A 57,671-nucleotide genomic window follows, 5' to 3' on the forward strand; every position below is an offset into this window, starting at 1 on the left:
GCTTGGAATTTCATTGGTACAAAGTTAGGTTTTTTAAAGCCACTTAACTGGAAATGGAACGAAGATGGTAGTTGGAAAGAGGAAGTATTTAAAAGATAAACATAAAAAAAAGGGGTAAAACAATGTTTGAAAAAATGCCTAATTGGCTGCGGTGGGTTCTCTTTATACCAGTTGTTCCAGCTGCAGCTGCATTATATATATATTTTGTAAATATATCATTTATACACTTATTAAATAGGCTAGAACTACCAATGTTGACATATATAATTGAGAGAATATTCTATAATTTATTTGGTATATGCTTTTGCTTAACAGTTAGTATTAATATGATACCAAAAGGAAAGATAGTATTATCTTCTGTATATCTTGGAATAACACTTCTAGCTATAGGTATGTCAATTGCCTTTTCTTTACTTATACCAAGTGAAGAATATGCGGTATGGCAAGTTATTTACGAGAGTATATTATCAGTACTAGCAGCCTTAATATCATTAATTATGGCTTTATCTGAAAGAAAAATAACTGTTGAGTCAATTAATGAAAATAATGTTAATCAGTAATTCAATCACCATGAATAAAAGCTCTGCTAACCTTAATGGGTCGGCAGAGCTTTGTTATGTATACATCTTTGAATGTAAATCGAATTGCAATGAATAAACTTCGTGTGATACCATAAGAATAGATAAAGGGAACGGTTGCAGCCGCTCCCCTGTACAACTTACCGCTATAAGAGCGGTCGGCGCTGGTTTACGATCACGAAATAGACCGATACCTTGTCCAGGGCGGTCTATTTTTATTTCAATTAATCAGCAATTGAATTGCCATGAATAAACATATTGTGATAACATAAGAATAGAAATAAGGGAGGCGCAACCCTCCCCTAGAACAACGAAGTGTGCCTTCGCGGCGCGCATTATATTACTGTGATTACAGCAAAACCCACCGTAGGCCACGAACCTTTAGCGGTGGGTTTTGCGCTTGTTACGTCTTTTACGTATCCATCGGTAAACTTTCCGTGAACTAAACCATAGGCTTAGTACCGTAGCAGTTACTTTCAAGAGCAGATAAAGCGTACCAAGTGCAGTCATGGCGGCAATCACCTCCTTTACAGAAGGCTGCGCCGTGACCCCCACCCGTTGTCCTTAGAAAATTATAACATACAGATGCCCCTTTTCGGGGCTTTTTCTTTGCTTATGTATTCACCTCTATTGTCATGGAGATAGAGATCCTGATGCATTTACGGTCGCTGAAAAAGACACGCAAAGACGTGTCTCTCCACGATCCTATAGGGACTGACAAGGAAGGCAACGAGATTACTTTAATTGATATCCTCGGCTCCGAGGCGGACGATATTGTAGACAAGGTACAGCTCAAAATCGAGAAGAGTAAAATTTATCGCAATCTGGATATTTTAGATGAGCGTGAAAAAGAAGTCGTGATTGGCCGATTCGGCTTGGAAGCCGGAGGAGAAGAACGAACACAGCGGGAAATTGCACGAGAACTGGGAATTTCTCGCTCGTATGTGTCCCGAATTGAAAAGCGTGCGTTGATGAAGTTGTACCATGAATTTTACAAGCAGAAGGGATAGTGAATAAACAGATACCTACCTAGAACTTTTGACTATTTGGAGGCCCTATACAGGGCCTTTTTTCATTATATGTTAGTCTTGTATTTACATTATTCAGCACTTGCTTTCCTTTTTTCTTAAATAAGTACTAACTTTTTTCTAAATATGACAATGGAAGTGGGGAATAGACTATCGTATCTCCATCCTCATCTCGTTTTAAAATAATAGCGAACTCAGCACCATTACTCTCATCGCCTCTTGGCAACGGGAAGATCATAGCGGGACAACGTAACTCATAACTATAAGGAAATTCTTTTCGAAAATCCTCTAAAGCATAATTCAGAACTGCATCTATTTTATCGGTAAGCACATGAAATCCACCTATTACAAAATCATTGGACTCTTGGGAAGCGGTATACTTCTCAAATAACTTGGTCTTGTATTCCTCAACAGTGCTAAAACAAACTTCCCAATCCAAAGGGAATACGCCATTTGCCAAATAATAAGTGTATATTTTCATATTCTATACGTTCTCCTTCTCGCACCTAAAATAGTTATTTATATTGTTTCTCTCAATCTTTTTCGATATAGACTAGCCTAATCTTTGGAATGAACTGGTTAAGAACCTAAAAATAACACCTTTTCTTATTTCCTCCTATATCGTTTGAATTTTTAATTACGTAGGTTCTTATTCCGTCCATTGCTAGTATAGTTCATGAAATAACCAGTTGCTATTATAATGGTTGGCCACTCATATATGACTTTTTAATTAAGGAATACATTTATTGAGAGTTTCATATAGATCATATACAACAACATATTTAGCAAATTAGAAATAATAGCCAAGGGAGGCAGTTCAACATGACAAAATTCAGTCAAAACCCAGACAGTTATTCGTTTTCTATGGAACCTGTCGTTATACCTGAAGATAATGTTTCAACCAATGGAGATAGCAAAAATACTTTTCCGAAAAATGTTTTGATCGATAATAATCTCTATTGGGAGAGCAGCTTAAGTGGTAAAGGTGGAGAAATCATCTTCAAATTAGATTCAGGAAAAACGATCAATGATATCCTCTTAGCCCAGCCACCTTCTCGCGCTTTTATACTTTCGTTTTCGTTACATGGCTCGAGTGACGGAGAAAACTGGTATAGGTTAGGACAAGTCGAGGCTGTACCAAGCACTGCAAAAATAACCTATCAGTTTAGTAATGAGATTCCTTTTTCATGTTATAAAATAACTGTATTATCCTCTGGATTGAATAATACAACCACCTATTATGGTATCCGATATATTCAACTAAGAACTGCTCTCATCAATGGCGTTCCTGCCTACAGAGGCTCCAATATAAATCCTGCTATTGCGGAATAAGCCAGTACAAAATACAAAAAGGGGGCTGAATGACGCCCCCCTAATTTTGGTTATTTCATTTGAAGCATATTATAAATCATCTCAGCAGCTTCCGCACGCGTAACTTCCTGTTTGGCACGGAAGCTGCCATCTGGATATCCTTGTACTAAATTAATCTCGGTTAGACCAAATACATCCTTTCTGGCCCACTCTACAATTTGAGAGGAATCTGAGTATACACTGCTTTCTTGCTGTGGTGTAGCCTTGATAATGTTATTCACCATTTTAGCGGCCTGCTCCCGGTTTATGACCCGATCTGGACCAAACACTTTGCTGCTAAAACCTCGGGCGACTTGATCCTTAATTGCTGTTTTGAGCAGATTCACGTACCACGCTGATAGATCAATATCCTCGAAGCCGAGAATCACATCTGTTTCGAGCGGTAATTTTAGAGAACGAACAAGCATCGAAGTGAATTCCATACGTGTTACAGGCCTGTTCGGTTCAAAAAGCATGCTGGATGTCCCCTTCACTACGCCCAAATCGGCAAGCACATTTATTTTCTCTCTATTAAATACCCGCTCGATGTCACTAAAATGATTTGGCTTTGTCTCGTTTGTTGGTTCTTGAAGGAGCTTGGTTTCTGTTTCTGTCGGCTCCTCTACAACAGCCTGAATCGGTTTTACACTTCCCGCGCCTCCTGTTCCACCACTTATGTCGACAGTATTCCCAGTAGTTTTACCGCTCGCAGCTTGTGCCTCTGTACGTTTTCCTTGGCTATTTTCTGCCCAAAGTCGAACGGTATACAATTGCTTCTCTCTCAGCTGTCTCCAGCTAAAAGCTCGATCCTTACCACGATATAATTCAGTTCCATTTTCACTAGCAAGAACAAAAATATCATTTTTATGTTCTGACTCCCAATGGACGATAAATTCACTATTCGTTGTTTCTGTCTTGGAAATCACAAATGCTTGAGACGGTAGCGTCTCGACCTCACCTTCTGCCCGCTTACCTTCACCGCTTGTGTTCACTGGCTTCACAGTAATACGATACAATGTGGAGCTATCTAATCCGTCTACTTTAAACTCTTGAGTAGTCGTATGAGCGATAAGCATCTCGTCTTTGTAGACATTATAAGCATCTGCACCTAGAGCTTCTTGCCACGTAATAAGCAGATCGGTATCCGTCACGCTTTTCACAACCAACCTATGATTTGGTATTTGACCTGGCAATGTACGATACGTAAATGGAGCTATGTCGCCTTCTCCCGTAGTATTCATGGCCTGTATACCAAACGAGTAAATTATACCAGGCTGAAAATCTGAAAGTATGATATGAGCTTTTCTAGTGTCAAAAACTTTCCCTGTATCTTTGCGGATCACAGTATATTGGGTAGCACTCTTGATTACATCCCAGGTCAGCGAAATCTGTCCATTCCCAAGTTCCGTAACTTTGATATTCTGTACTTGAGGCGGAAGTGTCAGCAGTTCACCTGACGTTGGTGGACTGTAACCACTGCTGTCCCCACTGCTCACTTGAAAATCGTAGTTTTTCCCCCCTATTAAACCAGATACAACTATCCGTGGTTCCGTACTATAATAATTTTGACCGTTGATTGTTACCTTATAGTGAGTTGCCCCATCAGCTGGGGTCCATATCAATGTGGCATCATGCTCGCAAACATCTACAGCAGCAAGTTGTATAGGTGAATTAGGTAGTGTTAATACGTTGATAGATGTATCCCAACCCGTACCACTTCGATTGTAAGCTCGAATTTTAATATTGGCAGATCTGCCTGCTGGCAAGCCCTCAAAAGTATATGAACGGATACCACGCGGAATTTGCACCTTTGGTTCATCATTGACATTCAAGATGTATCCTTCAGTCCCCGGCACATCTTGCCACGCTACACCGACAGAATATACATCCTTGGTTACACTTGAAAGTGTAGTTACCTGAGCTGGTAATGTCATAACGCCGAGATGAGCATAATCTCCAAATCCTGTTGTATTTTCGGCAGATATACGATAGTTATACTCCGTTCCCGCCTGAAGCTCAGTATCGGTGAATTCTGTATATACATCGTTATAAACCGAGACCTCGTCTCGCTCTAGGATGTAGTAGGTGGCAGTGATTACAGAATTCCACTTCAAGTCAATTCCATCTTCTCTTACGGTTACATTTCGGAATCCGCTTGGACTGTCCGGTAGACTTAAATAAGATACATATTTTGCTTCCCCCTCTCCCGTGTCGTTTATAGCGGATACAGAAACTTCGTAATACTTACCAGGCTCCATGCCCTTAATTGAGTTATACACATCCTGTGTAACCGTATCCTTATATATGACTTCTCCCGTACTTGCATCCGCTGCTGTAATATTATATTTATTAGCTGAAAAAACTGGCGTAAAGTCAGCCATGATTTCTGCTGAATGACGAGAGACAGGTCGCAACTGAACATGATCAGGGGCATCAGGCAGGGTTAATACACGGACTCGATTAGAATATGCATTGCCTCCTACATGATTACTGCAACGCAGTTCATACTCATATTCCCGGCCTCCTTGCAGCCCTGTATCTGTAAAAGAATTTGTCGGATGGCTAACATCCCAAACCTCATTTGTTGTTAGATTCCGGACTGTATAAACATAACCATCGTCTAGACCGGAGGGAATAGTCCATTGCAAATCAACCTCTGTGTTGCGTACAGCTATCGCCGAGAGTACAACCGACTGCGGTTGCTTTTGAATGCGAAGTGCACTGCTGACCGTTTCATACATGTTTCCTGCCTGGTCTTTCACCTTCGCATGGACATACCATTCACCTTCATTTGAAAGATCCAGCTCGACTATTGATTCGGCTGCAGCCTCCCAGTTTTCGGGTGAATCGGGGCTGTTCGTAATTTTATACTGCATTGTCGATGGTTCAATCCCCGAGTGCTGGTCAGCGTATCGTATCCTCACGTCAATAGGGGTATCTTTCCATTCACGCGAGTTGGGTGTCAGTTGGATGCTCGGCCGTTCCAAATCGATATAAGTTTTTGCAGTCACCGGAACGCTTCGATTTCCAGCTGCATCTACAGCTTGAGCACTTACTTCTACAATCCCCGAACTATTTAATATTCCCGATGAACCAGGCACATAAGCGCCAGAACCCAATTGATATTCATAATGTACGGCTGTAGTATCCGTTGCACCCGAGAGCGTAAATTGTACTGGTTTATTGATATATCGGGTAGGATTCGTCACCTCAGAAAACGTAACTTTCGGAGGGGTTGGTTTGGTACGATCAATCATGATTGATTGAGTCACAATGGGACTAGACACCTCAAGATTATTGATTGTCCGCGCTGATAGTTCATAACTCCCTTCTGCATCTAATGTAAAAGTGCCATTGTATGTCAGCCACTCCCCTGTTGGACTCAAACGATACTGCGTCATCTTAATTCCATTTGTAGAGTCACTCCCTGACTCAATGGTAATATTCACATCACGGTTCGTTGGGCTCGTTTCGCTAGCCCGTATAACAGGAGCCGTCGGCCCCTTTTTATCAATCGTGACTTCTTTGCTTACCTCCCGGCTCACGTTACCCACGCTATCGATGGAACGAGCATAAATCGTGCTTTTGCCATCCTGGTTCAAAAGAAACACTCCGCCGTATTCCCGCCAATCCTGATTTACAACGCCGGTCAACCGAAATTGAGTATGGGCTAGTCCAGAATAATCGTCTGCCCCCGGTTGTAGTGAAATGGTATATTCATTACTGTTCCCTATTACGTCTATATTTGGGGGAGTGGGTGGCATCCTGTCGATCCGTACATTCGCGGAAGAAAGACCGCTATACTGATTATTCACATCCACTGTTCGGGCATAAATTGTATTTACACCATGGTCATAGACAGTGAAGGGCCCGGTATATTGCTGAAATGCTCCTCCATTCAGGCTATATTCATAGTATTTTAGTCCTTCAGGAGCCACATCCCCATTGATCCACACGGTTACAGGCTCTCTGGTCCACCCTGTAACAGCCTGTCCCTCTGCGCCTGCATGAATCTGGGGTGGTTTAGGCATCAAGTCTGATTTGGGAATAATACGGATTCCAAACCTGGATATTTCATTACTTGTCTGTTGACTAGTTCCCATCGCTCTAAAATATCGAACATCCCTTAGTGTAATAGAGTCGGTGATATCTATCCATTTTCCCTGGTAATCGCTATCGGCATAGAATTTCGTTACATTAGTCCATGTATATAGATTCGTACCGTTAGGTCTCCAACTGTCGCCCGCAGCAGCATTCGATGTATATATATCGGTATGATAAGACCCTTCAATATAAACAAAAATCCTGTAATCCAAAGCCTTAATAGATCTTCCAATATCAATAAAACGATTTGTCGGTTGTGTAGTCCCATCACATTTATACCTTGCCGAACCCGTGCCAGTGTACACTTCCGTTGCTCCTATCCCACTTCCTGACCAAGAGCCCCAACTATCGCCTCCACCCGGCAAATTGTTTTGGCAAAAAGGACCTCCCATGATTTCTTGGGTAGCAGCTGATACGCTTTGTGGGAATATGGGAATGGTCATCAATAAGAGGAGTAAAACCAGAACTCCATACACCCATTTGCCGTGCTTTCTTACCTTTCGTTTATTTTTTCGATACATACACTTCTCCTTTCTTTATTTTATTTTCAAAGAGTTCTACGTACTCGCTTGGGCTAGAATAGAAAAAGCACCCCAAACGAAGGCAATAATGCCTAAGTTTGAGGTGCTTCCTCAAGTTCACGAGTATGTTTTGAAGCTATTATACTTCGTTCCAAGCAGGATGTAAACAGAACAGCAAAATGAGCTGTGATAAATTCTCGAATTTCTCATCTCAGTGATCGCTTTGAAGTTTTAATCAACCCGAACACCCAAGTTCCGAAAAAATCCACGCATATTCTGCATGTAAGCATCCTGAGCAGGAGAAGATTCCTTAAGAAGATTTTGCATACTATTCATAAACGCGGAAGCTGAGGATGTATCCGCTTTGTCAAACCGATTCGTTAACTGTGGTTTATTTAACAGCTCTTCAGTCTGTTCTGTACGTTCCTTGTATTTATGAATCCAATCGGGGTTTTGAGGAACCTTTTGTGCAAAACTCAACAGCTGGCTTAATCCATTTCCTCCACCCTTAATGTCATTCATGAACGCAGTATATTTTTGAGGATCGACCTGTTTCATCACTTCCGACAGCTTGACGTAGTCCTCAGGGGCACCTATCGGACGATCTGTAGGAGTCGTGTAGCTAATATCTCCGGTCTCTGAATCAATGGTTCGTGTCAAGGCAATACCAGCTATCTGGTTCATGGTTTGCATAAATTCCTTGGCTTTATCGCCTTCCATGTAATGATCCGCAATATACTTGGACTGGGAAACTCCCATCTCCAGCAATACCGCGCGCTGCTTCTCATCCGTTACCGTTCCATCGACGATAAAATTGGATTGAATCATATTGTACACAGCATCGGACACTTCTTCCGGTTGGCCCTCCAAAACCCGGTTTAATGCATCGTTGATCTGAGTTGTGCCAAAATACTTGGCAGCATGTGACACGATATCCCCCTCAGCCAGCTTTCTGCCAGCTTCACTAATCTCCACGGTGTCCTGAACGACGAACCTGGACACTTTTTCTTCATGTAGCTGGGGGGACGGAACTTGCTTGCTTGTCGGATTGATCCGTAAGCTACCAGAGCTAAGAACCGCTTGTTGTGCTTTAAGAGGTTCAAAATTCATTCTACTTCCTCCTGTCATGTTTGTAACAGGGAATCTAAGGCGTATGTACAATATAATGTAACCCTGTTGCTATATATATCGGACAAAGCATATATGGAATGAATATATGCTTTGTCCTAAAAATGAACAATTTTTGAAGCAAGCTCCTGACTCTGAATGTAAATTGTTAAAACAAACAAGCTGACGCAGTCACTGCTTTATAGAACAGTACATCAACCGCCATAAATGCTATAAGCAAAGTGATATACAATATCTGTGGCTGTAAGCGAAGTACCTGACACCTGGGCAGCTACACCTGAAAGATCATAGTAATGTGTAAAACTTATGGGTCCCGACAAGTATTCCGCAATACTTCCCGTAGAATGCGGCAAGGAAAGGGTCACACTAAAGGCTCCATTTTGATCCGTATAACCAGTGCCTGTACGAGTTCGATTCCCGCTGCTTTCAGTCCAGTTCTGGTTCAACCATGTCACATTAACTGGCGCATTTACTACGGGGTAATTATCCGTTGTAGTAACGACACCCTTTACAGTCAGGTTGGTGTTTCCATTAACCCGATAATGACGACCGTAAGAGTAGGATGGATAATCATTCGGACCGTTTTTTGAGTCGTAACCGTTAATTACAATTTTACCAGCACGAAGTACTGGTTTAAGTGTCAGTGCATATAAGTGATCAGCTGAAAACTGATTTGTCGTGTACACTCGCACATAGTAGGTTCCCGTATTCAAGGTAACATTATGATTGGTTTGAGGCAGAAGCACCATTTGGTTGCCACTAAGAGCCCCGTAAACTTCCGCTTTGTAACCGTAGCTTTCTGAAGTGCTGTCCAGTTTGACATTCAAACCATCATAATTGCGATTCGCAGGAATTGTGATTTGATACCAATCGTTGTCAATTCCTGAATGAATAGAGCGTGAATTAAGGGTAGCTCCCCCTGTACTAAATGTAAAGTTGTAGGCATGAAAAGCACTCTCATCCGGTTCATAAGCATCATATTGAGAGCTTACATCCACAGTTAAATAGAAAGGGTCATTTATGCTTGATCCCTTTTTGGAATGGACTGCAATTGCGTAAGCCTTTTCAAATCCAGCGGCATTACGTATTCCTACGTTTTCAGGAAGGGACGCAGACCCATGTTCATACTTGTTAAAATAGGTTCCGTAGGTGGAGGCATCAATAGCATTGGGGTTGATATCCCCTGTCGTCATATCAAATTCGTACAAGTATAAGTCATAGTCAAGCTGTTCTGAAAATGGACCATCCAACTGTGCCTGCAACAATTCACCTGGCTTCACATAAATCGGATATAAAAACTGTGTACCTCCCTCCTGTGTAATCGTACCGGAGTACGTAGCAGAGGAAGCTGTAACTACCGTTGGACTTGCTTTCAGGGAAGAAATGGCCTCCTTTTTCAAAGAGAATGTCTCTGGTGCTTTGAAATTGATATTTTCCTGCATGTTATAAACTGAGGATGTAATACCTTCAGGCTTGTCCACCCGGGTTAGATGCTCAATAATATTTTCTTCATTCGTTGTTAGCTGAAAACTGGAATCAGCTTCAACAGCTTGTTTTTCCTTGTCAATCTCTGTGCCTTGACTCGCGTTTGCAGTCATCCCAAAAGCAAACAGTAGCATCAAGCTTAGCATAACTGAAATAGCCTTTCTGAACCTCTTCATACTGAAATCCCCTCTCAAATGGTTTAAGGAATTCCCGCTATCCCCGGATAAACCAGGGCGATTTCTAGGCTGTATGGCTCTATCATAAATCATCTTTGATTCTATTGGAATATATTATGCAAAAGATTTTCTATTTGTAATCTGTGAAAATAAGACCATTTTCTTATCCTTGGTAAATAAACACGGCTGAATACTGACTTGTGCTTTCCTAGCTTCACATTTAATGTATCATTATTACGGCTAGCGGGTACTGTGACTTGATATCAGGCCCTTCTTGGCATGAACTACAAGTACGTTAGCCTTTTCAGCTCCGGTCGAGCTGCGAGCTCGTTCACTGTCACCTCGAAAGATAACAGGTTCATTGAGTTTACTTTAACTGGAACCATGTTTTAAACCTTTTCATACTGAATCTCCTCTCAAATTTATTAGAAGAAATTCATCATTTCTTAAATATGTACTGGAAAATCTAAGATGCCTAGCTTTACCATAAAGTAATACTGGTTAATATAGAAAATATTATTCTAAGGTTTTATTTTGGTATCCCTTGTATCCAGTTGGTGCTTTGACCTGCGGGTTCCCTCAAACTATCATGAACATAGGCTACGTGTCGATCGCTCGTAAGTATGGTCAAATAATCTCCCGCCAGTAAGAGCATCTCTCCATCAGGAATTTTTTCATCCGATCCACGCTTAACAGAAACAATGAGACAGTGAACAGGCCACTGAAAATCCTTGATCTGTGTACCGTCCAAACGAGATCCCTGAAGAATAGGTAGTTCAAATATAACTTTGCTTGATGATTGCTCCGCTTCATCCCTTTCCTTTCTTTGATACAAAAAGCGCTCCAGCAGAACTTCATACACCGGATGAGAGCGGAACAACTCGGCCGTCATGTAGGCAACGAGGCAGACAACACCTGTAGATAGTAGATTAGCGAAGTTGCCTGTCATTTCGGTAATCAATATGATTCCAGTAATAGGAGCCTTCAAGCTCGCTGTAAGGTAGCCTGCCATCGCCAAAATCAAAAAACTACTTTCGCTAAGTGCAGACATCCCCCATAATCCATTTATGAACTTGCTATACATCACACCAATTAAGGCTCCAATCACGAGCATAGGTAAAAAGATTCCACCAGGAGCAGAAGAACCGTAACTGAGCATCGTGAATAAAAACTTAAATATTAAGATAACAAGAAGAAATTTCAACGAAAAAGAATCTGCTATCAAATCGTTCACCAGGCTATTTCCGCCCCCAAGCAGTAATGGCAAGGTTAGTCCCAGCACTCCAGCCATTACAAAAGGGAGAATGGGTCTATGAGAAGCAGGCAGCCAGGTCATTTTTTGATAGAAGTCTTGAAAGGCATATATAAACTTATTAAACACAACTCCCATAATACCCACAATAATACCTAAAACAAGCAAATGAATGTACTGATTCAGTGGAACAGGTCCGACATTCATAAAGTGAAAAATGGGGCCCATTCCAAAAAATTCTTTGGATACAAAATCAGCCACCAGTGATGAAGCGAGTGACGCAATCAGGATAAGAGGCGAGAAATTCAAATGTATTTCTTCCAACGCAAAAATGACCCCTGCAATGGGTGCATTAAAGGCCGCTGCCAGTCCAGCGCTTGCTCCGCAGGTGATCAGAATATTTTCTTCTGTTTTCGATTTACTCATCAAACGACTAAACCCCTGGGCAGTTAGAGCCCCGATTTGAATAGAAGGACCTTCTCTACCTAAGGACAAACCGGAACCAATACTAATAGCACCTCCCACAAATTTAGCCGTAACAGCCTTCCACCAATTCATATGGAGCTTGTTTTGTAAAACCGCCTTTACTTGGGGAATCCCACTACCAGAAATAGCAGGCTGTTTTTTGACGAGCATTCCCGTTACCCATCCGGATATCACTAATATCACGAACCATAACGGAATAATCCATATATGGCGCAATTGATAGTGATAAAATCCAAGAACACAATCCAGAACTTCTTCCAACACAAATCGGAACAACACAACCACGCTACCAGATAACAAGCCAACCATTACGCCGCCTATCAAGAGTCGGAATTTAAAATTAAACCAGATCGCCAGTGTTTTATGTGTATCATTTCTATCCATTCACAAAACCTACTTCACTTCAATTTTAGGAATGGCTAATATGATAATTCATTGTCACCTATCTCTGCAATAAATTATATCACAGTCTGAATATTTGCCAGCACTTCCTATAGTGTTCATAGATCGAGCATATCCTCGTCCATACGCCCCATCCGTACAGTATTTTCTCCGTGCTCTTTTCATCTTTTGGCTTCAATGGACATAAAGTAGATGCTATCGTATAGGTCAACTTTGGGGGTGAAAATAGATCCTATAGCAATTAAATACGAAATAACAGTTGAAGCAGTAAAGACGGAAACACCCGAAGTACGAGCTGTCCACGAAACCTACATCAAGGCAGTTAGCACTCAAAAGGAAGCACTCATTACGATGGTTGATGCGTTGGAAAAAGGGGATCTGAACTTAATTAATGAGGGTAACACCAAGCTAAGCGAGGGTAAAAAGCTATTCAGAGATTTTGGTGAACAGGTTAACACACTTGCCAAAGAGCACGACGTGAAGATCAATAAGAAATAAATTTTTAAAGCTCCCATTTGGGGAGCTTTTTGTATATCCTAGGAATACTCGAAACAAATTACCGCTTTCTTTAATTCTCTATCGTAAAATAAATAGACGGCATCCGCTCCAAACGCTTGAAAATAATACCCGGTGAAAGAACCGATATATGTAAATGTCTCACCATTGGCACGTTTAGGCACATGAAGCAAGTTAGTTTGCTCGAACTTGAGCATCTCTTCCACGGATTCGTCATATTCCTTGATGTAGTTTTGGGCCTCATCAGACTGAAATGCGATATCATCCAGAATACCGTTGACTTCGGGAAAGCTTAGCCCCCAACCGCTGGATTGCTTTTCCTCAAAATCGTGGGTGAGCTCTTCTACAGACTTTTTGGCCTCTCCAAAGGAGGAATAAGGATAGATTTTATTATTTTCTAAGAAAAATGCTTTGCGAGCTTCGTAGTCTTGTTCATTAGCTATGTAGACCTGTTCCAGTCCGCCCAACGCCATGACTTCTCTCTTCATGCGTAGGTACGCTTTATCTCCGGTAGATTTCAGCGCCTCATAGGTGTCTTCCAATCGCTCTTTCTGATGAAGACTAAAATAATTCCAGTCTGCTTCGAATTTGTATTTGCCGTCAATTACATCGAATCCCAGCATATCTTCCTTGGTATATAAGGTATGAAATTGCTGAGTATTTTCACCCACACAGCCTTCGTGGATTTCTTTTACGGAAACAAAATGAAGCCACTCGTCCTGCTCTGGAAATAAAAATTGGAGATTAATCGAGCAGATTGGCAGAAAGTGCTTGCGGTGATGTTCAAGATCGCTGGCAAATACGTCCTCGTATGCTGGAAAATGTTTGATAAATCTCTCAGGTATGTTCATGGTACTCCCCCTATATTGTATGGTTTTCCGGCAGTCTTCTGATCTGAAATGTTCCTTCATTGGAAATCACGCTATAGAGTTCATCAAATCCTTCTTCGTAACTTGGGACCTCTAGTTTACTCATTACACTTTTAATACCAATTTCAGGAATATACTCTTTGCCTGTGCGCTGCTCATTACGCTTAATAGATTCAGCATAATCGGGTTCAAAGTAGTAGCCAATGATTTTAAACCCCTTATTTTTACAAGCATCTATATATTTTTTTCGTTCTTCAACTGTTGGATTGGTATTGTCCACTACAAAACGCTGCATCGTTTCGATGGAGGCCTGAAGGTATATATTTTCCCTATTTCGTGTTTTCAGCATATCCAGATTTATTCGCATATGTGTTTTGAAGAATCGTTCTTTATAAAAAGTCGACTTGCCCGAAGCCTGAATTCCTATAAAAATGACACACTCCAAACCTCACACATCCTTGTCCAAGTATACATACTGGTTAATATAATCTCTATTTTGTGAAAAGATTGGCGTCTCATGATCAACATCCCACTTACTTCTGATAGCTTCTCCTTTGTTATACTGTTGTTTGGTAATACAGATTCCCCGCTTTTGCCAGACGGGAAGGTCGTTCCAGTTCAGTCCTTTTTCCACAAAAAGCTTGTCTTGGAGCTGACTTCCGTTCAATCCTTGTAGTTCTGAATGCTTGAAATGAGCTTGAGCTACCATAGAAATGCTGTTTTTAGTAGCATCTTGTTGTCTCCATAGAAAGTAGTTGGCAACCTCATCATGGGGTAAAACCCATGCTCTTGCATCAAAAGTAGCTAGAGGTTGATCCGGATAAACTTTCCGGATTTCTTCATTAAATTTGGCAGTAGCCAGAGAGGCAGATATAGACACCATCTTTTGAAGATTATTTTCAAACCAAGATTGTGTCGTTAATTTGTCGTAATTCGTAAGAAGTAGGGAAATTTCATCACTCTGATGGTACACCAATTTACAGCCCATAATATTATAGGCCAAATATTTGCACGTCTCCCACAATGCAAAGATTAGCTTCTCATCAAAAGGTTTCGTCATCCCACGTGTAAAGGTATGAAAATGAGCACCATCGATTCTTATAATTACGGGTAAACGGCGGGGCAGACTTAATCTATAAGCATTTTCATATTCCTTCATTCTATTTCCAAAATCATCTTTTTTCATAAACTATGTAACTCCTTCACTTTTCATAGCATCTATTTCCCGAGTGTTAGGATGTAAACTCCAGATTTCCTTTTATTTCACAGTAATATTGTCCTCAAATACAAAAACAGAGATGGCTATATCTTCTTCCACTTTAATATCTGAAAAGAGATGCAGTAAGCGGGAATCCATATAATCCTCCAGTTCTTTATTGAACTGTACAGGATAGATTTTTTGTACCATTTTGGTTCGAGCTGCATGCACCATCTCTCTTCCTGCATCCTCTTGCGCAAGAAACTTCTCCGATGGAGTTAAATTGCCGTATAGCATTGTGATGGCCATATTATCTACAAAGGTTGTATGTATGCGTTCCGGGCCTTTTCCAAATAGCTCTTTACGTACTTTGCGAATAATTTCGTTAAAACCCGTTTCCTTTCTCATATCGCACCGCTCTCCTAAATCTACTAAAATCCTTACTATTTCCATCATAACCGATTCCTATCATATAAAACAGTGATGAAGCGAAAGTGATTCTTGGAACATACTTGCCATAGGACTTCATAGAAAAGAAAATACAGCCCGCCCAATCGGACAGACTGCGTATATTACTAAATACAAACAGATTAATCCTTCACCAATCGATTCGATAGCATCAACATCATAAAAGAGAATAATATGATAACGGCCACCCAGCTCCAGGAGAGTGTCATATTTCCGACCTCGGACGCGGTGTAAATCGCTGTAGGCAGAGTTTGAGTTTGCTCCGGAATATTGCCCGCAAGCATCAGCGTAGCACCAAATTCCCCTAACCCTCGGGCAAATCCGAGAATGTACCCTGAAATAAGCGGTCGGTAAGCAAGGGGCATCGTAATATGACGAAACACTTGCCATTCGTTGGCACCTTGCGCGCGTGCAGCCTGCTCTATCTCGGGATCTACAGCTTCAAAGCCTGCCTTGATCGTCCGGTAAGCCAGTGGAAAAGCAACAACTACGGCCGCCACCACGGCGGCTCCCCACGTAAATACAATCGTCTGCTGGAACAGGCTTTCAAATGCAGTGCCAATCCAGCTTTTCCTTCCCAGCAAGATGAGTAAAATAAAGCCGACAACAGTGGGTGGCAAAACGAGCGGAAGAAGTAGGATGGTCTCAATCACGCTGATTCCTCTTCGCAGCTTGCAGTTCGCCATCATTCGGGCTACCACAGTAGCTAGTAAAAAGACAATGATGCTGGCAACAACAGCGACTTTAACAGATACGATAACCGGAGGAAGAAAAGCCGACCAATCCAACGGAATCCCCCTCCTTTATCTGTGAATTCTATTTCTTTTCTGTTGGAGCAGAAAATCCATCTTTACTGAATACGCTCATGGCTTCATCTGTACGCAGAAAATCGACAAACTCGCCTGCTTCCTTGCTGTGTTTGGTTGCTTTTACAATACCTTCCGGATACAGGATAGGTGCATGCAATTCCTCAGGTACTTCTAGTGCTACGACTGTTTTATCGGATGATTTGGCATCCGTCAAATAAACGAGTCCAGCATCGGCATTGCCTGTTTCAACATAGTTTAATACTTGTCTTACGTCTTTGGCGAACACCATCTTCGGTTCCAGCTTGTCCCATAATCCTGCCTTTGTCAGCGACTCTTTGGAATATTGTCCGGCAGGAACGGTAGTAGGCTCCCCAACCGCAAGCTTCATAAAAGAAGGACTTGTCAGATCATTGAGTGTCATGCTCTTATTATCTGTACTCTTCGCCTTATCTTGTGGAACAACCACAACCAGTTTATTTTGGAGCAGTACGCTATCTTTTTCTACCAAAGAAGCATCGGTTAAAGCCTTCATTTGTTTCATACCTGCCGATATAAATACGTCAGCGGGTGCACCCTGCTCAATTTGTTTTTGTAAAGTACCGGATGAAGCATAGTTAAAGGTAAGCTTGATATCTGGATGCTGCTGTTCATACTGTGCCTTGAGCGTATTCAGACTATCTTGAAGACTCGCAGCGGCAGATACGATCAACTCTGTTTTGGGCGCAGATGCTGTCGACTGTACAGCAGCTTGAGACGAGCATCCAGCCAGCACCCATGCCAACAATCCAACGAATGTGAATATGTACCCGAATCTCTTTTTCAACTTTTTCTTCCCCTATCCTCTAAATTCCGTAATGAGGTGACAGTGTGCATCTCATTAAGTTCTAAATCTATTGGGTCAACCCAAATATTTGTGATAAATAGACCTCGCCTCGGCAATATCCTTGGTGCCATGGATCAAAACACGTCCATCCTGAAAAAGAACCAACCGATGCGCTCCAATGACAACGGACACTAGATATGGATTATGCTCCACTTTGCCTCCCTGACGGGATAGCAGACGGGCCGCTTCGTTCAGATTGCGTGCAGCGCCCATGACCGGTCGGATCTGAACCGTATCACGTCCGCACAGTACAGCCGTTTTAGCCTGGTGCTCTGATTGTAAAAATGGATATACTGGATGCTCCCCACACGTCGGGCAATCCGCTTTTTTCATAGCGCTGATTTGAATCGCCTGATGTTGATTATTCCATAGATCAAAGGAAATTAGCTTGCCTTGTAAGGCTGGATTGTCTCCAGTCAACAGCTTTAATGCTTCGGCGCTCTGGTAAGCCGCTACCATCTGTACAGCCGGGCTGATCACCCCGACCGTATCACAGGTCGCACCGCCGAGCGGTACAGTTCCCAGCAGACAATGCAGACAGGGTGTCTGTCCTGGAACAATCGTAAAGGTTGTTCCGTAACTGCCTACACACGCTCCGTAAATCCAAGGGATTTGGTGCTTGACGGCGTAATCGTTCAACAGCAGACGTGTATCGAAATTATCTGTGGCATCTACAATAAGGTCCACCCCTGCCGCAATATCGCCGATTTCCTCCAGCGATACATCTTGGACGAGCGCACGGATGTCCACGTCCGAGTTGATATGCTGCAATCGCCTCTGGGCGGCCACTGCCTTGGGTATCTGTTCACGGGCATTCGCTTCGTCATAGAGCTGCTGGCGTTGCAGGTTGCTCCAATCTACATAATCCCGGTCTACCAACGTCAGCCGTCCGATACCCGCCCGCACCAGCATGTCCGCGTTGGCCGTCCCCAGTGCTCCAGCACCTACCATTAACACATGCTTGCTGCGGATATTTTTTTGTCCTGCTGGCCCGATTTTTCCAAATAGCTCTTGCCTTGAGTATCGGGCGTGTGAGGCCTGCGTGTGTGCTTCTGCATCCGCATCCGTTTTTGGGTCCTTTTTCATTTCAGACATGTCAGACATGTAATTTACGCCCCCATACTTCTTATCCTTTAATTGCTGCAAGCTGATCAGACAAGATAAAAGTCCAGATGTCCCCACCTAACTCGAAAGTTATGGGGTGTTATGAGGATTCCATCCACCTAGCTGGTGTCCCTTCCACTCTGAGCCATCCTCCCACACTTCCTTTTTCCAAATCGGCACGATTTGCTTCAAGCGTTCAATGGCATGGCGACTGGCCTCGTAGCAAGCATCACGGTGCGCAGCAGAAACAGCAATCACGACACTGGTCTCTCCAATCCTTACCGTACCAAGCCGGTGTGTAATAGCAGTGCGCGTTGACGGCCAGCAATCAGCAATTTCGTCGCCAATCTGCTTCATCGTGTTCATCGCCATTGGCACATACGCTTCATATTCAAGCAGCACCGTTCGCTGACCTTGTGTAAATTCCCGGGTCGTACCATTAAAGGTCAGTGATGCCCCATGCGAGGGGTCGTGTACCTTGGAGGTTACCTCATCGGCATCAATCGGGTCGTAGGTAATAGCGTATAAGCCGCATTTTGAAACGACCGTCTTCATTCCGGGTGCTGACTGATGAAGAGCAATTTCATCTGATGGAAGCACAAGTTCATCAGGAGAAGCTAGCTTATTATGATGGGTAAAAAAAGAACCAGGCAGTTGTGAAGTTATCTCCGGGTACAGCTCATTCAGCCTTGTTCGAATGTCTGCAATGGTCACCGTTTCCTGTGAAAGCTCCACGGTGAGCACGTCACTAAATTGCTCCGCCATACCTGCGGGTAATTGAATATGGTATTGCATCATGTCCCTGACCCCCTTTAATACACGCTATCTATCGATTCACCTATCCTGTTACTGGAGCTTATCCTCCTGAAACTGGAGGAATAATCGCAATTTCATCATGTATACTAACCAGATCCTCAGGAGCAGCGTAGGCTTGATTTCTGGCAACAAAAGCCCCCTGCAACTGAGCGGCTGCTTCAGGAAAATACTGGGACAGCAAGTCTTTTAATGCGTTGACAGTCATCGTTTCCTGATCAGCAGGCACCGTAATCATAGGACTTCCCATCAGTTCTGCAAGTCCGGCAAATACTTGAATATGATAGTTCATTAAGTAGGTTCCCCCCTTTCAGGCACAAGGACTTACCATCGCATATACACCAAGAAAAACCAACATGAACTAATACCTCGAAAGGTTTTATTCCATGCTGGTTAACGATGATGGTCTACATTGATCATTTTTTATATTATATTTTAGATTCAACCAGTTCATCAATCCGCTCCGTGTGCGTATATACGTTCAGAGAACGACTTCGTATAAAGCCGATGGTAGTAATCCCCAGATCCTCTGCCAATTCAAGTGCAAGCTCTGTAGGAGCTGACTTGGACAAAACAACCTCGCAACCAATCTTTGCAACCTTCAACAAAATTTCAGACGAGATGCGCCCACTGAATACGATAATTTTATCTTGTAATATAATATCATGCTTTAAGCAGTACCCATAGATTTTATCCAGCGCATTGTGTCGACCGATATCCATTCTGGACAAGATTATTCCGTCTTTGTCACACAGCGCTGCATTGTGAACGCCACCGGTCTCCTGAAACGTATGTGCCGAGGTTTGCATCAAATTCATCAGCCGGAAACAGTCGCCAAAAGACACCGTAACATGGGTATCATTCATTCTTTTTGCCACTTTGGCATCATTTATAAAGTAAAATCCCTGTCTACTTTTTCCGCAACAGGAGGTAATATACCGCTTGGAATGAAAGTTTTGATAAAACTCATTCATCCGACGGGTTTTAATATGAACATAACCTTCTTTTTCCTGAACCCAAATATCTTCGATATCATCATACTGTTGAATGACGCCTTCAGAGGCCAAAAAACCTACTACCATATCCTCTACATACTCTGGTGTACAAACCATGGTGGCAAATTCCTGCTGATTGATTTTAATGGTTACCGGATACTCCGTCACCACTGTGTCTTCAAAACGCTTGATCTGACCGTCCCGATAACGTAGAATCTCGCGTTTTACCTCAGCCGGCTTTTCCATGTGCTCAACTCCCTTGTTTCTGACAGGCTGGCTCTTTGGTTCACCCGCCAATATGTGACATTTCAATTTTGGACGATGCTTGCTTTGTATGAGTTAACCGTTCCTCTGAATAGCGGTCGGTACGTCCTCTCCAAACATGCTCAATGTAAGACCTAATCTCATCATCGGTCTGCTCGGAACGCAGCATCGTGCGAAGCTTGTACCCTTTAGACGCAAACAGGCAAGTGTACAAGGAGCCCTCCGCAGAAATTCTCGCCCGTGTACATGTAGAGCAGAAAGCGTCCGTAACGGATGAAATAATACCGATTTCCCCGTCTCTGTCTAGATATCTATAGCGCGTCGCTACCTCACCTTTGTACTGGGGTGAAACAGGTTCTAACAGCATGTGCTTGTGGATGGTTTCGATGATTTGCTGCTTGGACACAACCTGATCCAATTTCCAGCCATTGGTGTTCCCTACATCCATAAACTCAACAAAACGCAAAATATGCTTTTTCTTTTGAAAATAGTCGGCCATGGGCACGATATCCTGATCGTTAAAGCCCTTTTGCACGACCATATTTATTTTCACCTGCATGCCTACTTGAGCAGCAGCCTCAATACCTTCCAGCACCGCCTTTACGCTGCTTCTCCCCCCGTTCATTCGGCGGAATCGATCATCATTAAGTGAATCCAGACTAACCGTTACTCTTTTCAGCCCCGCCTCTCGCAGTGACGCTGCATACTTAGGCAAAAATACACCGTTCGTCGTCATGGCAATATCTTCAACCCCATCGAGTTGAGTTAACGAATGAATGAGCGAGGACAAATCTTTTCTCAGTAACGGCTCACCCCCAGTAATACGCAGCTTTGTAACACCCAGCGAGACAAAGATACGAGAGAGGCGGGTAATTTCCGCAAAGGTCAATATTTTTTCTTTTGGCAAAAACGGATAGTCATGGCCAAATATTTCTTCAGGCATACAATATCTGCACCGAAAATTACATCGGTCTATGACGGATATTCTCAAGTCCCGTAACGGACGATTCCATTGATCGTCGCTGCGGTTCGCCATCCCGTTCACCTCAATCCGTCTTCATTAATAAACCTCTTCAAACTCTAGACTGAACCAAAAAACCGGCATCACAACAACTTCTTCGCTTATGAATACCGAAGAATCTGCTAAATGCCGGTTAATTTATCTACATCAGGATTTTACGAATCCTCACATCATGTGATATAGAAAAATCAAACTAACAAGCGCTGCGCCAAATAAAATATACGCGATTCCCACGCACACTCCATTCACGAATGCTCTACATTCCTATTGTTAGCAATCCTGGAACGTTTGTCAATGATTTTTCGCTTTCTCAATCGATAATCATTAGCAATTAAAAATTTTAATAAAGCACCGTTGAACTATCTTAAATTTTACGCTATAGTTACACCAGATGACATGCAGAAAATGACATATCTGATTTATTGATATACAGACAGTGCGTACTGTTTGGTATTAATACATATTTCTATGGCGGATTGGCCTCCAGGACCTAGAGCTTGGTCACTACTCCACCATAAACACAAGTGCTCAAACACGAGCACTTGTGTTTATGGTGGAGTTTTTTTATTTCCAATTTTAAAATTCAAAATCTGAAAGGAGCCTGAACCGTGACGGATAAGGCGATCAAAATTACATTAAACGGACAGGAACTGAGAACCAAAAGCAGTGCAACCATTCTTGAAGTGATCAACGAAAACAATATTGCCCATCCCCAACTGTGTTACGTTCCCGAAGTGGATCCGATCCGCACCTGTGACACATGTATCGTGGAAGTAGACGGAAAGCTTATGCGTTCCTGTTCAACCCTTGCTACAGATGGAATGGATATTCATTTGCATTCGGATCGCGCGAAAGCGGCCCAAACCGAGGCTATGGATCGTTTGCTGGAAAATCACCTTCTCTACTGTACAGTATGCGATAACAACAACGGTAATTGTACTTTGCATAACACTGCAGAGCTTATGGAAATTGAACATCAAAAATATCCGTATCGACCGAAGGTTGACCCTACAGGAGTGGATATGTCCCACCCTTTTTACCGCTATGATCCCAATCAATGTATTGCATGCGGCCAATGTGTAGAGGTATGTCAGAATCTTCAGGTCAATGAAACATTGTCCCTCGATTGGGAAGCCGAACGCCCTCGCGTGATCTGGGACGCTGGGGTTGCCATTAACGATTCCTCCTGTGTCAGCTGCGGTCAGTGTGTAACGGTCTGTCCATGCAACGCCTTGATGGAGAAATCCATGCTGGGAGAGGCTGGCTTCATGAGCGGCATAAATAAGGATTTGTTAAATCCGATGGTGGATTTAATTAAGGAAGTGGAGCCAGGTTACAGCGGAATTTTTGCAATTTCGGAAGCCGAAGCAGCGATGCGTGAAACCCGCACGAAAAAAACAAAAACCGTCTGTACGTTTTGCGGTGTAGGTTGCAGCTTTGAGGTTTGGACCAAAGGTCGCAAAATTTTGAAGGTACAGCCTACCTCTAAGGGGCCTGTTAACGGCATCTCGACCTGTGTTAAGGGGAAATTCGGCTGGGATTTTGTGAATAGCGATCAGCGTTTGACCTGGCCGTTAATTCGTCAAGGAGACGAATTCGTGGAAGCAACCTGGGAAGAAGCCTTGAGCCTGATGGCCAGTAAAATGGGAGCGATTAAAGAAACCTACGGCGGCGAGGCACTCGGCTTTATTTCTTCATCCAAATTTACCAATGAAGAAAATTATCTAATGCAAAAGCTGGCTCGTCAGGTGTTTCAAACGAATAACGTTGATAACTGCTCACGATATTGCCAATCTCCTGCATCATGGGGGTTGCAATACACCGGAGGCATCGGTGGGGACAGCGGTACGATCAAAGACATTGCCTCAGCAGGCTTGGTCATACTGGTCGGCTGTGCGCCGGGAGAAGGACATCCAGTGCTGGCTACCCGTATCAAACGTGCGCATAAGCTGCATGGTCAAAAGTTGATCTCCGTCGACCTGCGCAAGCATGAAATGGCAGAACGCGCAGATCTGTTCATGCGTCCGAAGCAAGGTACTGATTATGTGTGGTTATCTGCTGTAGCCAAATACATCATTGAGCAAAACTGGCATGATGCTAAATTCATCGAGGAACATGTAAATTTCTATCCTGAATATTTGAAATTGCTGGAGCGTTTCACCCTGGAATTCGCCGAACAGGAGACCGGCCTTTCCAAAGAGACGCTGATTCAGGTAGCAAACATGATTCACGAAGCAGACGGCACAGCCATTTGCTGGGGTATGGGTGTGACGCAGAACATCGCGGGCTCCTACACTTCAATTGCAATTGCCAACCTGCTGCTGGTGACTGGCAACTTTATGCGTCCAGGCGCAGGCGCATATCCGCTGCGCGGACATAACAATGTTCAGGGTGCTGCCGATATGGGCACAATGCCGGATATTTTTCCTGGCTATCAGCCTGTAACAAACGATGCCATTCGTGCCAAGTTCGAAGCGGCTTACGGCGTACAAATTCCAAGTCAACGCGGGCTGGATAACATTCAAATGCTGGAAGCCATTGAAACAGGTAAGCTCAAAGGGATGTATATTGCTGGGGAAGAGATGGCTTGGGTGGATGCGGACTCCAACCATACCCAAGAAATGCTGGCGAATTTGGATTTCCTTGTCGTGCAGGATGTATTTCTAAGCAAGACAGCTGAATTCGCTGATGTTATTTTGCCAGCTGTACCTTCACTCGAAAAAGACGGCACTTTCACGAACACCGAACGTCGTGTACAGCGTTTATATGAAGCACTGCGCCCTGTGGGAGACAGCAAACCGGATTGGTGGATTTTCAGCCAATTTGCCAAGCACATGGGATTTGATTGGGATTACAGTCATCCGAGCGAAATTTTTGAGGAGATGGCGGCGCTCACCCCATTTTTCTCCCAATGTAATTACGACGTATTGGAAGGCTGGAACAGCTTCCATTGGGGATCACCGGACGGCAGCAACACACCGCTCCTGCATACCAACGGCTTTAACTTTCCAGATAAAAAAGCACGCTTGGGACTCTTCGAATATGTACCACCAAAAGAGTACCCTGCTGAATTCGATCTGACCTTAAATAATGGTCGACTGCTCGAACAGTTTCATGAAGGAAATATGACGACCAAATCAGCAGGCATCCAGCTCAAACTGCCAAAAGTATTTGTGGAGGTGTCCCCTGAATTGGCTGAAGAGCGCGGAGTCACAGACGGATCGCTGGTTCGACTGGAATCTCCCTACGGTGCGGTAAAGCTGCATGTTCTGGTGACGGACCGGGTGCAAGGAACAGAAATTTATGTGCCGATGCACTCTACCAGCCATGAGGGAGCTGTCAATCTATTAACAGGTGGAGCATTCGATGTGATTACCCGTACACCGGCCTATAAACAAACCAAAGTACGGATGCAAGTTTTGGAGTTCGATGGTCAAAATCCGCTCCCAGATATCAATCCTCGTTATAAAAAGCGGCATCCGCAAAATGGGGTTGAGGTGGATCGTAAGTGGAATCGTCCGGGTTACATCGATTTGGTAGATCAAAAATAAGGAGGTCAAACGATGGCTAAGCCTATTTCAATTGTGAGAAAACGTGTTTTGACTGCAGAAGAACGGCAAAAACAATCGCTGGATCAACTTACTGCCAATCTGGCAGATAATGGGGAGGCATTGCAGAAGACGCTTGAAATTGTACGCGAACTACACGACAGCGGTCTGCTCGAAGCAGCTCAGTCTATGCTAAAAGCCAAAGAAGCCATCGCCCAAATCGCTGTGGGACAAGCGACACGCAAGCCTGTAACGAATGTGATCAATAATCTGATGGGTGCAGCAGGAATGCTGTCCGAGGTAGACCCCGAGCTGATGAAAAAACTGGCAAGCAGCGTCACTACAGGTCTGAATGAAGCCGAAGAGCATCTAAAGCAGAATAAAAAGACTCGGCTGCGCGATCTTATGAAGGCCATGAATGACCCGGATGTAAACAGGGCAATGGGGTTCGGTATTCATTTTCTCAAAGGCATGGGAAAAGGTTTGTCTGATCAATAGTTTAATAGACATGAAGATTGAAGACGTCTAACCACAGACAATAAAAAGAGCTGGCTCCGAAAATGGGAGCAGCTCTTTTTATTTATTTTTTATCCACTTGCAACAACGTCACCGTTTTATGAGAAACGGCATCTTTTATTTGCTCGTCTGCGATGACCTTAAGCTTTAGCAAGCTGGCAATTTTTGAAGAATCCGGTTTTGAAAACAATCGCCATAGTTGAGGATCGGGCAATGCATCATACAATCTCGCATGATCGTATTCCTTGCGCTGCTGTTCTACAATCCTGACCCGGTAGTTGCCAATTTCCCAATCGGATACTTCCTGCTGTGCACAATGAGCGGTAATGTCATTACGCAAATCAGCCAATTCGCCTTCAATTTCTTTTTGCTTTTGCTTCAACTGGTAATAGCGACGCACCTTGTTTTCCAATTCCATCACGCTCCTCTGCTTACATATGTATGTTGGCAGAAGCGTTTTAGGACAAGTTTATAACGTTAGAATAAAAGGTGTAACTGTGACTGAGACAGCATTTCCCGGGTAATGGCAACGTCGATCCATTGAGCCTTCATCATTCAAACTTTATTTAGGTATATTTGTCCTTGAAGTTATAGGCCCTGCTTTCTTAGAATCCTCCTTTCGCTTCATATAATTGGCCCAGTATGCCGTCAGAATTGGCACCAAAATGGAGGTCACTATGACCGAAGCGGCTACTAATGCCGTTGCAGATTGCGCAACAGGCAAAAATTCAGGCTTGATATTGGCAACAATGACTGGATTTGCTACTGCTGCGCCTGCTGTGCTGGAGGCAGCAATCCCTGCCGTACCGTTGCCACCACCAATATATTTATCTGCCAGAATCAGGGGAATACCTGTAATGAAAATGACAGAAATACCCAATAGAATACCTAGCACACCTGTCTGGACAATAACACTCAGGTCAATGGAACAACCCAGTGCAAAACCGAAAAATGGAATCAGAGCCTGTGTCGCGTTCCCAAAATATTTGCGGAAATCATGATCCAAGTTGCCCAGCGTAAAGCCGACCAAAAATGGTAATACGGCCCCAACAAATGTTTGTGGTTCAAAAACGGCCAATCCCGTACTTCCTAGAATAAGCATGGTCACCAATGGACCTGATTCCAGGGACATCAGCACGAATGCTCCTGCCTCTTCCTTGGAACCATATTGTTGCATAATAGAGGCGTAGAGCCCGCCGTTCGTCATATCCATAGCCGAGATCAGCGCCAATACGGACAAGCCTGCAAATAGTCCACTTTCTACGCCGCTAACAGGTAGCAATCTAGACGCAATAATCGCCACGACCCAGGCGACTGCGATTTTAGTCAATACGAGCGTTCCTGATTTACGCAATACGGTACCTGTCGCCCGCACATCTATGGAAGCGCCCATACAAAAGAACCACACTGCCAAAATGGGTACCGTACCGGTCATCAACCCTTTGGTAAAAGATCCAAAATAATCGCCTGCCCATGGAGTAAACGTATGAAGAAGTGCGCCAATAAACAGCGGCACCAACATGATGCCCCCTGGAATCTTATCGATGTTTTGTTTAATTCTCATAACTTCATTCAACCCTTTCGTTTTTGCCAATGCAAAAACAAGGCCGTTTTACTTGCGGCTTAAGCCCAGTTCAGGAATTAATTTGGCGAAAGTATCATGACTATCCTTCAGTTGACGTGCGAATGCCTCTGCATCCTGGACACGCAACCCTAACCCATGCTTCCGCATTTCTTCCCTGAATTGCTCGTCTTTCGTCCCCTTGATCAGTGCATCCGCCAGCGTTTGAGCCACTTCATTCGGTGTATCCTTGGGTACAGCCAGCCCTCTCCAGGTGCCGATAAAATGGACACGCAGCCCAGTCGCCTGCTGAAGGGTTGGCACCCTTGGAAACGCTTCCGAAATAGTATCTGCCTGGATCGCCAATATGCGAAGTTTTCCTTCGTCCACGTATTTCTTCACTTCTGCGGGACTGACAGGTACAGCATCCACGAATCCGCTCATTAACGCAGAAACGGCGGGGCCTGCTCCCTCATAAGGGATATGGGTGAAGCGGACTCCGCTTTTCTGCTCCAGCATCGCAGCAGCGAGGTGCCAGATACTTCCTGTGCCTGCATTCCCCATTTTTAGCTTGCCTGGATGAGTCCTAGCATCCTCCAAAAATGCCTCCGCTGTCTCCCACGGGGCATCCGCCCGGACCGTAATAGCAGAAGGGTCCATATTCGTTTGAAGCAGCGGTTTAAAGCGCTCATAGGTGATCGGCAGCAGCCCCAAATGTGGCAATGTAGTCAGTTCAGCGACCAGATACGTTACGGTATAACCGTCCGCCTGCGCCTCAGCTCCCTCCATCAGCCCCACAGAACCGCCGCCGCCTGTTCGATTAACGACGATGATCGGCTGTCCGAGATGCTTTTCGGCGGCTTTTGCCAACGCTCTTGCGGTAATATCCGTACCACCCCCCGCTGCATATGGAACGACAAGTGTTACTGGCTTCGCAGGAAATACACCACGGCTGTGATCTTGAAGGGTGCGGTGATCTACATACTCACTGATACTCAAGGCAGAAAGCATAGCCACTCCTGCCGCAACCAGCACATATTTTTGCCATGACTTTTTCTTCATTACCTTTCCTCTTCTCCACAATTGAACTGGGCCCATCATCTTGCGCCCGTTGTCACCTCCAACGTTTTCGGTCATATTGTTCACGCTTACATGAAGTCAATGTACCGCAACGTGGAGATCCACATCCATCATCTAATTTTTGTGTTTATCTTCAATTTCACCAAAGCATCGATTTTCTGACCGATCTGCATATTCATTAGAAGATTTGTTGATTTGTCTGAACTTCCCTGGGGTCACTTGTTTATACTTGCGGAATACACGAATAAAGCTGTTCTCGTTTCGATACCCGACCTGCTCTGCAATTTCACCAATTTTCAAATGCGTTTCACACAGCAATATGCATGCCTTTTTGACACGTAATGCTGTCAAATAGTCATATACGGTAGTTCCCGTTTCCTCCTTGAACATGCTGCTCACTGAGGACACGCTCATGTGAACATGAGCCGCAATTTCCTGAAGCCCGATGTTCAGATGCAGATGATGTTCCATATATTCGATCATCTCTTGTACACGTACAAAATCTTTGGACTGTTGGCGTCCGTGCCACTTTTCTTCAATATCAGTCAACATGATGGCTAGCAGAGCCTCAATGTCTTGAAGGTCTAGCGTCAAAATCTGATTCCAATGATAATCAGCAAGCTGATCAGGTGGTGTCACGCTCTGAGTGGCACACCATTTTAGCAAATCTTCCAGCAGTTCATGAACAGATAGGTAGACCTGGTTTGGGGATGTCCTATAGTGTCGAAGTTCTTCTACCCACTGGCTGACTAGCTTTGCACTTGCACCAGGTTCCTGTGACTCCACAGCACGAATCAGATCCACACGCCGATGGTTCAGTAATCTTGCATCCTTAGCCTGATCCTGTGGCTGCACATCCATTATGCAATCCTGTTTCACATTTATGCTGCTCCTATTCATATGTGACCGTCCATACCCCTCGTACAAACGCAAATTAAGCGCCTCTTTTCCCTGTATAAAAGACGCCCGTACCTCTTGAATATCTGTGACCTTATGGCCAATCCCTACCGAAATAGTCATGGGAAGATACTCACCGACCACCTGAATTAGCCTGTCAACGCCCTTGCGAAGCCATGCTCTCTCTTTGGCTGCTCCCTCCGCTCCAACTTCATCTATATTCTCCCTGAGCTGCAACAGGACAACCAGACCACTCTCCTCCTCCGGCGCACTGACTGCTTTCCACTGAGGCTCAAGCAATTCCAGTAAAATATTGTTCAGCGCATATTTGAGCAGCATTTTGTCCTCTTCTGGAAAGCTTGCGGTCCACATAGAATACCGATCAATCGACACGACCATAACAACCAAAGATTTACCGTCCCAATCGGAAAAATACTGCTCCCATTTCGTACGCATTTCCTGCACACCCATTCTACGCTGGAAGACATCTTCTATATATTTGGATCGCAGCTCCGGCAAGCTTCGCTCTACCACCAATGATTTGCGATGAAATTCTCTAACTAACTTGCTAATCACGGGTTCCAGGTCATACAATCCTCCCTGGCGTGTTCCCTTATTGCCTGAATTCAGGAGACTATTAATTTTTTTCATGGGGCGAAAAGCTGCATAATTATAATAGTACACCGCTGAGCACCCAGCCAGAATAGAGATCAAGGCCAGCCACAGCATCATATTACGCGCCAGCTTCACATTTTTCAGTAGCTTGTCCATCGGTACGAGGGATACTAGACGCCAGCCCGTGACATCGGAGAAGGTCTGGTTCGCCATGTATTCCATATCTCCAATTTCTACATAAGCATAAGGATTCACATCCAGCTCTTTCACAACCCTGCCCATATCATTTAAGGGTAAGGACGATCTTAGTTTGGGATAGATCAACTCCCCCTCCAGATCATAGACATATTGCGAGTTGGATAAATGAATATACAGTTTGGAAAAAAAACGGTCGTAATCCAGATTGATTAACACCGCACCCATGACCTGTCCATTCTCAACTATAGGCCTAGCCAGTGAGAGCAGCTCTATCGTGCCATGTTGTTGATCCGTGCCATACCATCTCCGCTTAATCAGCAACGGCTTTTTTGGGATGTCCTGAATCCAGGGAACCCAGGTTGTATCCGGTGCTTGATTCCAATCGGGAAAATAACCATAATTGCTGGAGATAAGAGCATGATTGTCCAAAGAAATGATATCAACCGAGTGAATTTCTTCATGCGAAGAAAGGGTTTTCAAATATTTCTGAAGCCGTTCTATGACAGTAGCGTTGTTGGATAACGACTTTCCATCCTTTGAGACACGTACAAAAGGCGCTACATCCGGATGATAAGCCGCATCCAGCGCCTTGTTATCTGATTCACGAAAAGCCCGATTGGTCACATCCAGATTGATTTGCAACAATTCTATATTGGGTGTGTTCAGCTCAGTGTCCAAACCTTCACGATATCTTGAATACGATAGCAAGTCGATCACGCTGATCACGAGCGACACGCACAGGGTGAGCAGCAAAATCAGTCTTGTCTGCTTATTTTTCAGTATCAATCGAAGCTTAAGTCGCAGCATTTCTGTAACTTCATCCTTCCGGTATACGCTATCCATCTTCCTATAACCCACATCATCAGATGAGATATTACCTTTTACATCTATTTGACGCATGAAGTGGAATTTCCTGCCTATATACATCAAACTTAGCAAAAGTTACATCATTCAAATAAAAAAGAAGAAGTCTCCCTGTAGAGGGTGAACTTCTTCTTTATGTACTACTAATATTGATTGTTCAGCATAGATATCCATATTATAATGTTAGCTCGTCTTTTCCACCTGAAAACGATCCAGCTCCCGCTGCATTTCCTCGCGAATCTGGCGGAGCTCCTTTACCTTCTCAGCCGATTCCTCGAAGGAACGCTTCTGCTCCACCGTGGAAGCCGTAATCTCTTCACTGCCTGCGGCGGACTGCTGGGTGATTGCACTAATATTTTCGATAGCTTGCTGCACCTGTACACTCAGTTCTCGCGATACATTCATGTCCATGGATAACTTGCTGATTTGGCCAGCAATTTGCTGCACTTTGCCACTAATCTCTCTGAATGATTCTCCGGTGGAGGAGGTTGCCTTCTCCTGCTCGCGGAACAGTTCCTGACTTTGCTGCACAGAGGTCTTTACCTTATCCATAGCCAGCGTGATGCCCTCAACAGCGGTATAAATTTTCTTTACAGCAGATTCAGATTGATTCGCCAGCTTTTTCACTTCATTGGCAACCACCGCAAAGCCTTTTCCCGCTTCACCTGCACGTGCAGCCTCAATCGAAGCATTCAAGGACAACAACGACGTCTGGCTGGCAATTTCAGATACATAACCGGTCATCGTCGTGATCTCAGCTGCATTAGATTCCAGCTCCCTAACGGTTTGCTCCACTTCGGACATTGCTGAGCGATTCTCCGCAACGATTCGCATTTGGTCCGTCATGACACGCGTCCCCTGCTCAATGACAAGCAAAGCATCCTCACTATACGCGGTGGATTGCGTAGTCTCCAGCAGATTGGATTCAAACTTCTGCTGCATCTCATCTACAACACCAACCGTCAACGAAAGGTCCTCAGCAATTTTCTGACTACCTATCGCAAGTTCCTCTGTTGAGGTGCTGACTTGTGTCACAATCTCCTTCATGGCCTCATTGTGCTGATCAATATCCCGAGCCATCAGATCGACACGATTACCCGCCTGATCAATGGAGAGTACAATGCTGCGCAAATTCCCGATCATAACACGGAACGATTCATTGAGTTCGTCCAGCTCATCGCGGCCCTTGGTTTGAGCGAGTTGAACGGTTAAATTTCCTTCAGCAATTTGCTTCGCAGCCTCCGTTAACTTGCGGGTTCTCAGCGCAAGCTGCCTGGAGGTATATGTATTGTATAGCCCAACCGCCACCAGAAGTAGAACTGCACCTGCCAAGGCCAATTGCCAAGTAAAACGAATACTCTTGGTCAACTCTTCTGTGTATTGGTCGTAACGCGCCTTGGTCAATAGATCCAGCATAAATACATCGTTCTGAATCCCCTGGGCACGCATGGCCTCTCGTTTGGACTCCGGGCTGTTTTGAGCACTCATCGCTTTTTCCGTTGCTGCTTTCAATTGGCTGAATTTAGTTTTAATCGTATCCAGTCGCTTTTGCTGCGCTTCGGTCTGCATCATGCCTTGTGAAAGCAAAGCAATTGTCTTTTCAGACTGAGACAGCTGATTTTGCACATCGGCTTTGTTGCTCTCTGTCATCGAAGTAGAGTAATTTTGCAGCGCCTGCCCTGACTGAATCAGATAGGCATTGAGCTGCTGTACATTCAACATGGCCGGAACAAGATTACTGCTCTGAGCGTTAATACGTAATAATTCAAAAATGATATAAGCTACTAAAGCCAGGCAAGCGATCAGGGAAATCATCGCGTTTAGCACCAGTTTTCCTTGCAGTTTCATCAGCATTCATCCTCCGTTGTCGAACATTTATTGGGTAGGTACAGTAAGTGTGCCGGATTTGATTTTTTCCATTAAATCATCCATCACCTTTTGCTGCTCCGGCTTCAGTGTCACGATACGAATAGGCGCCAAACCTATACCATTTTCCGCAAGCCCAAACACCATGTCCTTCTCTGTAAATGTTCTTTGATGCTCTGCAAAGCCTTTGACGACTGTATAAATTGCACTATCTACATTTTTAATCATCGAGGTCACTACCGCTTTTTCCGCAATAAAAAACTGGTCGCTATCGACCCCGATGGCGAATTTGTGCTGCTTTTGTGCTTCCTGTAATGCACCTACACCGGTTAGTCCTGCTGCTGCAAAAATGACATCAATCTGATCCTGATTAATCATGTCATTCGCAATTTTTGTTCCCAGCTCCGGCTTGCCAAAATCCCCTGCATACGTTGCCGTAACTTTGGCATTCGGCTTGACTGATTGCACCCCTGCGCGATACCCAACCTCAAACTTTTTTAATAGAGGCGATTCCGCTCCTCCGAGAAAACCCACCTGTTCGGTGCGACTCGTCAAACCGGCAACGACCCCAGCCATAAAACTTCCCTCTTCTGCTTTGAATGAAATAGAGGCCACATTCGGTAAATCCGACTTCTCATCCACGATTAAAAATTTACGATCCGGGTACTTTTTGGCAGTAGATTCCAAACTATCCTTCACCATATAACCCAGTCCAATGATTAAATCGGCTTTTTCTTGGGCAAGCTGCTCAAAAGCTGCATCATACGTCTTGGTCTCCGTGATTTCCCGGTATTCAAAAACAATCTTTCCTTCATCCCGTGCCTTGACCAAACCTCGAAAAGCAGCGTCACTGTAAGATTGGTCACCCAGACCGATATCTGACAGCACGATTCCCACTTTAATGGGCTGGGGCTTGGTTTGTGCGGCCGATTGCCCACATGCACTTAGCAATAATGCAAAGATTATAGCCATGGGAAGCCACCTAAAAGTTAATAATACAACTTGCTTTTTCATGACTTATCACCTCATCCTAATTTGGAAATTCCCAACATCTTTATATCGGTTATAAAAGCAGATTTTTTCATAAGAGTTTCTGTAAATTCATTGTTAATAGAAGTGTGATAAGCGTGATGCTTTTGTTCCTTATGTAAAAAATGTATATTTTGTACTGTTTTTATTATACGAACTGTCTAAATTCATTGATTTCCGTTTATCTCGAAAGATTAAAGTGTAATTTCCATTGAAAAACCTAGGTAGTTTGAAACTGAAACTATCACTCTAGTTCTATTTGAAAGGAGCAACATTTAAAATGACTTCAACCCCTTTAATTCCACAGCCTAAAACTTATGGCCCCTTAGGTAATCTACCCTTGATCGATACACATGCCCCTGTCCAGTCTTTGGTTAAGCTTGCTAATGAGTACGGTCCCATTTTTCGCATGGATCTGCCTGAAGGAACGAACATTTATATTTCCGGCCATAAGCTGGTCGCAGATGCCTGTGATGAATCCCGTTTTGACAAACAAGTGTGGGCTCCATTACAAAAGGTACGAGCTTTTGCCGGAGACGGACTATTCACAAGCTGGACTGAGGAACCGAACTGGCGCAAGGCCCACCAAATATTGCTGCCAAGCTTCAGTCAGCGGGCCATGAAGGGTTACCACAATATGATGCTTGATCTTGCTGTTCAGCTGGTACAAAAATGGTCGCGGCTCAATCCCGATGAAAGTGTAGAGGTACCGGAAGATATGACCCGGCTGACCTTGGATACCATCGGATTATGCGGCTTTAATTATCGTTTTAACAGCTTTTACCGTGATCAGCCCCATCCGTTCGTGACCAGTATGACACGCGCACTGGATGAAGCGATGAGTCAGCTGCAACGCCTCAATTTGCAAAACAAGCTGATGTTATCGAAGAAAAAGCAGTTTAAACACGACATCGAAACGATGTTCTCTCTGGTGGACAGTATTATTCAAGAACGCAAAACCACGGGCAACCAAGGGGAAGAGGATTTACTGGCACGTATGCTGGAGGGCAAGGACCCGGAAACCGGTGAAACGCTGGATGATGAAAATATCCGCTATCAGATCATCACCTTTCTCATCGCCGGTCATGAAACGACCAGTGGGCTTTTATCCTTTGCCATTTACTATTTGCTTAAAAATCCGCGGACGCTAACCAAAGCATATGAGGAAGTAGATCGCGTGCTCACCGATTCGCTGCCTTCCTATACTCAGGTGCGTGAACTCAAGTACATAAGGATGATACTGAATGAAGCTTTGCGACTGTGGCCGACAGCGCCCGCCTTCTCTCTCTATGCCAAAGAAGACACGCTGCTAGACGGAACCTACCCACTTAAAAAAGGGGACAGCGTCAATGTGCTCATCCCGAAACTGCACCGTGATACCGAGGCTTGGGGCGATGACGTTGAGGAATTTAGACCGGAACGCTTCGAGGACCCATCCGCCATTCCGCAAGATGCCTACAAACCGTTTGGCAACGGTCAACGCGCCTGTATTGGACAACAGTTTGCCCTACAGGAGGCCACCCTTGTGCTGGGGATGGTACTAAAACATTTTGAGCTGATTGATCATACTCATTATGAGTTGAAAGTCAAAGAAACGCTTACGCTCAAGCCAGAAGGCTTCACCATTCAAGTACGTCCACGCAGCCCACAGACTACCGTCATGCTGCCAGGAGCTGCTCAAGAACTTCATGAAAAGGAGGAACAAAAAGTTGCAGCCCCTCATGCCAAAAAGCATGGTACCCCTTTGTTATCTTTGTACGGCTCGAATCTGGGTACAGCTGAGGGACTTGCAGGCGAATTAGCCGATTCAGGTCGGAATTGGGGTTTTAACAGTAGCATAGCAACTCTCAATGATTGTGTGGAGAATTTGTCTAAAGAAGGCGTGGTACTTATTACGACCGCATCTTATAACGGACATCCACCGGATAATGCGGATGCCTTTGTAAAATGGTTGGAGCAGGCAGGCGAGGGACACTTGGCAGGCGTAAGGTACGCTGTCTTTGGTTGTGGCGATCGTAATTGGGCCAGCACATATCAGCGCATTCCAAGAAAGATCGACGAGCTAATGGCTGCCAAAGGGGCAAAGCGACTGTATGACCGGGGTGAGGGCGATGCCAGTGGTGACTTCGAGAAGGATTGGGAAGCCTGGAACCACGGCTTATGGCCGGAATTGCTGAATGCTTTCGGGATAGAGCACAGTGATACAGAGCCACAGGACACCAATAGTCTGAGCATAGAGTTTGTAAGCGGCGTACTTAGCGCTCCTCTGGCGGCCAACTATGAGGCAGCTACTGCCATTGTTACCGTCAATCGTGAACTGCTTGCTGCTGAAAGTGAACGCAGTACACGACATCTGGAAATCAAATTACCAACCGAATTATCCTATCGCGAGGGTGATCATCTTGGTGTATTGCCGCGTAATCCCGCTTCGCTGGTGAATAGGGTGATGCAACGATTTCATTTACAGGATCAAGACTATATCGTCTTGAGAGGCAGTGACCGGGATGCGGCACATCTCCCTTTAGATCGACCTGTAAGCGTAGAAGATTTGCTCACTCTCAGTGTGGAACTGCAAGAACCGGCGACAAGAGCCCAGTTACGGCAGCTGGCATCCTTTACAGTGTGTCCACCGCACAAGAAAGAAATCGAAGCTTTGCTGGAGGATACTACCTTTGATCAAGAAATACGACAGAAGCGCGTCACAATGCTGAATATTCTGGAAAAGTATCCAGCCTGCGAGTTGCCATTTGAAAACTTTATCTCGCTGTTACCCCCACTCAAGCCTAGATACTACTCCATCTCCAGTTCTCCACTTGAATCGGAGCATTCAGCGAGTATAACCGTGGGCGTCGTGCGTGGACCAGCCCGTAGCGGACAGGGTGAATACCTAGGAATTGCCTCCAATTATTTGGCACAGCTCCAACCAGATGATCCCATTGTGATTTTTGTGCGTAAGCCTCAGTCGGGCTTCCGTTTGCCGGAAGACCCGTCCGTGCCTGTCATCATGGTCGGTCCGGGTACCGGGGTGGCACCATTCCGCGGCTTCCTCCAAACACGCCATGCACTTAAGGAGAGAGGGGAACAGCTCGGCGAAGCTCATCTATACTTTGGTTGCCGTAATCCAAAGCTCGACTATCTGTACAAGCAAGAGTTACAAGCCTGGGAGCAGGAAGGAATCGTGACGCTTCATACAGCCTTCTCACGTCTGCACGATCAACCCAAAAGATACGTACAGCATGTCATGAAGGAAGATGCAGACACTCTGATTCACTTGCTTGATAAAGGGGCTCATCTGTATGTATGCGGTGATGGCAGCCGTATGGCTCCCGATGTAGAAAACACCCTATGTGCAGCTTATGCGGAAGCACATCATACCAGTAAAGAAGAGGCACAGCAATGGTTGGATCGTCTCCAACAGGAACAACGCTATGCCAAGGATGTCTGGACAGGCATCTAATGATAACAGTATAAGAGCAGCAACATATTCAAAAATAAAAGGGACTGATTACTGAGCTTCAAGCTCGCCGCCAGTAGTTCAGTCCCCTTTATAATTATTTTCTACTCCATTTGGAAGCGATCACCTCTGCCTTACTTTCTATTACATCCATAACCTCCTCCCGGCGCTTTGACTTGAACAAATCTATCATGTCTTCCAGATCACTGCGGTCCAATAATTTTACTCCGTTGACAGCTGCAAGTGTTTTACAAGATTCCGTATAACGACCGGAGGTGATAACAACTGACTTGTCCGCCGCGTAATAACGCATAGAGGTGTAAATTTCCTGCACTGCACCCAAGCCGACCGGATGTTGTACAGCGTAACGCTTAGCCTGAATCACGACTCTGGCGCCTTCACGGTCTGTAAATACCAGATCCGCTCCAAAATCCCGACTGCTGGTCGTTTTATAAATGTCCTTATAGCCAAGTGCGGATAACAACCGCTGCAAGTAAAGCTCAAATTCCGAGCCATCCTCCATACGATCAATATCCTGAATTCCGATTTTGCGTGGGTCAAGCTCTCGTAAAATCCGATTCCGGCGACCACGCATTATTCCCCTGATGATGAGCACAAGTAATAATAGTAATACAATGAGTCCTATTCCTAATTCCTTATATGCCGATATTTGCTCCAGCAGCATCCTTCTTCCCCTTTTCTACAGCAGGCATGCAGACGGTATATTCCCTTAGTTGAGTTACCGTTACCACCTATCACACAGATACAGTTTACACAAAAGCAACCCCGCCGAATTCGACGGGGCTGCCTTCATTTTATCTCAAAGTTGCCAACATTCTAACTCTGCAATATTATTCGCGATTCAGCAAAGATTCTCCGGCAATACCAGGCTGAGTCATCTGATACGGGTCCAATATAATGTCCAATTCTTCCTCGGTTAGTACATTATACAGCAGACACAGCTCACGTACCGATTTGCCAGTCGTAATTGCTTCGCGGGCAATGCGTGACACGACCTCATATCCGAGATGCGGATTGAGGGCTGTAATAATACCTACACTGTTCTCCACATATTCACGGCACCGCTCCACATTTGCTTCAATTCCTTCCACGCAATGAATGCGGAAGACATTGAAGCCCTGCTTCATAATTTCCAGCGATTGCAGCAGATTGTAGACAAGTACAGGCTCCATCACATTCAGTTCCAGTTGACCCGCCTCCGAAGCCAGGCAGATCGTATGGTCATTACCAATAACCTGAAAGGCAATTTGGTTAATGACCTCACACATCACCGGATTTACCTTGCCGGGCATAATGGATGACCCCGGCTGACGAGCAGGCAGACTCAATTCTCCCAGACCAGCGCGAGGTCCTGAAGCCATCAAGCGGATGTCATTGGCCACCTTAGACATATTCATCATACATATTTTCAAGGCAGCAGACACTTCAGTATAGGCATCCGTATTTTGTGTGGCATCTACGAGATGTTCATCTGCTTCCAGAGGAAAGCCACTAACCTCTGCCAGTACCTCAGCGACACGCTGAATATAACGACGGTCTGCGTTCAAGCCTGTACCCACCGCTGTTGCACCCATATTAATGGTTAGCAGGTGATCTTTGGTTGCACGGACGCGTCCGATATCACGGCCCAGTACGCGCGCATAAGCCTGAAACTCCTGTCCTAGTCGGATTGGCACTGCATCCTGCAAGTGGGTTCTACCCATTTTAATCACACTATCAAACTCAATAGCCTTGCGGGAAAATGCTTCCTGAAGCTCGCTCATGGTGGCTAACAGCTTGTCAATCATACTCAATACAGCCAAGTGTACGGCCGTAGGAAAAGCATCGTTTGTTGATTGCGCCATATTCACATGATTATTAGGACTGATCTCCTGATAGTCTCCTCGCTGCTTGCCGATCAGTTCTAGTGCCCGGTTCGCAATCACTTCATTTGTATTCATATTAATGGACGTGCCTGCGCCGCCCTGGATCGGATCGACGATAAAATGATCATGCAACTGCCCTTGAATGATCTCGTCAGCAGCCTGGATAATGGCCTCTGCCTTGGAGCGATGCAAACGGGTTAGTTCCATGTTTACCGTCGCTGCTCCCTTTTTTACGATCGCCATGGCTTTAATCAACTCAGGATGCAATCGTTGGCCTGTGATTGGAAAATTCTCTTTTGCCCTTAGAGTTTGTACACCGTAATAGACATCTGACGGCACTTCCTTGGTTCCTAAAAAATCATGCTCCAGCCTCATATTCTTTGATTCCTCCGCTGTATTTGCTACATTCTTCAATTCAGTACAGTCAAATGATATAAAAAGACCTTTTCGGATCTCCTCTTCATTATACGTTCCGATTCCCGTGCTTTACCAGTCGAATAAACGCGGAAAAAGGTTATGTAACTCTTTGAAAAGTTATGATTACCCGTATATCCCACGGTTATTCGGTAAATGCTCAGTTATGACTGGAATACGGATTTAATGACTTATAATAATATCGAGTGGCATGCAGTTGACCATCGGCTGATTGAGCATAGCCCGGTATAACACCAGCTTCCACAAACCCGATCGACTCGTATAGTCTATTAGAAGGATCTCCTACCCGCGTATCCAGCACCAGTAAGGTTCTATTCAGATGCACTGCCTCTTCTTCGGCTGCCTTCATTAACTGGCGTGCAATCCCAAGCCTGCGTCCAGACGGATGCACCATCAGCTTTGCAATTTCTGCACGATGTGTAGCGTTTGCTTTTTGTGCCAACTGAAGCTGAACTGTCCCAACAGGTACTCCGTCCTTCTCGGCTATCCATAGAACTACACCGTCCTCAAGCACACTGTTCCAATAAGCTGCTGCTTCCTGGTACCCCAGTGGCGGTAAGAACCCTATAGATGCACCATCAGCAACCACGTCGATCAATAGCCGGCTTAATGAATCTGATAATACTTCGCTAATCTCTTGAACAGGGTAGATTCCTATTTCATTAGACATTGCAGTTCCTCCCGATAAGATCAATAACACGCAAGAAAGAAAATAAACTATCTTTTTAGGATAGCTTACTTTCCATGATACATCATTTGCTTTATCACTCTTGCTTCTATTGCTGCTCAGCCATATAAAATAATTCCCACAGATGACCATCCAAATCCTGAAAGCTCCATCCATACATAAAACCATGATCTTGAGGCTCATTTGAGGGTTTGCCGCCTGCTTCCAAAGCTTTGCGAACGATCTCGTCTACCTTTTCTCGACTCTCCACCGAAAGAGCAACAATCGCTTCTGTGCTTTTCGTGGCATCTGAAATTTCCTTTGTAGTGAACGCTTTAAAACGTTCTTCAACCAATAGCATAACAAAAATATGCTCACTAACAACCATGCAGGTTGCATGTTCATCAGTGAACTGAGCGTTGAATTCAAATCCAATTGTAGTGAAAAAATCAATGGAGTGTTGCAGGTTTTTAACTGGTAGATTCACAAAAATTTGTTTAGCTGTTACTCCCACGACGCCTCACCTCTTCCTTCTACTTTATCATACGACTTCCACACAAAAGATAACTTAACTATCTTATAAAGTCAATCAATCTGACATTTGTAGCTGAACTAACAACCCTTACCTTTCCCGTAGCCTTACACCAAGAATAGGCTTGTACGCCAAAATCGCCTCAGATGTTTTTCCATCCTAAATCAATTGATCATCAACTCTTGGATATAGAAGCTGTTCCCCTCCCCAATTTTTCTATGATTACGCTTACAAACATATCCTATATTTAAGATACCACAAATTAGCCAATTTAGTACCTTAATTATGTAAAATGAATTCTTCTTGCCGTAGCATAATCAGATCATATTATTGTAAACTTGTTCTAATACAGAAAAAGGTGGCACACACGCTATGGAGCATTTGCTTAACGACCAGGTCAAAAATATTCGAATCAGCGGCATTCGCAAAATCGCCAATAAAGTTGCCGCATTACCCGGAACTTTGTCATTAACGATTGGACAGCCGGATTTTCCTACCCCTGCGCATATTATGGAAGCTGCCCATCGGGCGATTGATGAAGGACGAACCACTTATACACCTAATCCGGGACTGCCGGAATTACGAGAAGCCGCAGCAGCATTTGTAGCCCGCAAATACGGTCTGAATTACCGTGGACTGGATGAGGTTATCGTGACGAACGGAGCCAGTGAAGCGCTGGATATTACTCTTCGTACGATTTTGTCACCTGGAGACGAAGTTATTTTACCTGTACCGATCTATCCAGGATATGAGCCATTAATCCGTTTGTCAGGCGGCATTCCCGTGTTGGCTGACACCCGTAACAGCGGCTTCAAGCTAACGGCAGAGGTAATGGAACCTTATCTGACCGAGCGGACAAAGGCAGTCATTCTCGGTTATCCCTCGAATCCAACCGGACGAGTGATGAGCCGCAAAGAACTGGAAGCCGTTGCGGATTTGCTCAAGGAACGCGATTTGTTTATCATCTCGGATGAAATATACAGTGAACTGATTTACGATACACCGCACGTATCTATTGCAGCTCTTCCAGGTATGCGGGAGCGTACCATCGTTATTAACGGCCTGTCCAAATCACATTCGATGACGGGATGGCGCATTGGTTTTACACTTGCACCCGCTGAGATTACACAGCACATGGTCAAAGTGCATCAGTACAACGTGACCTGCGCTAGCTCAATTAGCCAATATGCAGCACTGGAAGCCCTGACCGTCGGGGTGGATGATGCACTTCCGATGCGTGAGGAGTACCGCAAACGTCGCGACTATGTACACAAAAGGCTGACGGACATGGGAATTCCGTTGGAGAAACCCGAGGGAGCCTTCTATCTTTTCCCTTCCATCGCCCATTTTGGATTAAGCTCGATGGACTTCACCTTGAAGCTGCTGGAAGAGCAAGGAGTGGCCGTCGTGCCGGGAGATGCCTTTTCTGCCTATGGTGAAGGTTACATTCGCTTATCTTACGCTTATGGACAGGATGTGCTGGAGCAAGGGTTGGATAAAATAGAGAGGTTTGTTAGAGGAATGGTGAGGGGTTAAGGTGGTTAGAGGCGCTACGCAGTCCATTTGATCTTCCGATCGCCGTTGCTTCTCCAGATTTAAATGGCCCGCTTCGCTCACCGCCCGCCTTAAAGTCCCTCATTCCGCTAACATATGTGGGAGACGTAGGGTAAAAAAATACCCACCATATCGCCCGGTGGGTAAAAAAACAGGCCCTTGAACCTCCTAAACGGATGGTTCAAGGGCCTGTTCGATCTTCCTACTCCCTCACACCGTCGGTGTGGGATTCATAGGTACGTCTTTAAGCACGGCGCAGCGTAGGGGGCGGAATGGTGCTGGACAAGCGAAGCGGTCGCCTTTAAATTCCGATTTTCGCCTTTATGCGGTAATCATAAAAATCGGAATTTAACAGCGATGGTAAACACCATCCGCCTCCGCAGCGACCTTTAAAGCGCGAACCTGATCCACACGCCACTCTCCTATTTTAAATGCATTTTGAATTGCAGAAACAATTCGTTGTAGTGAGCGAGCATTCGCTTGCCCAGGTTGTCGTATACTTCCAGCTTATCTGTAATTTCAGATGGAGGATAGAACCGCTCATCGCCAGAGATATCTTCAGGCAGCAATTTCTTTGCATCCTTATTCGGCGTGGAGTAACCTACAAATTCAGCATTCTGGGCGGCTACATCGGGCTGCAACATGAAATTAATGAACTTATTGGCCGCGTCTACATGAGTAGCCGTTTTTGGAATAACTATATTATCGAACCACAGATTGGACCCCTCATCTGGCACGATGTAATCCAGCTTATCGTTCTGATCCATGATTTCGGACGCATCACCAGACCATACAACTCCAGCAGCAGCCTCCTCGTTGGCCAGCAGCATTTTAATCTCGTCGCCAACCACAGCCTTGACGTTAGGTGCCAGCTTCTCCAGCTTCGTCAAAGCTTGCTGCAAATGCGCCTGGTTTGTATCATTCAAGGAATAGTGGAGACTGTTCAATGACATGCCCATAATCTCCCTAGCACCATCAACCAGCAACAGGTTATTACGCAGCTTCGGGTCCCACAGGCCATCCCAGCTATGAAAATCAATACCTTTCGTCAACTCCGGGTTATACACTATCCCGACTGTACCCCAAAAATACGGAACCGAATATTGATTATTGGGGTCAAACGAAAGGTTTAGATAATGAGAATCTACATGCTTCAAATTCGGCAGCTTGCTATGGTCCAATGGGAGCAGCAGATGTTCCTGCTTCATTTTAGCCAAAGCGTATTCCGAGGGCACCGCTACATCAAACGAAGTTCCTCCCTGCTCGATTTTCGTCAGCATCGCCTCATTGGAATCAAATGTCTGATAAATGACGGTAATCCCCGTCTCCTTCTGAAACCGTGCCAGCAGCTCCGGGTCAATGTAGTCTCCCCAGTTGTATACCGTCAGTGTGTTCCCACCGGAGTAGCCTTGGCTGGAATTCAGCCACGCTGCCACGCCCATCAGGCCAAATGAGATAATAAAAATGGACAGAAACACGCGCACAAGCGACTTCATCTAGGCACCCCCATTTCCGCCGCAGGCTCTTTTTTTTCATTACGATTCGCCTTGCGCATAATAAAGTAGTAACCTACCACGAGCAGCACAGTAAACAGGAAAATGAGCGTGGACAGCGCATTGATCGACAAGGAAACCCCTTGACGGGCTCGTGAATATATTTCTACCGATAAGGTCGAATACCCACTTCCTGTCACAAAAAAGGTCACCGCAAAATCATCCAGCGAGTACGTTAACGCCATAAAAAAGCCCGCATAAATTCCTGGCTTGATAAAGGGCAAAATTACCTTAGTCAATACGTCCAGCCGGCTGGCACCCAAATCACGTGCAGCATCGACCAGAGATGGACTCATTTCCTGAAGCCGCGGCAAAATCATAATGACCGCAATCGGCACACTAAACGCAATATGGGATAACAAAACGGAGTAAAAACCCAGCTTAATGCCAACCATCGTGAACAAAATGAGGAAGGAAGCGCCGATAATAACGTCCGGGTTCACGATCAGTACGTTATTGAGCGACAGCAGCGTATTTTTGACTCGGCGGTTCTGCATCTGATGAATAGCCAGCGCACCCATGATACCAATAATCGTAGCCAACGCAGATGAGAGCAAAGCAATGACCAAGGTGTTAATAACAATAATGATCAGGCGAGTGTCTGCAAACACCTCTTTGTAATATTGAAGTGTAAAGCCTTCAAACTCGTGCATGGTCCCACCGCTGTTGAAGGAATAGTACATCAAATACAAGATAGGCGCATACAACACGAGAAAAACAAGCATCAAATATATATTTCCGAATCGATTTTTATTTACCATGCCGTACCCTCCGTTTCGTTCCCGAGGTGAGCAGCATAATGATAGCCATCGCCAAAATCAGGAACACAGCAACTGTAGAGCCCATCCCCCAGTCCTGAGTAACTAGAAAATGCTGCTCTATCGCCGTCCCCAGCGTAATTACACGGTTACCTGCAATCAGACGGGTAATCATAAACAGCGACAACGCCGGAATAAACACAGCCATACAACCGGATCGCACACCTGAAAGTGTTAACGGGAAAACAACCCTGCGAAATGCAGTCCATCTGGAGGCTCCCAAATCACGGGCTGCATCCAGCAGTGAAGGGTTCAAACCCTCCAACGCATTATAGATGGGCAAAATCATAAAAGGCACAAATATATATACAGATACAAATACAAAGCTGGAACTGGTAAACAAAATTTGCTGACCACCCAACCCAACCATGCCTAACACCGCATTCACCGGACCATAAGTTCCGAAAATGCCGATAAAAGCATACGTTTTGAGCAATAGGTTAATCCAGGTCGGCAAAATAATGAGCAGCAACCACAACTGCTTATGCTTGGTGCGAGTGAGCAAATATGCCGCCGGATACGCCACGAGCAGTGAACATACAGTGATCAGAAATGCATACCAAAATGAGCTAAGCGTCATGCTTAAATAAACAGGCGTCAAAAACTGAGCGTAGTTGCTGAATGTGAAATGACCATCCACATCAAATAGTGAATAGTAAAATACAAGGACTACTGGAGCCGCCACGAACAGCACAATCCATAAATAGTAAGGCAGCAGATACGCTGCTCTAGTATTACCGGACATGCTGCTCCACCTCTTCATAGGCTTCCAGACGCCGATCGAATTCTTCTTCTGTCTCCCCAAACCGCATGACATGAATGGCTTCCGGGTCAAATTTTAGACCGATTTCACTGCCCAGCTCCGCCTTTTTGGTAGAATGCACCAGCCACTCCTGACCTGAATCATCATAGCAGCTTATTTCGTAGTGAACTCCACGGAACAATTGGGTATCCACCTTAACACGCAGCTTGCCTTCAGCCACACTAGTAATCTCCAAGTCCTCGGGACGGATCACAATTTCAATCGGCTCGTTCGGACGCAACCCTCCGTCGACACATTCAAACTGTCGACCGTTAAACTCCACTTGGTAATCCGCGATCATACGTCCAGGAACAATATTCGATTCGCCGATAAAATCAGCCACAAACCGATTAATCGGCTCATCATAGATATCATTTGGCGTACCGCTTTGCTCGATCTTGCCTTTGTTCATGACAAAAATTTCGTCCGACATGGCCAGCGCTTCCTCCTGATCATGCGTAACGAATATAAAAGTGATTCCAAGACGCTGCTGCATTTCACGCAAAATATACTGCATCTCTGTCCGCAGCTTTAAATCCAGTGCCGACAATGGTTCATCCAACAAGAGAACATCAGGCTCATTGACGATAGCACGTGCAATGGCCACACGCTGACGCTGGCCCCCGGACATCTCGGAAATTTCCCGTTCGCCGTAGCCTTCCAGATTGACAAAGGACAACGCCTGTGTCACCTTCTCTTGGATGTCCTTTTTGTTCATTTTTTTGATCCGCAGACCAAAGGCTACATTTTCAAACACGTTCAGATGTGGAAATAGCGCATAATCCTGAAAAACCGTATTGACCTGCCGCTCATTGGCTGGAACACGATTAATAAGTTTTCCATTCAAATAAATAGAACCTTCTGTTGGCTCTGCAAAACCTGCAATCATACGAAGAATCGTCGTTTTACCGCAGCCGGAAGGACCTAGCAATGTATAAAATTTACCACGCTCAATCTCAAAGCTGACATCCGCCAGCACCGGGGGATCGTTGTCATATTGTTTGGTCACCCGTTCAAATCGGATGATGGTTTGCTCTCCCATAACACCCTCCTTCAAAGATTCGACTTCATTCCATTCATTCTGTTCATTAAACAAAATTACTCAGGGCGTATCATTCACCCTTGAGACTTCCATGTAAAATAGTCTGTCAGCACACGGATGGCTACTTCGATCGCTTCCTCCGCAGGCTCCAGCTTGGCATGGTGCAAGCCATAAGGCGTATCCACGCCAAGCCAGAACATCAGACCCGGAATTCGCTCCAGAAAATACCCGAAGTCTTCTCCGGTCATCGCCTCTCCGCATTCAACAAGCTGCACATCCTGCCGATTCCTGACCCAGTTCATGAATTCCTCAGTCACCTTGGCCTCATTGTACACCTGCAAATAATTGGAGCCATAATGAATCTCTGCTTGACATTCAAATCCAGCTTCCACACCGCGCACCAGCGCTTCAATCCGCGATTTAACCAGTGTCATCGTATCAGCAGACAACGTGCGGATCGTACCTTCCAAACGAGCGGTTTCCGCGATAATATTTTGCTTCGTGCCGCCGCTAACCTTGCCAACCGTAATAACCGCTGCATCCAGTGGATTCACATTACGAGCTACAACCGTCTGTAGTTGCCCCACCAGCTGACAAGCAGCTACCACCATATCATTCGCCTTGTGCGGGTAAGCCGCATGCCCGCCCGTACCCTTGAGGTCGATGAAAAGCTCCGACGTATTGGCAAATAAGATACCCGGGCGAGTGGCGATGGTGCCCACAGGATATTCAGGAGCAACATGCAATGCGACAATTTCATCCGGTATCCAGTCAGACAGTTCTATGCTGTCCCGCATAGGCAGGGCTCCGCCAGGTCCTTCCTCAGCTGGTTGAAACAACACAACCAGATCATCCTTGATCGGATGGCTTGCAAAGTGGGTCACAATTCCCAAACCAATTGTCATATGTAAATCGTGTCCACATGCATGCATGTAGCCAGGATGGGTCGAACGAAAATCATACCCTGTCTCTTCCTCAATCGGTAAACCATCCATATCACAACGATATCCATAGCGGCGTTCAGGAGCCGTTCCATGAATGAATACTAGAACCCCCGTTCGCCATGTACGAATCTCCATTCGCTCCTGAGGGAGCGTTTCCAAGTATTCCAGCAAATATCGTTGTGTTTTATATTCCTCAAACCCAGGTTCGGGAATTTGGTGCAAATCTCTTCGTATTTGAACAAAAGAACGATAATCGACCGTACTCATTTGCTGCTACGCCTCCTTTTATAGCTCATCCGTTCTTAGCTGGCAAAAGAACAAAAGGACAAAAGCCCGGCGCAGCCGCCGAGCCTTGTCCGTTGTGCTTCGTCCCTAAGTTATGCTGTCAGTGCATCATGCTCCTGACAAGGAATCGTTCACCTTTGGTACATAAAAAACTTTGCTTTCTTACAGAACGCGCAGTTCTTTCAGAATCTCAGTTTTGGATTTGGTCTTGTCATCGACCTGTTTGATTACACGTGCAGGAGTACCAGCTACTACAGAGTATGGAGGCACATCTTCAGTTACAACCGCTCCGGCTGCAACAACTGCACCTTTACCAATGCGTACGCCTTCCAGTACAACCGAGTTCGCACCGATCAATACTTCGTCTTCTACGATAACAGGCTGTGCGGACGGTGGCTCAATAACACCAGCAAGGACAACGCCTGCACCGATGTGGCACATGTTGCCTACCTTAACACGACCGCCAAGTACAGCATTCATATCAATCATGGTGCCTTCACCAATCGTAACGCCGATGTTAATCACTGCGCCCATCATAATGACGGCGTTGTTACCGATGCCCACCATATCGCGAATATAGGCGCCTGGCTCAATGCGTGCATTGATGCCTTTCAGATCCAGCATAGGAACAGCGGAGTTACGGCGGTCATTTTCGACCACATAATCTTCTTCTTTTGCGTTTACGCTATCCAGTACCGGCTTGATATCGGCCCAATCACCAAATACCACACCGCTGTCTCCAGAAATAAAAGCTTGAACATTCTCGCCAAAAGATGCGGAAGCCAAAGCTCCTTTTACATATACTTTAACAGGCGTCTTTTTCTTGCTGTTTTTAATCACGTTGATGACTTCTTGTGTATTCATTTCGATGGACATAGTAAATCTAACAACTCCTTCATCGCTTCATACGACTTCGCAAGCCGGAATGATCTTATTCTCTCATCCTTTATAGCACAAAAGTGCAGGTCTCGCAATTACAGATTAGACCTTCAGAGTGCTAACCTAGTACCTATAATAGCAAGTCTCGGTCGTTTGAGTGCCTTAAATTCATGATTATCAGCTAGTGACCGTCTGACTTGAAATCAGGCTTATTTATTAGCTTGCAGGCTCTCCAGCGATGTATAAATGAAGGACTCGAATCCTTCCGCCGGCTCCCCTTGTGGAATGCTCACTTTCACGCTAAAAGCGCCCGTAGTATTTTCCACAACAATATATTGTCGTGTGATTTTCGAACTGTTCGCTTGCAAGAACAGGCGGCTGCTGGTCAGCGCTTGAGGCACGGCTGCTTTGTCCAGCTTTTGCACCTTCCCTATGGAAGCCAGGTCCTTTTCGCCTTCTTTTTGAAGCTCATCCAGATTAAAGTTCGAGGGCAGCTTCGTAATTTCGGCGTAGTAGTTGTCATCTACCGCCAAAGCGACACGGTTCTGATCAGGAAATAAGGACATCGGGTCAAACACATACAGCGAATAGCCCGCTCCCTTTGCCAAAGTAGCAGTCTGCTTTTCCTTATTTCCTTCGAGGTTAAGCTCAAAAGTTTGAGTTTTCGCGCGTTCACCGCCTACTTGTTGACCAGGACTTCCGTTTTGATTGCTATCTGTTGCAGCCTCTGTCTTTTGTATTTTCGTTAAAGTCAGTTGCTTCGCTGTCGCGTCGCCCTCTACTGCTTTTTCGTTATATTCAAACGCTACTGGATCGCCTTCCTTAAGTCCAGCAATTACCGTATCCAGCCCCTCCCCCAATTGAAAGGATTGGGCTTCGCCATTGATCTCAATCTCTACCGTATGCGGGTCAGCAGCTCCGTTGTATACACCTGTGCCCTTTTTAACCTGCGGCTCAGCGACCTGCTCTGGTGTGGCTTGCGGCTGTTGCGCTTGCGGTTGGTCAGCTCCTTGAGGTGTATTGTTGTTGGTTTGCGGTTTCGTGCCACAGGCTGACAGAGCCAGCACTGCCACGATAGTCAGTAGTAAGATTGAAAATGTGTTATGTTTTTTCATAAAATCCACCTCCACTTTGATAGACGGGCTTGTGTGGCAAAAGTTCCATGCAGCGTCTCATTTAAAATCCTTCCTCTAGCTCTCGTTTATGATATTCTCAGGATTTGCAAAATCCTAATACCATGGGGATGCCAGGTACGGTATAATGGGCTGTATTAAACCTCATTTTCGAGATACCGTTAGAAGGAACATTTACGTATTTATTTTCTTCCATACGGATGGAGCTGCCACATGAATCAAGCACACAAACCGTCTTTTTCCTTTGAATTATTGTACATCATAGGTATTATCGCTATTTCGTTCTCCTCGATCTTCGTCAGATGGTCTGAAGCCGAGGTGTCCGTCATCGCTATGTACCGTTTGTACCTGACCAATCTGCTTATGCTGCCATTGGTCTGGAAATACCGTACTGAGCTATTCAGCCTCACTCGCAAGCAGTGGATGATGATCCTCTGGTCCGGGATCGCGCTAGGGCTGCATTTCTTGCTGTGGATGGGCTCGCTGCGACTCACCACTGTAGCAAGTTCTACTGTTATTATGACATTGGAACCGATCCTTGTCATGCTTGGATCTTTTTTGTTTTTCCGGACCGGCACAAATCGCGCTATGCTCTTCGGAATGGGTATGGCCTTTGTCGGCTCGCTAGCCATCGGCGCAGGAGATTTTCAGGTCTCAGGACAGGCCCTGCTCGGGGATGCTCTTTCCTTTTTGGGGATGGTAGCTGTGTCCATCCATATGCTAATGGGCAAGCATCTACGCGAGCATTTGAGCGCTTTTGTGTATAATTTTTGGGTTTTTATCATCGCAGCCACATCGCTTGCGCTGTATAATGTGGTCAATGCTATACCTTTTACTGGATATGCTCCACGGGAATGGGGACTGTTCCTGCTGCTTGCCATTGTGCCTACGCTGTTTGGACATTACCTGTTTAACTGGCTGCTCAAATACATCAATGCCACCGCGGTGTCGATGGCCGTACTCGGTGAGCCCGTTATTTCTTCCCTGCTGGCTTGGTTGCTGCTTGGGGAAAGGCTGTCTACCTTGCAATTTGGTGCAGGCTTTTTCATCCTGTTCGGCGTATGGGTTTTTATCCGCTACGGAACGGATTTTAAAAAGCAAGTTGTTCACCAAAGTGAAATGCCTAACAATGAGCGTCCCCTAAAGGCTAACTCTTAGCTTATTACCCCATTTTCATAAACCATACCCAATGGATTAAATTTACCGTTAAATAAAGGAAGGCGGAATCTCTTATGAAATCCATCGTATCCAAACGCTGGCTGCTGGCCCGATTGTATGAGCCCGACATAATCATTGCCGACTGCCGTTCCCTGCTCGGGCAAGCTGGAGCTGGACGGAACGAATTTAATGAAGACCATATCCCAGGGGCGGTTCACTTCGATTTGGAGGAAGACCTTACCGCTCCTCTAGGTGAGCATGGTGGTCGCCATCCATTACCTAATGTGGATATACTTGCTGCACGCCTGAGCCGTGCCGGGATCAACTCCGCTTCACGCATCGTTGCTTATGATGACCAAGGGGGGATGATGGCCTCCCGCTTCTGGTGGCTGCTGCGCTACCTCGGACATGAGCAGGTATATGTGCTGGAAGAAAGTTACAGTGCCTGGAAGGAAGCAAAGTTCCCCGTTACGGCAGACCAGCCGATTCGCATTCCCTCCACCTTTGTGGCAAATGTTCAGCCACAAATGCTCACAAGTATGAAAGAAGTACAACGTATATCTGTAGATTCTGTTCCTGTCGGCTCCTATATCGGTTTTTCACCTATATTGATCGACTCCAGAGAGCGTCCGCGCTACCTGGGGCTGGAAGAGCCCATAGATCAAGCAGCGGGGCATATTCCCGGTGCAGTGAATTTCTTCTGGAAAGAGGTCTTGGACGAAAAGGGTGCATTTAAAAACGCAGAGCAGTTGAAACAGCATTTCTCAGACCTAGATCAGAACGCTGAGATCATCGTATATTGCGGATCAGGCGTATCCGCCTGCCCGAATGTTCTGGCCTTGAATGAGGCAGGATTTAGTAAGGTGAGACTCTATCCGGGGAGCTGGAGCGATTGGATCAGCTATGAGGAAAATCCGGTGGCGACTGGACAGGAATAATCCATTTTTAACAGATATACAGGTTCTAAAGATAAACACACTGCCTTAAGCGATTGAGCTCATGGCAGTGTGTTTTTTCTCTCATCGAATTTATCGATCATTTAATCCCTTTCCAGAGAGAATGTCTTGCTTACATTTTTCAATCCTTGATTCCCGAGTTTTAGATTGTTTGGGCGCAGAAAAATGCATAATGTATGCTCTTTGTCGTCCCGGCGTCAATGCAGCAAAAGCAGTTTTCAAGGCAGGATTTTCATCTAATTTAGCTTGAAATTCTTCAGGAAATATGAGTTCTGTATTCTTTTTGAAATCCACTTTTAAACCAGATTTTTCCACTTCAATGGCTTCATTAATATAGGCTTTCAAGATGGTTTCCATCTCCACGATTTCTTCAACATTCGTGAACCGAATCTGGCGCCCCGCCTGCGTGTCCTCCCCAGGTTTGATTAGAATACCATTGGGGTCTTTTAACAAAGCACCTTTGAAAAACATAAGCGCACAGTGTTCTTTAAATCCCTGTATTATAGCGATGTTACTATTCTGAAACATGTAGCATGGTTTACCCCACTTCAATTCTTCAGTGAGCTGGCAGTCAAGCATGATCGCTCTCAACTTCTCCATTTCCGCCTGCCATTTTTTCACTTTATCTAAATATGCATCAACTTTAGGATTCATTTCCTCTCTATTTGTCAATGTTAGCTCCCCCCTTATTGTTTTTGCTCATAATGTTTATGTATATAATTACAGAAAATCTATAGAATAGTCATCACAATGCTATATTTATTATACGTTCACCTCATCCCACCTATAAATTACATAACCCAATTGACATATAACTAATAATAAATAAATTACGTTTATGCATAGATATATTTTATTTTTTTTCTTATATTTATCTAAATCTACTTCTTCGTTCGCTTCTCTTTTTTTTATTTTCTCACTCCAACTCATTATTCTTGAGAATTCTACCGCACCCAATACTCCCCATAGCAATGGAAAGACTAGAAATATGGCATTTACTAGAGACAATAATATACCCATCCCTACATCATCCATTGTTCTTATTGATTTAAAATAAATGTGCACCACTAGTGACAGGCTAAATAATCCCAAGCCTATAATACTTACTATCGGTTTATCTTGCATTCTCATTTTATTATACCCTTCGCTTCCAATTACATATAACGATCTGTAATTACGATGTCCCAGCGCTTTAGGACTAACAGTCCGGCTGCCACATGCGGCAGTTAAGCGGTAGGATGTGTCTGCTAAATTGCTTCCCCTAAATAGCTATCCAATCTTTTGAACACTATATATCTTAACGAAAAACACGTAAAATACATCGCTTCCTGTTCCTTCAAATGCATCACACAATTCTGTATCAGTTTTTTTCGGTCCTTTACCAAAAATAAATGTAATAAATCATAACAATATATGCCGTCATACCTTTTGCTAGTACGAAACTCTAACACCGATTCTTGAATAAAATTCGTTTTTAAATCCCATTCTTTTGCTAGATCTACAGCTGAACTAGCTATCTCAATTCCATCAACCTCAAAATAAGAAGAGAACATCTTGGTATTTCTCCCATATCCGCTCCAGGAACCAAAAAATGATGTGCATTATTCTTTTTTTAAATACTCACTTAGCTCTTCTTTTAAGCTCATCAATCTGTCTTATATGATGTTGATCATGCCAGATAAAATCTTTTAAATATGATATTACAGTAAACTCCCCGTCAGCATATTCTTTAGTAAGCTTATCATCTTCCAAACTCTCTATACTCTGCAATATCATGTTACGGTACTGAATAGTCATTTCAATTAATTCTTCCTTCGTTTTTGTTTTTCCAAATTCAACAGCATCCTGATTAAATTGATCAAAATCAATCTGTGTTAATGTCAAAGGCATATTGTTTAATATCGGATTTATGGCTGCTTCATAAAAGTATTTATCCCACAGCAATATATGACTTACGATATCGTGAACTGACCATTTATCTTCGGCAATCTTTATTTGCCAATCCATTTCACGAATCTTAGAAACAAAACATATCCATTCCTTGAACTCCCTCAGTAACTGCGACTTTTCATTCATGTTCTCCACACCCCTTTTTTAAAATTACAATTATTTCCACTAAAATTCCTTTTTCGAGGTGCCTTCTAGCAACCCTTGACTCTGTCAGGTGACGCAGTTGAATTCACATTATAAGAAGCCCCACCTTCTAATTCATTTTTATTTCATCTTTCCTTTATGTTAACTATATTCTGTTCTTCAAAATCTCAATATATTCAGGAGGAATATCAGTGAATTTTGAAATATCTAATACTTCGATTCCTACCTTTAAGGCATTTCTAGCAATTCTCAAATTATGTTTTACTTTAGTTATCCTATCTTTGAGTAGAGTATCTTCAAAGTCTAAATAGTCATCAGCTACTTCGCCATGTAAAAAGAACTCTAAGTCGTAAGTACCGATGTTCTCTTCTAGATAAAATATATTAATGGAGCAAACCACAACAGCTTCCCCTGCGTTAAAACTGTATTTGAGGTATATGGCTCGTTCCTCCAAACTAATGAATTCATCATACAATTTCCCCATAAATTTACTATGATAATCGTCTTTATTTTCATCGCGCCATTTCCTATAGGTTATCCAAAAGCCATTCATGGTTCGCTTCATCGCATTATATTGGCTATCCCAATCAAGTAATATATCTTTGTTCATTTAATCACTTCCTAATACTAAATTTATATATTCCAATTTTATTGAATTTCATATATGTTTTGCTTATTCCCCAAACGTTTCCACATTCTCGAACCTGAAAGGTTTAAGAGACTTCAACACCAGATCGAAGACTTGCAATGTTGATTGCTTGAATCTCCTTCCTAGCTTATACCTCCGAGCAATCCAAGTGACTATAGGCCGCAGTGTAAATTCGTACTTAATTACGTTGCTTCTTCATCACTTACGGGACCCATTACAACAACATGTCTATGAATTCTTGATTGTCTTTCTCTTCAGAATTAAGAATTTCATATTCTACAAATTTATCCAGAAAAAATTGTTACATGATGGTACTTGGAATAGCCCAAAAATTTTTTATTGTTTCTTTAACATTGACTCAATTATTTTTCTTGTATTCCCATCATCGGGTATAGCATCATCCCATCCGCGACCATACCATTGATCTGTATTCCTTATCAAAAAATCAAGTTCAATCCATCGCTCTGCAATAATTAATTTAAAAATGTACGCCATTCTATTTACCATGAATTTATTTAAAGTCTCCATATCAGTTTCAGAGAGTTGAATTATTTGGATTTGCATGCATATCTTCAACAGGACCATTTCTAAAAGCAAAATGTGTAAGTGATTTAGCAATCATTGTTAAGTTTTCTTCAACTAAAAGCTCAGCTTTTACTCTATCATTCATTTGTTTTGCATGTTCAGTTTTAACAAGTAGATAATCGTCAAGTGTCGAGTTTCTAATAGTAATTCCGTATTTTCTTCGTCTATATGTAATTTTTGATTCCTTTACATCAAAAAGCTGAGCTATCATATAATCTGATATCTGCTCATCTATAAACATCGTTTTGAGATCTTCTTGCGTAAGATCGTCTAAAAATAATTCTTCTCCCGCAGCCTTCTTCGCCTCAAATTCTTTAAAGATTCCCATCATTATGACCTCCTATTTTACTAATTGCTATGATTTGTTCCGTCTTTATTCAACTCTTTGTCTCTAGTGTGACTAATAAACAAGCCACTAATAACAATTGATAAACCTAATATGAAAGAACTAATTATTGTACTCAGATTTAGTCGCTTCATTGCCCTTCCCTCCTATAAATAAAAATTAATCATTTAATCGCATATCAGATAACGTCACTGTATTCATGAACTTCGCTGGGGGGTATCTGCTAAAATCCCCCTTTGAGATAAATCTCATCTGGCAGATTTAAGGAATCACACAGACCGAAGCGTGAATTTATATTATTAGAAGTTCATTTCTTCCGAAATACTTCTAAGATGTTGACCCTATATATTCTTCATTCTACTTTATTAGATTTAAGTTATTTATAATCTCAGCATTTTTTGCCTCGTGCATTGAGCAGCTTTGATTATGAAAAATCTTTATTACTTCGGTTTCCCCCCATTCATAGACACTTGCAGTATTACCAATACCAAGTAATTCACCTATCATAATTTCCCCCTTTCTTCGAGCAACAAAACGTTGCGTTTGTTTTCTCCAATTAACATTCCAACGCTTTGCTTGCTTCTGTTAATTCATCATTGGCCTCTAAATATTTTAATATTTTTTCAATATCATCGTGGTCCATTGTCTTCGCTATAATTAGATGTTTAATATTAAGTCCTGATATTCCCATTTCTTTTTCAAAGTGATTTACTAATTTTTGAGGGGTTGCCACCAAACTCCATCGTTCACTTCCATCCGAAAAAGTAAGGGTCACCTCCACCAAATCAAACTCCTTTGGATCATCATCAAACTTCCATTTTTCTAAATAAGGCACTTCTATATTTCCTTCAATAAAATGAGCTTTTGATATCCAAACTGCTTTTCCATGATTCCCAATAATTCTATACTTATCCTGTTCTTCTTTTTTTACGATGTATTTATTGCCCCTTGTAAGTGCATGAGCATATACACCTATACTTATACAAGTTATAATTGGTTCCTCCATCAATTCACTTCCATACCGTATTTAATTTAAATGAAATACACAGCTTCCTATATTTTCTTACCGAACCGAGGATGTATTCATGACGCCCAGCGCATGCTGGATTAGATAATACAACCACTTCTGCGAGTTACTTACAAACATCCATGAGCTCTTTCAACAATACAATCCAGTTGTTAGAAAGATAACCGATTAAGCAGTCGAAAATATCTCTATCTATTGAATATACATACAGTCCGTCGGCCAAATCTTTAATTCTTTCAAGCTTCCTTTCATTTATGTCATGTCTCTCTTCAAATGTTGTAACTTGGTATGGTTCTATTTTTATTTGCCCATTAAAATGAATACCTTCAACGAGTTCTTTTATCTCCTCTAGAATAGACAAATCTTTTTCTGCTTTAATTAGCTTTAAAGCAGAAATGGTTTCATTCAAGTACTTTCCAGTGGAATTTTCCAGAAACCCAAGAATCCCATTCATTGATAATTCTGTATCGAAGTCTATTAACAAAATAATAGTCCTCAAAGATTCGGGTACCTTATAAATCGTATCTCTTATCGAGCTAGCCTCTTCTCCATAGATAACACTACCTATGTGTTCCACAAGATCTGCAGCCGAAAAGTTATTATGGGGCGGAATTAGTAGCTTTATAACATGATTTGGGGTGCTCATCATATTCACCTTGATTTCATAATTTTGGTTTCCATGGTGTCGTCTAATATTTTTGTATCCATGAACCCAAAAGGGTCGTCTGCTGAAATACCTCTTCGAAACCCAACTCGCAGACCTAGGTTTCATTGGAGACGCAGCTTGAATATTATATTTTAAAGGTCACTTCTCTCATTGTTTTTTCTCAACGTTAATTTTGGTTCAACTCCTTTGTCAGTATTATTTCCAGAGGTTCGTTCTCAAGCATTAAACATCCAGCATCTCTATATCCAAGCTTCCTATAAAAATGTTGAGCTCCTTCATTCGACTGTGTTGAGGTCATAACCATTTCAAACCCTCTTTGTTTCATTAATTCTTCCCAATAGTGGACAACTTTTTTACCAATACCTGTTCCTCTATACTCCTCATCTATCCATATCATATTCATAAATGGTGTGTTGTCCCAAAAAAATCCGTATCTCATCCAACCTATTTCTTGATTGTATTTTCTGATTATTAGGATTTCATTTTCTTTTATTTTGGGTCTTATCAGTGTCTTATGTATGTGCTTGTCTCTTAACGAGATATACTCATAATCTGATTCAATTGCAAAATCAATCTGCATT

The 57,671-nt window shown here is 44.0% G+C and carries 53 protein-coding genes and 1 pseudogene (1 of these 54 only partly in view); 11 read left to right on the forward strand and 43 right to left on the reverse strand.

Annotation, left to right across the window (positions count from 1 at the left end; all coding sequences use genetic code 11):
• From FKV70_RS19200 to FKV70_RS19210, 3 genes and pseudogenes are all read left to right on the forward strand, one after another.
• Nucleotides 1-99 carry the 3' end of a hypothetical protein gene (locus tag FKV70_RS19200; RefSeq protein WP_142613874.1) on the forward strand. It extends 291 nt beyond the left edge of the window, so the window shows 99 of its 390 coding nt (coding positions 292-390); its start codon lies off the left edge, out of view; its stop codon occupies nt 97-99.
• A 23-nt stretch (nt 100-122) separates the two neighbouring features.
• Nucleotides 123-560, forward strand: coding sequence for a hypothetical protein (locus tag FKV70_RS19205; RefSeq protein WP_142613875.1), 438 nt, complete (start codon nt 123-125; stop codon nt 558-560).
• Between the two features lie 656 nt (nt 561-1,216).
• A pseudogene (locus tag FKV70_RS19210) lies at nt 1,217-1,588 on the forward strand (sigma-70 family RNA polymerase sigma factor); the annotation flags it as partial.
• A gap of 127 nt (nt 1,589-1,715) precedes the next feature.
• Here the strand turns inward: FKV70_RS19210 and FKV70_RS19215 are convergent.
• Nucleotides 1,716-2,087: a hypothetical protein gene (locus tag FKV70_RS19215; RefSeq protein WP_064795989.1), complete on the reverse strand. Its 372-nt coding sequence runs from the start codon at nt 2,085-2,087 to the stop codon at nt 1,716-1,718.
• A 341-nt stretch (nt 2,088-2,428) separates the two neighbouring features.
• Between FKV70_RS19215 and FKV70_RS19220 the strand changes: the two genes are divergently transcribed.
• A complete protein-coding gene (locus FKV70_RS19220; RefSeq protein ID WP_142613876.1) occupies nt 2,429-2,938 on the forward strand; it encodes a discoidin domain-containing protein in 510 nt (169 codons plus the stop codon).
• Between the two features lie 50 nt (nt 2,939-2,988).
• Here the strand turns inward: FKV70_RS19220 and FKV70_RS19225 are convergent, their stop codons facing one another.
• From FKV70_RS19225 to FKV70_RS19240, 4 genes are all read right to left on the reverse strand, one after another.
• Nucleotides 2,989-7,581 carry an OmpL47-type beta-barrel domain-containing protein gene (locus FKV70_RS19225; RefSeq protein ID WP_142613877.1) on the reverse strand — a complete coding sequence of 1,531 codons (4,593 nt, stop codon included), beginning with the start codon at nt 7,579-7,581 and terminating at the stop codon, nt 2,989-2,991.
• Between the two features lie 231 nt (nt 7,582-7,812).
• Nucleotides 7,813-8,691, reverse strand: a complete 879-nt coding sequence (locus FKV70_RS19230; RefSeq protein WP_142613878.1) for a hypothetical protein — start codon at nt 8,689-8,691, stop codon at nt 7,813-7,815.
• Nucleotides 8,692-8,903: 212 nt separating this feature from the next.
• Nucleotides 8,904-10,370, reverse strand: coding sequence for an Ig-like domain-containing protein (locus FKV70_RS19235; RefSeq protein WP_142613879.1), 1,467 nt, complete (start codon nt 10,368-10,370; stop codon nt 8,904-8,906).
• Between the two features lie 529 nt (nt 10,371-10,899).
• Nucleotides 10,900-12,492: a ClC family H(+)/Cl(-) exchange transporter gene (locus tag FKV70_RS19240; RefSeq protein WP_142613880.1), complete on the reverse strand. Its 1,593-nt coding sequence runs from the start codon at nt 12,490-12,492 to the stop codon at nt 10,900-10,902.
• A 210-nt stretch (nt 12,493-12,702) separates the two neighbouring features.
• On the opposite strand from FKV70_RS19240, the gene FKV70_RS19245 reads away from it, so the two are divergent.
• Complete coding sequence (locus tag FKV70_RS19245) at nt 12,703-13,008, forward strand: hypothetical protein (protein WP_244310786.1); 306 nt, start codon at nt 12,703-12,705, stop codon at nt 13,006-13,008.
• Nucleotides 13,009-13,046: 38 nt separating this feature from the next.
• Here the strand turns inward: FKV70_RS19245 and FKV70_RS19250 are convergent, their stop codons facing one another.
• The 11 genes from FKV70_RS19250 to moaA form a co-directional block, all read right to left on the reverse strand.
• Nucleotides 13,047-13,877, reverse strand: coding sequence for a siderophore biosynthesis protein (locus tag FKV70_RS19250; RefSeq protein WP_142613881.1), 831 nt, complete (start codon nt 13,875-13,877; stop codon nt 13,047-13,049).
• A 10-nt stretch (nt 13,878-13,887) separates the two neighbouring features.
• A complete protein-coding gene (locus tag FKV70_RS19255) occupies nt 13,888-14,340 on the reverse strand; it encodes an AAA family ATPase (RefSeq protein WP_063210020.1) in 453 nt (150 codons plus the stop codon).
• A gap of 3 nt (nt 14,341-14,343) precedes the next feature.
• Nucleotides 14,344-15,081: a tRNA(His) guanylyltransferase Thg1 family protein gene (locus tag FKV70_RS19260; RefSeq protein WP_142613882.1), complete on the reverse strand. Its 738-nt coding sequence runs from the start codon at nt 15,079-15,081 to the stop codon at nt 14,344-14,346.
• 72 nt (nt 15,082-15,153) lie between these two features.
• Nucleotides 15,154-15,501: a Na-translocating system protein MpsC family protein gene (locus FKV70_RS19265; protein WP_063210018.1), complete on the reverse strand. Its 348-nt coding sequence runs from the start codon at nt 15,499-15,501 to the stop codon at nt 15,154-15,156.
• A 182-nt stretch (nt 15,502-15,683) separates the two neighbouring features.
• The gene (gene modB, locus FKV70_RS19270; protein WP_142613883.1) at nt 15,684-16,349 is read right to left on the reverse strand and encodes a molybdate ABC transporter permease subunit; all 666 of its coding nucleotides are present in this window, start codon (nt 16,347-16,349) and stop codon (nt 15,684-15,686) included.
• Nucleotides 16,350-16,377: 28 nt separating this feature from the next.
• Entirely contained in the window at nt 16,378-17,193 is an 816-nt protein-coding gene (gene modA, locus FKV70_RS19275; RefSeq protein ID WP_142613884.1) for a molybdate ABC transporter substrate-binding protein, read from the reverse strand.
• Nucleotides 17,194-17,268: 75 nt separating this feature from the next.
• Nucleotides 17,269-18,348, reverse strand: coding sequence for a thiazole biosynthesis adenylyltransferase ThiF (locus FKV70_RS19280; RefSeq protein WP_280115095.1), 1,080 nt, complete (start codon nt 18,346-18,348; stop codon nt 17,269-17,271).
• A gap of 99 nt (nt 18,349-18,447) precedes the next feature.
• A complete protein-coding gene (locus FKV70_RS19285; protein WP_142613927.1) occupies nt 18,448-19,152 on the reverse strand; it encodes a molybdenum cofactor biosynthesis protein MoaE in 705 nt (234 codons plus the stop codon).
• 61 nt (nt 19,153-19,213) lie between these two features.
• On the reverse strand, nt 19,214-19,462 hold the full coding sequence (locus tag FKV70_RS19290) for a MoaD/ThiS family protein (protein WP_063210014.1): 249 nt from the start codon (nt 19,460-19,462) through the stop codon (nt 19,214-19,216).
• 136 nt (nt 19,463-19,598) lie between these two features.
• Entirely contained in the window at nt 19,599-20,411 is an 813-nt protein-coding gene (fdhD, locus tag FKV70_RS19295) for a formate dehydrogenase accessory sulfurtransferase FdhD (protein ID WP_142613885.1), read from the reverse strand.
• A gap of 40 nt (nt 20,412-20,451) precedes the next feature.
• A complete protein-coding gene (gene moaA, locus FKV70_RS19300; RefSeq protein WP_142613886.1) occupies nt 20,452-21,465 on the reverse strand; it encodes a GTP 3',8-cyclase MoaA in 1,014 nt (337 codons plus the stop codon).
• 593 nt (nt 21,466-22,058) lie between these two features.
• Between moaA and fdhF the strand changes: the two genes are divergently transcribed.
• Nucleotides 22,059-25,001: a formate dehydrogenase subunit alpha gene (gene fdhF, locus FKV70_RS19305; RefSeq protein WP_142613887.1), complete on the forward strand. Its 2,943-nt coding sequence runs from the start codon at nt 22,059-22,061 to the stop codon at nt 24,999-25,001.
• Nucleotides 25,002-25,013: 12 nt separating this feature from the next.
• Complete coding sequence (locus tag FKV70_RS19310) at nt 25,014-25,496, forward strand: helical membrane plugin domain-containing protein (protein WP_063210010.1); 483 nt, start codon at nt 25,014-25,016, stop codon at nt 25,494-25,496.
• An 82-nt stretch (nt 25,497-25,578) separates the two neighbouring features.
• Here FKV70_RS19310 and FKV70_RS19315 read toward each other — a convergent pair whose 3' ends face one another.
• From FKV70_RS19315 to FKV70_RS19340, 6 genes are all read right to left on the reverse strand, one after another.
• Entirely contained in the window at nt 25,579-25,932 is a 354-nt protein-coding gene (locus tag FKV70_RS19315) for a hypothetical protein (RefSeq protein WP_064795978.1), read from the reverse strand.
• A gap of 144 nt (nt 25,933-26,076) precedes the next feature.
• On the reverse strand, nt 26,077-27,078 hold the full coding sequence (gene kdgT / locus FKV70_RS19320; protein WP_142613888.1) for a 2-keto-3-deoxygluconate transporter: 1,002 nt from the start codon (nt 27,076-27,078) through the stop codon (nt 26,077-26,079).
• Nucleotides 27,079-27,126: 48 nt separating this feature from the next.
• Nucleotides 27,127-28,137 carry a tripartite tricarboxylate transporter substrate binding protein gene (locus FKV70_RS19325; protein WP_142613889.1) on the reverse strand — a complete coding sequence of 337 codons (1,011 nt, stop codon included), beginning with the start codon at nt 28,135-28,137 and terminating at the stop codon, nt 27,127-27,129.
• Between the two features lie 132 nt (nt 28,138-28,269).
• Nucleotides 28,270-30,708, reverse strand: coding sequence for an AraC family transcriptional regulator (locus FKV70_RS19330; RefSeq protein ID WP_142613928.1), 2,439 nt, complete (start codon nt 30,706-30,708; stop codon nt 28,270-28,272).
• Nucleotides 30,709-30,912: 204 nt separating this feature from the next.
• Nucleotides 30,913-32,577 carry a methyl-accepting chemotaxis protein gene (locus FKV70_RS19335; protein WP_142613890.1) on the reverse strand — a complete coding sequence of 555 codons (1,665 nt, stop codon included), beginning with the start codon at nt 32,575-32,577 and terminating at the stop codon, nt 30,913-30,915.
• Nucleotides 32,578-32,604: 27 nt separating this feature from the next.
• Nucleotides 32,605-33,609 carry a BMP family lipoprotein gene (locus FKV70_RS19340; protein ID WP_142613891.1) on the reverse strand — a complete coding sequence of 335 codons (1,005 nt, stop codon included), beginning with the start codon at nt 33,607-33,609 and terminating at the stop codon, nt 32,605-32,607.
• A 295-nt stretch (nt 33,610-33,904) separates the two neighbouring features.
• On the opposite strand from FKV70_RS19340, the gene FKV70_RS19345 reads away from it, so the two are divergent.
• Nucleotides 33,905-37,081, forward strand: coding sequence for a bifunctional cytochrome P450/NADPH--P450 reductase (locus FKV70_RS19345; RefSeq protein ID WP_142613892.1), 3,177 nt, complete (start codon nt 33,905-33,907; stop codon nt 37,079-37,081).
• Between the two features lie 94 nt (nt 37,082-37,175).
• Here FKV70_RS19345 and FKV70_RS19350 read toward each other — a convergent pair whose 3' ends face one another.
• The 4 genes from FKV70_RS19350 to FKV70_RS19365 form a co-directional block, all read right to left on the reverse strand.
• Nucleotides 37,176-37,763, reverse strand: coding sequence for a restriction endonuclease (locus FKV70_RS19350; RefSeq protein WP_142613893.1), 588 nt, complete (start codon nt 37,761-37,763; stop codon nt 37,176-37,178).
• Between the two features lie 166 nt (nt 37,764-37,929).
• Nucleotides 37,930-39,339 carry an aspartate ammonia-lyase gene (aspA, locus tag FKV70_RS19355; protein ID WP_142613894.1) on the reverse strand — a complete coding sequence of 470 codons (1,410 nt, stop codon included), beginning with the start codon at nt 39,337-39,339 and terminating at the stop codon, nt 37,930-37,932.
• Nucleotides 39,340-39,538: 199 nt separating this feature from the next.
• Nucleotides 39,539-40,069, reverse strand: a complete 531-nt coding sequence (locus FKV70_RS19360; protein WP_142613895.1) for a GNAT family N-acetyltransferase — start codon at nt 40,067-40,069, stop codon at nt 39,539-39,541.
• Between the two features lie 106 nt (nt 40,070-40,175).
• Nucleotides 40,176-40,580, reverse strand: coding sequence for a VOC family protein (locus FKV70_RS19365; RefSeq protein ID WP_063210001.1), 405 nt, complete (start codon nt 40,578-40,580; stop codon nt 40,176-40,178).
• Nucleotides 40,581-40,970: 390 nt separating this feature from the next.
• Between FKV70_RS19365 and FKV70_RS19370 the strand changes: the two genes are divergently transcribed.
• A complete protein-coding gene (locus FKV70_RS19370) occupies nt 40,971-42,134 on the forward strand; it encodes an aminotransferase A (protein ID WP_142613896.1) in 1,164 nt (387 codons plus the stop codon).
• A 440-nt stretch (nt 42,135-42,574) separates the two neighbouring features.
• Here FKV70_RS19370 and FKV70_RS19375 read toward each other — a convergent pair whose 3' ends face one another.
• From FKV70_RS19375 to FKV70_RS19405, 7 genes are all read right to left on the reverse strand, one after another.
• Nucleotides 42,575-43,648, reverse strand: coding sequence for an ABC transporter substrate-binding protein (locus FKV70_RS19375; RefSeq protein WP_142613897.1), 1,074 nt, complete (start codon nt 43,646-43,648; stop codon nt 42,575-42,577).
• Complete coding sequence (locus FKV70_RS19380; protein ID WP_142613898.1) at nt 43,645-44,466, reverse strand: ABC transporter permease; 822 nt, start codon at nt 44,464-44,466, stop codon at nt 43,645-43,647. The genes FKV70_RS19375 and FKV70_RS19380 overlap by 4 nt, the downstream gene beginning before the upstream one ends.
• Entirely contained in the window at nt 44,456-45,268 is an 813-nt protein-coding gene (locus tag FKV70_RS19385) for an ABC transporter permease (RefSeq protein ID WP_142613899.1), read from the reverse strand. Before FKV70_RS19385 ends, FKV70_RS19380 begins: the two co-directional genes overlap by 11 nt.
• Nucleotides 45,258-46,367: an ABC transporter ATP-binding protein gene (locus FKV70_RS19390; RefSeq protein WP_142613900.1), complete on the reverse strand. Its 1,110-nt coding sequence runs from the start codon at nt 46,365-46,367 to the stop codon at nt 45,258-45,260. Before FKV70_RS19390 ends, FKV70_RS19385 begins: the two co-directional genes overlap by 11 nt.
• Before the next feature lie 74 nt (nt 46,368-46,441).
• On the reverse strand, nt 46,442-47,578 hold the full coding sequence (locus FKV70_RS19395; RefSeq protein ID WP_142613901.1) for an N-acetyldiaminopimelate deacetylase: 1,137 nt from the start codon (nt 47,576-47,578) through the stop codon (nt 46,442-46,444).
• A gap of 180 nt (nt 47,579-47,758) precedes the next feature.
• Nucleotides 47,759-48,472, reverse strand: coding sequence for a 2,3,4,5-tetrahydropyridine-2,6-dicarboxylate N-acetyltransferase (gene dapD, locus FKV70_RS19400; RefSeq protein ID WP_063209994.1), 714 nt, complete (start codon nt 48,470-48,472; stop codon nt 47,759-47,761).
• Nucleotides 48,473-48,684: 212 nt separating this feature from the next.
• On the reverse strand, nt 48,685-49,590 hold the full coding sequence (locus FKV70_RS19405; RefSeq protein WP_142613902.1) for a hypothetical protein: 906 nt from the start codon (nt 49,588-49,590) through the stop codon (nt 48,685-48,687).
• 231 nt (nt 49,591-49,821) lie between these two features.
• Between FKV70_RS19405 and FKV70_RS19410 the strand changes: the two genes are divergently transcribed.
• On the forward strand, nt 49,822-50,766 hold the full coding sequence (locus tag FKV70_RS19410; protein WP_142613903.1) for a DMT family transporter: 945 nt from the start codon (nt 49,822-49,824) through the stop codon (nt 50,764-50,766).
• A 74-nt stretch (nt 50,767-50,840) separates the two neighbouring features.
• Complete coding sequence (locus FKV70_RS19415; RefSeq protein ID WP_142613904.1) at nt 50,841-51,704, forward strand: sulfurtransferase; 864 nt, start codon at nt 50,841-50,843, stop codon at nt 51,702-51,704.
• 90 nt (nt 51,705-51,794) lie between these two features.
• Here the strand turns inward: FKV70_RS19415 and FKV70_RS19420 are convergent, their stop codons facing one another.
• From FKV70_RS19420 to FKV70_RS19470, 10 genes are all read right to left on the reverse strand, one after another.
• A complete protein-coding gene (locus tag FKV70_RS19420) occupies nt 51,795-52,394 on the reverse strand; it encodes a YdeI/OmpD-associated family protein (protein WP_142613905.1) in 600 nt (199 codons plus the stop codon).
• Nucleotides 52,395-52,484: 90 nt separating this feature from the next.
• Entirely contained in the window at nt 52,485-52,853 is a 369-nt protein-coding gene (locus FKV70_RS19425) for a hypothetical protein (RefSeq protein WP_142613906.1), read from the reverse strand.
• A 116-nt stretch (nt 52,854-52,969) separates the two neighbouring features.
• Nucleotides 52,970-53,275, reverse strand: coding sequence for a methyltransferase domain-containing protein (locus FKV70_RS19430; RefSeq protein WP_244310787.1), 306 nt, complete (start codon nt 53,273-53,275; stop codon nt 52,970-52,972).
• 67 nt (nt 53,276-53,342) lie between these two features.
• Nucleotides 53,343-53,798, reverse strand: a complete 456-nt coding sequence (locus FKV70_RS19435) for a DinB family protein (protein ID WP_142613907.1) — start codon at nt 53,796-53,798, stop codon at nt 53,343-53,345.
• Nucleotides 53,799-53,961: 163 nt separating this feature from the next.
• Nucleotides 53,962-54,426: a hypothetical protein gene (locus tag FKV70_RS19440; RefSeq protein WP_142613908.1), complete on the reverse strand. Its 465-nt coding sequence runs from the start codon at nt 54,424-54,426 to the stop codon at nt 53,962-53,964.
• 574 nt (nt 54,427-55,000) lie between these two features.
• Entirely contained in the window at nt 55,001-55,381 is a 381-nt protein-coding gene (locus FKV70_RS19445; protein ID WP_162305685.1) for a hypothetical protein, read from the reverse strand.
• 372 nt (nt 55,382-55,753) lie between these two features.
• Nucleotides 55,754-55,903 carry a hypothetical protein gene (locus tag FKV70_RS19455; protein WP_244310788.1) on the reverse strand — a complete coding sequence of 50 codons (150 nt, stop codon included), beginning with the start codon at nt 55,901-55,903 and terminating at the stop codon, nt 55,754-55,756.
• Nucleotides 55,904-55,952: 49 nt separating this feature from the next.
• Nucleotides 55,953-56,402 carry a hypothetical protein gene (locus tag FKV70_RS19460; protein ID WP_142613910.1) on the reverse strand — a complete coding sequence of 150 codons (450 nt, stop codon included), beginning with the start codon at nt 56,400-56,402 and terminating at the stop codon, nt 55,953-55,955.
• A gap of 127 nt (nt 56,403-56,529) precedes the next feature.
• A complete protein-coding gene (locus FKV70_RS19465) occupies nt 56,530-57,069 on the reverse strand; it encodes a DMP19 family protein (RefSeq protein WP_142613911.1) in 540 nt (179 codons plus the stop codon).
• 187 nt (nt 57,070-57,256) lie between these two features.
• Nucleotides 57,257-57,670 carry a GNAT family N-acetyltransferase gene (locus FKV70_RS19470; RefSeq protein ID WP_063212768.1) on the reverse strand — a complete coding sequence of 138 codons (414 nt, stop codon included), beginning with the start codon at nt 57,668-57,670 and terminating at the stop codon, nt 57,257-57,259.
• Nucleotide 57,671 lies beyond the last annotated feature (1 nt).

The sequence above is a fragment of the Paenibacillus ottowii genome (assembly GCF_006874425.1).
Classification (GTDB): domain Bacteria; phylum Bacillota; class Bacilli; order Paenibacillales; family Paenibacillaceae; genus Paenibacillus; species Paenibacillus ottowii.

Coding starts and splice junctions, on each gene's coding strand:
- FKV70_RS19205 (WP_142613875.1), top strand. CDS start 123: ATGTTTGAAAAAATGCCTAATTGGCTGCGGTGGGTTCTCTTTATACCA.
- FKV70_RS19215 (WP_064795989.1), bottom strand. CDS start 2,087: ATGAAAATATACACTTATTATTTGGCAAATGGCGTATTCCCTTTGGAT.
- FKV70_RS19220 (WP_142613876.1), top strand. CDS start 2,429: ATGACAAAATTCAGTCAAAACCCAGACAGTTATTCGTTTTCTATGGAA.
- FKV70_RS19225 (WP_142613877.1), bottom strand. CDS start 7,581: ATGTATCGAAAAAATAAACGAAAGGTAAGAAAGCACGGCAAATGGGTG.
- FKV70_RS19230 (WP_142613878.1), bottom strand. CDS start 8,691: ATGAATTTTGAACCTCTTAAAGCACAACAAGCGGTTCTTAGCTCTGGT.
- FKV70_RS19235 (WP_142613879.1), bottom strand. CDS start 10,370: ATGAAGAGGTTCAGAAAGGCTATTTCAGTTATGCTAAGCTTGATGCTA.
- FKV70_RS19240 (WP_142613880.1), bottom strand. CDS start 12,492: ATGGATAGAAATGATACACATAAAACACTGGCGATCTGGTTTAATTTT.
- FKV70_RS19245 (WP_244310786.1), top strand. CDS start 12,703: ATGCTATCGTATAGGTCAACTTTGGGGGTGAAAATAGATCCTATAGCA.
- FKV70_RS19250 (WP_142613881.1), bottom strand. CDS start 13,877: ATGAACATACCTGAGAGATTTATCAAACATTTTCCAGCATACGAGGAC.
- FKV70_RS19260 (WP_142613882.1), bottom strand. CDS start 15,081: ATGAAAAAAGATGATTTTGGAAATAGAATGAAGGAATATGAAAATGCT.
- FKV70_RS19265 (WP_063210018.1), bottom strand. CDS start 15,501: ATGAGAAAGGAAACGGGTTTTAACGAAATTATTCGCAAAGTACGTAAA.
- FKV70_RS19280 (WP_280115095.1), bottom strand. CDS start 18,348: ATGTCTGAAATGAAAAAGGACCCAAAAACGGATGCGGATGCAGAAGCA.
- FKV70_RS19285 (WP_142613927.1), bottom strand. CDS start 19,152: ATGCAATACCATATTCAATTACCCGCAGGTATGGCGGAGCAATTTAGT.
- FKV70_RS19290 (WP_063210014.1), bottom strand. CDS start 19,462: ATGAACTATCATATTCAAGTATTTGCCGGACTTGCAGAACTGATGGGA.
- fdhD (WP_142613885.1), bottom strand. CDS start 20,411: ATGGAAAAGCCGGCTGAGGTAAAACGCGAGATTCTACGTTATCGGGAC.
- moaA (WP_142613886.1), bottom strand. CDS start 21,465: ATGGCGAACCGCAGCGACGATCAATGGAATCGTCCGTTACGGGACTTG.
- FKV70_RS19310 (WP_063210010.1), top strand. CDS start 25,014: ATGGCTAAGCCTATTTCAATTGTGAGAAAACGTGTTTTGACTGCAGAA.
- FKV70_RS19315 (WP_064795978.1), bottom strand. CDS start 25,932: ATGGAATTGGAAAACAAGGTGCGTCGCTATTACCAGTTGAAGCAAAAG.
- kdgT (WP_142613888.1), bottom strand. CDS start 27,078: ATGAGAATTAAACAAAACATCGATAAGATTCCAGGGGGCATCATGTTG.
- FKV70_RS19325 (WP_142613889.1), bottom strand. CDS start 28,137: ATGAAGAAAAAGTCATGGCAAAAATATGTGCTGGTTGCGGCAGGAGTG.
- FKV70_RS19330 (WP_142613928.1), bottom strand. CDS start 30,708: ATGGATAGCGTATACCGGAAGGATGAAGTTACAGAAATGCTGCGACTT.
- FKV70_RS19335 (WP_142613890.1), bottom strand. CDS start 32,577: ATGAAACTGCAAGGAAAACTGGTGCTAAACGCGATGATTTCCCTGATC.
- FKV70_RS19340 (WP_142613891.1), bottom strand. CDS start 33,609: ATGAAAAAGCAAGTTGTATTATTAACTTTTAGGTGGCTTCCCATGGCT.
- FKV70_RS19345 (WP_142613892.1), top strand. CDS start 33,905: ATGACTTCAACCCCTTTAATTCCACAGCCTAAAACTTATGGCCCCTTA.
- FKV70_RS19350 (WP_142613893.1), bottom strand. CDS start 37,763: ATGCTGCTGGAGCAAATATCGGCATATAAGGAATTAGGAATAGGACTC.
- aspA (WP_142613894.1), bottom strand. CDS start 39,339: ATGAGGCTGGAGCATGATTTTTTAGGAACCAAGGAAGTGCCGTCAGAT.
- FKV70_RS19360 (WP_142613895.1), bottom strand. CDS start 40,069: ATGTCTAATGAAATAGGAATCTACCCTGTTCAAGAGATTAGCGAAGTA.
- FKV70_RS19370 (WP_142613896.1), top strand. CDS start 40,971: ATGGAGCATTTGCTTAACGACCAGGTCAAAAATATTCGAATCAGCGGC.
- FKV70_RS19375 (WP_142613897.1), bottom strand. CDS start 43,648: ATGAAGTCGCTTGTGCGCGTGTTTCTGTCCATTTTTATTATCTCATTT.
- FKV70_RS19380 (WP_142613898.1), bottom strand. CDS start 44,466: ATGGTAAATAAAAATCGATTCGGAAATATATATTTGATGCTTGTTTTT.
- FKV70_RS19385 (WP_142613899.1), bottom strand. CDS start 45,268: ATGTCCGGTAATACTAGAGCAGCGTATCTGCTGCCTTACTATTTATGG.
- FKV70_RS19390 (WP_142613900.1), bottom strand. CDS start 46,367: ATGGGAGAGCAAACCATCATCCGATTTGAACGGGTGACCAAACAATAT.
- FKV70_RS19395 (WP_142613901.1), bottom strand. CDS start 47,578: ATGAGTACGGTCGATTATCGTTCTTTTGTTCAAATACGAAGAGATTTG.
- dapD (WP_063209994.1), bottom strand. CDS start 48,472: ATGTCCATCGAAATGAATACACAAGAAGTCATCAACGTGATTAAAAAC.
- FKV70_RS19405 (WP_142613902.1), bottom strand. CDS start 49,590: ATGAAAAAACATAACACATTTTCAATCTTACTACTGACTATCGTGGCA.
- FKV70_RS19410 (WP_142613903.1), top strand. CDS start 49,822: ATGAATCAAGCACACAAACCGTCTTTTTCCTTTGAATTATTGTACATC.
- FKV70_RS19415 (WP_142613904.1), top strand. CDS start 50,841: ATGAAATCCATCGTATCCAAACGCTGGCTGCTGGCCCGATTGTATGAG.
- FKV70_RS19425 (WP_142613906.1), bottom strand. CDS start 52,853: ATGAGAATGCAAGATAAACCGATAGTAAGTATTATAGGCTTGGGATTA.
- FKV70_RS19430 (WP_244310787.1), bottom strand. CDS start 53,275: ATGTTCTCTTCTTATTTTGAGGTTGATGGAATTGAGATAGCTAGTTCA.
- FKV70_RS19435 (WP_142613907.1), bottom strand. CDS start 53,798: ATGAATGAAAAGTCGCAGTTACTGAGGGAGTTCAAGGAATGGATATGT.
- FKV70_RS19440 (WP_142613908.1), bottom strand. CDS start 54,426: ATGAACAAAGATATATTACTTGATTGGGATAGCCAATATAATGCGATG.
- FKV70_RS19445 (WP_162305685.1), bottom strand. CDS start 55,381: ATGATGGGAATCTTTAAAGAATTTGAGGCGAAGAAGGCTGCGGGAGAA.
- FKV70_RS19455 (WP_244310788.1), bottom strand. CDS start 55,903: ATGATAGGTGAATTACTTGGTATTGGTAATACTGCAAGTGTCTATGAA.
- FKV70_RS19460 (WP_142613910.1), bottom strand. CDS start 56,402: ATGGAGGAACCAATTATAACTTGTATAAGTATAGGTGTATATGCTCAT.
- FKV70_RS19465 (WP_142613911.1), bottom strand. CDS start 57,069: ATGAGCACCCCAAATCATGTTATAAAGCTACTAATTCCGCCCCATAAT.
- FKV70_RS19470 (WP_063212768.1), bottom strand. CDS start 57,670: ATGCAGATTGATTTTGCAATTGAATCAGATTATGAGTATATCTCGTTA.